The sequence below is a fragment of the Variovorax sp. P5_A3 genome, assembly GCF_056400665.1.
On record NZ_JBFUKW010000002.1, the window covers coordinates 615884 to 673554 of the forward strand.

At 65.9% G+C, this 57671-nt stretch carries 49 protein-coding genes (2 of these 49 running past the window's edge); 29 read left to right on the plus strand and 20 right to left on the minus strand.

The window, feature by feature from the left end:
* The 3 genes in view from AC1D3B_RS05035 to AC1D3B_RS05045 are tightly spaced (at most 12 nt apart) and all read left to right on the plus strand, a layout consistent with a single transcriptional unit that may run on beyond the window.
* Positions 1–1507 carry the 3' portion of a GMC oxidoreductase gene (locus tag AC1D3B_RS05035; RefSeq protein ID WP_478189557.1) on the plus strand. The gene continues 86 nt to the left of window position 1, outside the view, so only the last 1507 of its 1593 coding nucleotides appear in the window; its start codon lies off the left edge, out of view; the stop codon is at positions 1505–1507.
* A gap of 5 nt (positions 1508–1512) precedes the next feature.
* Positions 1513–2460, plus strand: a complete 948-nt coding sequence (locus tag AC1D3B_RS05040) for an alpha/beta hydrolase (protein ID WP_478189558.1) — start codon at positions 1513–1515, stop codon at positions 2458–2460.
* Between the two features lie 12 nt (positions 2461–2472).
* Positions 2473–3936: a coniferyl aldehyde dehydrogenase gene (locus AC1D3B_RS05045; RefSeq protein ID WP_478189559.1), complete on the plus strand. Its 1464-nt coding sequence runs from the start codon at positions 2473–2475 to the stop codon at positions 3934–3936.
* 12 nt (positions 3937–3948) lie between these two features.
* Here the strand turns inward: AC1D3B_RS05045 and AC1D3B_RS05050 are convergent, their stop codons facing one another.
* Positions 3949–4743 (minus strand): esterase/lipase family protein, encoded by a 795-nt coding sequence (locus AC1D3B_RS05050; RefSeq protein WP_478189560.1) that lies wholly within the window; start codon positions 4741–4743, stop codon positions 3949–3951.
* Between the two features lie 152 nt (positions 4744–4895).
* Complete coding sequence (locus tag AC1D3B_RS05055) at positions 4896–5930, minus strand: LacI family DNA-binding transcriptional regulator (protein WP_478189561.1); 1035 nt, start codon at positions 5928–5930, stop codon at positions 4896–4898.
* A 147-nt stretch (positions 5931–6077) separates the two neighbouring features.
* Here AC1D3B_RS05055 and AC1D3B_RS05060 point away from each other — a divergent pair, with 147 nt between their 5' ends.
* The 6 genes from AC1D3B_RS05060 to AC1D3B_RS05085 all read left to right on the plus strand — a co-directional run bounded on the left by AC1D3B_RS05060 (position 6078) and on the right by AC1D3B_RS05085 (position 13147).
* Positions 6078–6878, plus strand: coding sequence for an SDR family NAD(P)-dependent oxidoreductase (locus AC1D3B_RS05060; RefSeq protein ID WP_478189562.1), 801 nt, complete (start codon positions 6078–6080; stop codon positions 6876–6878).
* 149 nt (positions 6879–7027) lie between these two features.
* Positions 7028–8059, plus strand: a complete 1032-nt coding sequence (locus tag AC1D3B_RS05065; protein ID WP_478189563.1) for a TRAP transporter substrate-binding protein — start codon at positions 7028–7030, stop codon at positions 8057–8059.
* 1 nt (position 8060) lies between these two features.
* Positions 8061–9959, plus strand: coding sequence for a TRAP transporter large permease (locus AC1D3B_RS05070; protein ID WP_478189564.1), 1899 nt, complete (start codon positions 8061–8063; stop codon positions 9957–9959).
* Positions 9960–10014: 55 nt separating this feature from the next.
* On the plus strand, positions 10015–10569 hold the full coding sequence (locus AC1D3B_RS05075; protein ID WP_478189565.1) for a VOC family protein: 555 nt from the start codon (positions 10015–10017) through the stop codon (positions 10567–10569).
* A complete protein-coding gene (locus AC1D3B_RS05080; protein ID WP_478189566.1) occupies positions 10566–11828 on the plus strand; it encodes a ribulose-bisphosphate carboxylase large subunit family protein in 1263 nt (420 codons plus the stop codon). The genes AC1D3B_RS05075 and AC1D3B_RS05080 overlap by 4 nt, the downstream gene beginning before the upstream one ends.
* Positions 11825–13147 carry a four-carbon acid sugar kinase family protein gene (locus AC1D3B_RS05085; protein WP_478189567.1) on the plus strand — a complete coding sequence of 441 codons (1323 nt, stop codon included), beginning with the start codon at positions 11825–11827 and terminating at the stop codon, positions 13145–13147. Before AC1D3B_RS05080 ends, AC1D3B_RS05085 begins: the two co-directional genes overlap by 4 nt.
* On the opposite strand, the gene AC1D3B_RS05090 is transcribed toward AC1D3B_RS05085, so the two are convergent.
* Positions 13144–13647, minus strand: coding sequence for an Lrp/AsnC family transcriptional regulator (locus AC1D3B_RS05090; RefSeq protein ID WP_478189634.1), 504 nt, complete (start codon positions 13645–13647; stop codon positions 13144–13146). The two genes, AC1D3B_RS05085 and AC1D3B_RS05090, sit on opposite strands and share 4 nt — an antisense overlap.
* Before the next feature lie 91 nt (positions 13648–13738).
* On the opposite strand from AC1D3B_RS05090, the gene AC1D3B_RS05095 reads away from it, so the two are divergent.
* On the plus strand, positions 13739–17332 hold the full coding sequence (locus AC1D3B_RS05095; RefSeq protein WP_478189568.1) for an indolepyruvate ferredoxin oxidoreductase family protein: 3594 nt from the start codon (positions 13739–13741) through the stop codon (positions 17330–17332).
* A 1-nt stretch (position 17333) separates the two neighbouring features.
* Here AC1D3B_RS05095 and AC1D3B_RS05100 read toward each other — a convergent pair whose 3' ends face one another.
* Positions 17334–18692, minus strand: coding sequence for a class II 3-deoxy-7-phosphoheptulonate synthase (locus AC1D3B_RS05100; protein ID WP_478189569.1), 1359 nt, complete (start codon positions 18690–18692; stop codon positions 17334–17336).
* A 72-nt stretch (positions 18693–18764) separates the two neighbouring features.
* Between AC1D3B_RS05100 and AC1D3B_RS05105 the strand changes: the two genes are divergently transcribed.
* Positions 18765–19487, plus strand: a complete 723-nt coding sequence (locus AC1D3B_RS05105; RefSeq protein ID WP_478189570.1) for a hypothetical protein — start codon at positions 18765–18767, stop codon at positions 19485–19487.
* 23 nt (positions 19488–19510) lie between these two features.
* Here AC1D3B_RS05105 and AC1D3B_RS05110 read toward each other — a convergent pair whose 3' ends face one another.
* From AC1D3B_RS05110 to AC1D3B_RS05135, 6 genes are all read right to left on the minus strand, one after another.
* Positions 19511–20572 (minus strand): glycosyltransferase, encoded by a 1062-nt coding sequence (locus AC1D3B_RS05110; protein WP_478189571.1) that lies wholly within the window; start codon positions 20570–20572, stop codon positions 19511–19513.
* Positions 20573–20574: 2 nt separating this feature from the next.
* Positions 20575–21408, minus strand: a complete 834-nt coding sequence (locus AC1D3B_RS05115; RefSeq protein WP_478189572.1) for a glycosyltransferase family 2 protein — start codon at positions 21406–21408, stop codon at positions 20575–20577.
* 229 nt (positions 21409–21637) lie between these two features.
* Positions 21638–22393, minus strand: coding sequence for a hypothetical protein (locus AC1D3B_RS05120; protein ID WP_478189573.1), 756 nt, complete (start codon positions 22391–22393; stop codon positions 21638–21640).
* Positions 22394–22492: 99 nt separating this feature from the next.
* Positions 22493–23566, minus strand: coding sequence for an aspartyl protease family protein (locus tag AC1D3B_RS05125; protein ID WP_478189574.1), 1074 nt, complete (start codon positions 23564–23566; stop codon positions 22493–22495).
* On the minus strand, positions 23563–24963 hold the full coding sequence (locus AC1D3B_RS05130; protein WP_478189575.1) for an HlyD family type I secretion periplasmic adaptor subunit: 1401 nt from the start codon (positions 24961–24963) through the stop codon (positions 23563–23565). Before AC1D3B_RS05130 ends, AC1D3B_RS05125 begins: the two co-directional genes overlap by 4 nt.
* Positions 24960–26726: a type I secretion system permease/ATPase gene (locus AC1D3B_RS05135; RefSeq protein ID WP_478189576.1), complete on the minus strand. Its 1767-nt coding sequence runs from the start codon at positions 26724–26726 to the stop codon at positions 24960–24962. Before AC1D3B_RS05135 ends, AC1D3B_RS05130 begins: the two co-directional genes overlap by 4 nt.
* A 556-nt stretch (positions 26727–27282) precedes the next feature.
* Here AC1D3B_RS05135 and AC1D3B_RS05140 point away from each other — a divergent pair.
* The 11 genes from AC1D3B_RS05140 (at position 27283) to AC1D3B_RS05190 (ending at position 40402) form a co-directional block, all read left to right on the plus strand.
* Positions 27283–27597 (plus strand): hypothetical protein, encoded by a 315-nt coding sequence (locus AC1D3B_RS05140; protein ID WP_478189577.1) that lies wholly within the window; start codon positions 27283–27285, stop codon positions 27595–27597.
* 207 nt (positions 27598–27804) lie between these two features.
* A complete protein-coding gene (locus tag AC1D3B_RS05145) occupies positions 27805–30498 on the plus strand; it encodes a LuxR C-terminal-related transcriptional regulator (protein WP_478189578.1) in 2694 nt (897 codons plus the stop codon).
* Between the two features lie 257 nt (positions 30499–30755).
* Positions 30756–31604 (plus strand): TauD/TfdA dioxygenase family protein, encoded by an 849-nt coding sequence (locus AC1D3B_RS05150; protein ID WP_478189635.1) that lies wholly within the window; start codon positions 30756–30758, stop codon positions 31602–31604.
* 52 nt (positions 31605–31656) lie between these two features.
* Entirely contained in the window at positions 31657–32715 is a 1059-nt protein-coding gene (locus tag AC1D3B_RS05155; protein WP_478189579.1) for a beta-keto acid cleavage family enzyme, read from the plus strand.
* A 3-nt stretch (positions 32716–32718) separates the two neighbouring features.
* Positions 32719–33303: an RBBP9/YdeN family alpha/beta hydrolase gene (locus AC1D3B_RS05160; protein ID WP_478189580.1), complete on the plus strand. Its 585-nt coding sequence runs from the start codon at positions 32719–32721 to the stop codon at positions 33301–33303.
* Positions 33304–33349: 46 nt separating this feature from the next.
* Complete coding sequence (locus AC1D3B_RS05165; RefSeq protein ID WP_478189581.1) at positions 33350–34321, plus strand: quinone oxidoreductase family protein; 972 nt, start codon at positions 33350–33352, stop codon at positions 34319–34321.
* Positions 34321–35721 (plus strand): MFS transporter, encoded by a 1401-nt coding sequence (locus AC1D3B_RS05170; protein ID WP_478189582.1) that lies wholly within the window; start codon positions 34321–34323, stop codon positions 35719–35721. Before AC1D3B_RS05165 ends, AC1D3B_RS05170 begins: the two co-directional genes overlap by 1 nt.
* Positions 35722–35761: 40 nt before the next feature.
* Entirely contained in the window at positions 35762–37393 is a 1632-nt protein-coding gene (locus AC1D3B_RS05175) for a 3-(methylthio)propionyl-CoA ligase (RefSeq protein WP_478189583.1), read from the plus strand.
* Positions 37390–38409 carry a YeiH family protein gene (locus AC1D3B_RS05180; RefSeq protein ID WP_478189584.1) on the plus strand — a complete coding sequence of 340 codons (1020 nt, stop codon included), beginning with the start codon at positions 37390–37392 and terminating at the stop codon, positions 38407–38409. Before AC1D3B_RS05175 ends, AC1D3B_RS05180 begins: the two co-directional genes overlap by 4 nt.
* A gap of 30 nt (positions 38410–38439) precedes the next feature.
* Positions 38440–39444, plus strand: coding sequence for a Bug family tripartite tricarboxylate transporter substrate binding protein (locus AC1D3B_RS05185; protein ID WP_478189585.1), 1005 nt, complete (start codon positions 38440–38442; stop codon positions 39442–39444).
* A 124-nt stretch (positions 39445–39568) separates the two neighbouring features.
* Positions 39569–40402: a transporter gene (locus AC1D3B_RS05190; RefSeq protein ID WP_478189586.1), complete on the plus strand. Its 834-nt coding sequence runs from the start codon at positions 39569–39571 to the stop codon at positions 40400–40402.
* Here AC1D3B_RS05190 and AC1D3B_RS05195 read toward each other — a convergent pair.
* From AC1D3B_RS05195 to AC1D3B_RS05205, 3 genes are all read right to left on the minus strand, one after another.
* Complete coding sequence (locus tag AC1D3B_RS05195; protein ID WP_478189587.1) at positions 40386–40514, minus strand: hypothetical protein; 129 nt, start codon at positions 40512–40514, stop codon at positions 40386–40388. The two genes, AC1D3B_RS05190 and AC1D3B_RS05195, sit on opposite strands and share 17 nt — an antisense overlap.
* A 481-nt stretch (positions 40515–40995) precedes the next feature.
* Complete coding sequence (locus AC1D3B_RS05200) at positions 40996–42090, minus strand: glycosyltransferase (RefSeq protein WP_478189588.1); 1095 nt, start codon at positions 42088–42090, stop codon at positions 40996–40998.
* A 13-nt stretch (positions 42091–42103) separates the two neighbouring features.
* A complete protein-coding gene (locus AC1D3B_RS05205; protein ID WP_478189589.1) occupies positions 42104–43639 on the minus strand; it encodes a glycosyltransferase family 39 protein in 1536 nt (511 codons plus the stop codon).
* Positions 43640–44064: 425 nt separating this feature from the next.
* On the opposite strand from AC1D3B_RS05205, the gene AC1D3B_RS05210 reads away from it, so the two are divergent.
* Complete coding sequence (locus AC1D3B_RS05210; RefSeq protein WP_478189590.1) at positions 44065–44709, plus strand: RICIN domain-containing protein; 645 nt, start codon at positions 44065–44067, stop codon at positions 44707–44709.
* Between the two features lie 85 nt (positions 44710–44794).
* Here AC1D3B_RS05210 and AC1D3B_RS05215 read toward each other — a convergent pair whose 3' ends face one another.
* Both AC1D3B_RS05215 and AC1D3B_RS05220 read right to left on the minus strand, forming a co-directional pair.
* A complete protein-coding gene (locus tag AC1D3B_RS05215; RefSeq protein ID WP_478189591.1) occupies positions 44795–46165 on the minus strand; it encodes an esterase-like activity of phytase family protein in 1371 nt (456 codons plus the stop codon).
* A gap of 105 nt (positions 46166–46270) precedes the next feature.
* Entirely contained in the window at positions 46271–47251 is a 981-nt protein-coding gene (locus AC1D3B_RS05220) for a LysR family transcriptional regulator (protein WP_478189592.1), read from the minus strand.
* Positions 47252–47371: 120 nt separating this feature from the next.
* On the opposite strand from AC1D3B_RS05220, the gene AC1D3B_RS05225 reads away from it, so the two are divergent.
* The 5 genes from AC1D3B_RS05225 (at position 47372) to AC1D3B_RS05245 (ending at position 50808) form a co-directional block, all read left to right on the plus strand.
* On the plus strand, positions 47372–48028 hold the full coding sequence (locus AC1D3B_RS05225; protein ID WP_478189593.1) for a polysaccharide deacetylase family protein: 657 nt from the start codon (positions 47372–47374) through the stop codon (positions 48026–48028).
* A 39-nt stretch (positions 48029–48067) separates the two neighbouring features.
* Positions 48068–48532: a cupin domain-containing protein gene (locus tag AC1D3B_RS05230; RefSeq protein WP_478189594.1), complete on the plus strand. Its 465-nt coding sequence runs from the start codon at positions 48068–48070 to the stop codon at positions 48530–48532.
* Between the two features lie 82 nt (positions 48533–48614).
* On the plus strand, positions 48615–48932 hold the full coding sequence (locus AC1D3B_RS05235; protein WP_478189595.1) for an NIPSNAP family protein: 318 nt from the start codon (positions 48615–48617) through the stop codon (positions 48930–48932).
* Positions 48933–48961: 29 nt separating this feature from the next.
* Positions 48962–49834 (plus strand): fumarylacetoacetate hydrolase family protein, encoded by an 873-nt coding sequence (locus tag AC1D3B_RS05240; RefSeq protein ID WP_478189596.1) that lies wholly within the window; start codon positions 48962–48964, stop codon positions 49832–49834.
* A 2-nt stretch (positions 49835–49836) separates the two neighbouring features.
* Positions 49837–50808 carry a tripartite tricarboxylate transporter substrate binding protein gene (locus tag AC1D3B_RS05245; protein WP_478189597.1) on the plus strand — a complete coding sequence of 324 codons (972 nt, stop codon included), beginning with the start codon at positions 49837–49839 and terminating at the stop codon, positions 50806–50808.
* 36 nt (positions 50809–50844) lie between these two features.
* Here the strand turns inward: AC1D3B_RS05245 and AC1D3B_RS05250 are convergent, their stop codons facing one another.
* Positions 50845–51618, minus strand: a complete 774-nt coding sequence (locus AC1D3B_RS05250) for an SDR family NAD(P)-dependent oxidoreductase (RefSeq protein ID WP_478189598.1) — start codon at positions 51616–51618, stop codon at positions 50845–50847.
* Between the two features lie 116 nt (positions 51619–51734).
* On the opposite strand from AC1D3B_RS05250, the gene AC1D3B_RS05255 reads away from it, so the two are divergent.
* Positions 51735–52664, plus strand: a complete 930-nt coding sequence (locus AC1D3B_RS05255; RefSeq protein WP_478189599.1) for a LysR substrate-binding domain-containing protein — start codon at positions 51735–51737, stop codon at positions 52662–52664.
* Between the two features lie 42 nt (positions 52665–52706).
* On the opposite strand, the gene AC1D3B_RS05260 is transcribed toward AC1D3B_RS05255, so the two are convergent.
* The 4 genes in view from AC1D3B_RS05260 to AC1D3B_RS05275 are tightly spaced (at most 20 nt apart) and all read right to left on the minus strand, a layout consistent with a single transcriptional unit that may run on beyond the window.
* Complete coding sequence (locus tag AC1D3B_RS05260) at positions 52707–55157, minus strand: efflux RND transporter permease subunit (protein WP_478189600.1); 2451 nt, start codon at positions 55155–55157, stop codon at positions 52707–52709.
* A gap of 20 nt (positions 55158–55177) precedes the next feature.
* Positions 55178–56275 carry a WD40/YVTN/BNR-like repeat-containing protein gene (locus tag AC1D3B_RS05265; protein WP_478189601.1) on the minus strand — a complete coding sequence of 366 codons (1098 nt, stop codon included), beginning with the start codon at positions 56273–56275 and terminating at the stop codon, positions 55178–55180.
* A gap of 16 nt (positions 56276–56291) precedes the next feature.
* Positions 56292–57641, minus strand: a complete 1350-nt coding sequence (locus AC1D3B_RS05270; protein WP_478189602.1) for a DUF1329 domain-containing protein — start codon at positions 57639–57641, stop codon at positions 56292–56294.
* A gap of 10 nt (positions 57642–57651) precedes the next feature.
* A protein-coding gene (locus tag AC1D3B_RS05275) for a DUF1302 domain-containing protein (RefSeq protein WP_478189603.1) crosses the window boundary here: on the minus strand, positions 57652–57671 show its end. 1717 nt of this gene lie beyond the right edge of the window; 20 of the gene's 1737 nt are visible here — the last part of the coding sequence; its start codon lies off the right edge, out of view; its stop codon occupies positions 57652–57654.

Here is a 57671-nt window from a genome sequence, read left to right on the forward strand (position 1 = left end):
CAAGGTCGCGGTGCTCGAATGCGGTCGACGCTTTCGCGACGAGGACTACGCCGCCAACTCCTGGAACCTGCGCGACTTCGTCTGGGCGCCTGCGCTGGGGCTGCGCGGCATCCTGCGGCTGACGCCTTTCAAGGACGTGTTCATCGCCAGCGGCTCGGCGGTCGGCGGCGGCAGCGTGGTCTATGCCTGCACCCTGTATCGCGGCGCGCCGGAGTTCTTCGTCAATCCGCAGTGGGCCGGCCTGGAGGACTGGGCGGCCACGCTCAAGCCGCACTACGACACGGCCGAGCACATGCTCGGCGTGAACACCGTTCCTTTCGAGAGCGACGGCCAGAAGCTGCTGATGGACGTGGCCCGGCACTTCGGCGTGGAGCACACGTTCAAGCGCACGCCGGTGGGCATCTTCTTCGGCGAGCCAGGCACCACGGTGCCGGACCCGTACTTCGGCGGCGAAGGGCCCGCACGAACCGGCTGCACCCGCTGCGGCGCCTGCATGGTGGGATGCCGCATCGGCGCGAAGAACACGCTGGTGAAGAACTACCTGTGGTTCGCCGAGAAGGCCGGTGCGCAGATCCTGCCCGAGCATGAAGTCGTCGACATCCGCCCGATCGGTGCAGCCGACGGCAGCGACGGCTACCGCGTCACCACGCAGCGGCCCGGTGCCTGGATCAACAAACAGCGGCGCAGCTTCAACACGCGTGGCGTGGTCATGTCGGCCGGTGCGCTCGGCACCAACCGGTTGCTCGCCAAGTGCAAGCACGGAGGGTCGCTCCCGGCCATCAGCGACCGGCTGGGCGAACTGGTGCGCACGAACAGCGAGTCGATCCTGGCCGTGACCTTGCCCGACGAGAAGCTTCAGCCGGGCAATGACGTGGCCATCAGCGCGAGTATTCACCCGCGCCCGGACACGCACATCGAGTTCGTCACCTACGGCGGCAAGGGCGACTTCATGTCGACCCAGTTCACCATGATCACCGGCGAGGGCACGCGCGTGACCCGCCCGCTGCGGTTGCTCGGCAGCATCGTGCGCCATCCGCTGCGCTTCGCCAAGGTGCTCTGGCCCTTCGGCTGGAGTCGACGCACCGTGATCTTCCTGGTCATGCAGAGCCTCGACAACGCAATTGCGTTTCGGGCCAAACGTGGATGGCTGGGCGGCATCGGCCTGAGCACCGAGCAGGACAAGGACAAGCCCAACCCGACCTTCATCGCAGTGGCCAATGAGGCGGCCGAATGGCTGGCCCGGGAGACGGGAGGCATCGCGCAGAGCATGGTGCTCGAAGCCACCGCCAACATCCCGTCGACCGCGCACATCCTCGGTGGGGCGGTCATCGGCAAGGACGCGAGCTGCGGCGTGGTCGACCGGCACAACCGTCTTTTCGGCTATCGCAACTTCCTCGTCTGCGATGGCGCGGCGATGCCCGCGAATCCTGGCGTCAATCCGTCGCTGACGATCGCGGCCATCACCGAGAACGCGATGAGTCACATCCCTGCGGCCCAGCCGCACTGACAGCCATGATCACCCAGCGGGTCATCGACGCGGCGCTGCGCTTCAGCGTGAAGCGCCTATGGCGCAAGGGCGTCACCATCGACAAGCTGCGCGAGAAGGCACGGTTCACCGACGGCTGGCTCCAGCGCGGTGCCGGCAGGATCCGCGTCGCCAGCGTCGAGGCCAACGGCGTGCCGTGCGAATGGGTCGGCGGGGAGGGCGCGGCGCAACGCGGCGTCCTGCTCTACCTGCACGGTGGTGCCTTCAGCCTGCACCTGCCCAATGCGTATCGGCAACTTGCATCGCAGCTCGCGCGGACGACCGGCATGCGCGTGCTGGTGCCGGCCTATCGACTGGCGCCGGAGCATCGCTTTCCGGCAGCACTCGACGATTGTTTCGCCGCCTGGCGGTGGCTGATGGCGCAGGGGTGCGCGCCCGAGCGCATGGCCATTGCGGGCGACTCGGCGGGAGGCAATCTCACACTGGGCGTCCTGATGCGCCTGCGCGATGAAGGCCTGCCGTTGCCGGCCTGCGCAGCGCTCCTTTCGCCCGTCACCGATCTCACGGGCAGCGGTGACTCGGTGCATGTCAACGAAGGCAGCGATGCGATGTTCGACCGGCACGCCCTGACGATGGTGCAGGCTGCCTACCTCGACGGTGCGCCCGCGGACGACCCGGCGGCCTCACCGCTGTTCGCCGACTGGACCGGACTGCCGCCGCTGCTGTTCCATGTGTCGGGCAGCGAGATGCTGCTCGACGATTCGCTGCGCGCCGCCGAGCGCGCACGTGCTCTCGGCGTCGATGCCAGCGTCAGGGTCTGGCCCGGTTTGCCGCATGTGTTCCAGCTCATCGGCGTGCTGCCGCAGTCGAAACAGTCGCTCGACGAGATCGGGGCCTTCATCGTCGAGCGCTGCGGCCTGGCGCATCCGTCCGCGATGCCCGGTGCCGCGCAGGCGATGGCGGCGGCTTCCTAGGAGATCCACACCATGGACACCCTCATCCAGCGCATGGAAGACACCTTCGAACGGCAACGCGTGGCGTTCCTGGCGCATCCGTTTCCCACCCTGTCGGAACGCAAGGCCAAGCTGAAGGCGCTGCGGGCGCTGCTCAAGCGCTACCAGGACCGCATCGCCGTGGCGGTGAGCGCAGATTTCGGCGGGCGTTCATCGGCGGAGACCAAGCTGATCGAGGTGCTGGGGCCGATCCTCGAGATCAACCATGCGTTGCACCGGCTGCGCCAGTGGATGGAGCCGCAGCGCCGTGCCACCGAACTGCTCTTCCTGAGCAACAGCGCGTTCGTCAACTACCAGCCCAAGGGCGTGGTCGGCGTGATCACGCCATGGAACTTCCCGCTGTACCTGTCGCTGGGGCCGCTGGTCGCCGCGCTGGCCGCGGGCAACCGCGTGATGATCAAGATGTCGGAGCTCTCGCCGCGGACCACCGAACTGCTGGCGCAGATGCTGGCCGAGAAGTTCGCCGACGACGAGGTCGCGGTCTTCGGCGGCGAGGTCGCGGAGGCGCAGGCGTTTTCGCACCTGCCCTTCAACCACCTGGTGTTCACCGGCTCGCCCGCCGTGGGCCATCACATCATGCGCGCGGCGGCGCAACACCTGACGCCGGTAACGCTGGAGCTGGGCGGCAAGTCGCCGGCACTCGTGGCGAGCGACCGTGCGGTGGAGATGGCCGCCGAACGCGTCGCGCACGGCAAGGCCTTCAGCAGCGGCCAGGTCTGCCTGGCACCTGACTACGCACTGGTGCCGCGCCAGCAGGTCGATGCCTTCGCGAGCGCGGTGGAGCGGTCGTTCCGGCGCCTGTATCCCACGGTGCAGGGCAACCACGACTACACCAGCATGGCCTGCGAGCCGCATGCGCAACGCATTCGCGAACTGCTGGCCGAGGCCACCGCGAAGGGCGGCAAGGTCATCGCTTGCGGCGACAACGGGCCGGGGCGACGCATTCCACTGCATGTCGTCACCGGCGTACGCGACGACATGCGCATCGCCAATGAAGAGCTCTTCGGGCCGATCCTCCCGGTGGTGGGCTACGACACGCTCGACCAGGCCATCGACTACATCGCGGCACGTCCGCGACCACTGGCGCTCTATGCGTTCGGCTTCGACAGCGCCGAGCAGGAGCGCCTGACGAACCTGACGCATTCCGGCGGCCTGTGCATGGACGACTGGGGCTGGCATGCCTTCAACCACGACCTGCCATTCGGCGGCACCGGCAATTCGGGCATGGGTTCCTATCACGGCGAGGAAGGCTTTCGCGAACTGTCGCATGCCAAGGGCACCTTCAAGCGTGCGCCGTGGTTTCCGATGGGACTGTTCTATCCGCCGTATGGCAACCTGGTGCAGCGCCTGGTGTTCAGGTTCTACCTGGGGCATGGCGATCCGGCGCTTGACGAAGCGCCGGTCGGGGAGCGCGCCGCGCAGGTCCCGTCGCCATGAAACGGCGGGTCGTCAGGTCGCAGTGAAGATGCCACGCGACGGATTGGGAAACAGCAGCGGCCCCAGCATGCCCCGCTTGAACGGCTTCCACTCGCCCTCGGGCTGCGCAAGGCGGTCGGCCAGCGCGTAGAGGACGGCGGGGTGCGTGTCGAGTCCGAGGTGGCTGCCGAGCATCACTTCGATGTTCTCGGAGGTCGGCCCGGTGGTCTCCATGCTGGAGCGCCACGCCACGATGCCGTCGGTGCGGCTGAAGATCGACGTGGTCGGCACGCGCGGTGTGCGCGTCACGTGCTTCATGCGCGGAGCATCCTCCGCGCTCTGACCGCTGACGCCTTCGTAGATGCGCCATGCATTGGTCGAGCGCGGGCTGCCCTTGAACGGGCTGCCGAGCGTCACGACGCCGCGGACGAGCTTCGGATGGCGGTTGGCCAGGAAGCGCGCATAGGCGCCGCCCAGGCTCTTGCCGACAAGACTGACCTTGCGGCCGTCCTTGGCGTGCAGCTCCTCCAGCTTGCTGACCATGCGGTCCTCGACGCCCGCGCGCGGACCGAAATTGCGGCCCTGTCCCCAGCCATGCACGTCGTAGCCGCGGCCCTTGAGGAAACGGCGCAACAGCAGGGTCGATCCATCGCCGGAGGTGAGGCCCGGCAGCACCATGACCGGATGACCGTCGCCACGCGGCGAGATTTTCAGGACCGGCCAAAGGGCGACCGTCGCGCCGGCTTCCCACAGCGCACGCACCTCGGCGAGCATCAGCAGGCGAGAGGGCGCCCTGACGGGCCGGCGGGTGACTGTATTCGCGGTCATTTCAATCCGGATTGTTGCAGTGAGGCGGGATTGAGTCCAATGCATAAGCGGCACCGGGTCGATGCATGGAGTGCAATCGAAATCGGCCGGGGAGCTACGGCTACGACTTCGGCATCCGCCACGCGTTCTGAGGCCACCACCGCCGCTGCGCATCAGGGAAGGTTCTCGCGAAAGATCACCTGGCTGCGCGTGGCTTCCACACCGGCGTGCGGGTCGCGCCGGTCGCGCAGGTTCGTGAAGATGCGCACGCAGTTCATGACGGTGCTTTGCGGGCTCTGGGTGAGCACGGCGTCCATCGTGCCGTCGATGAGCAGCGAGCGCGTGTCCGGCGTGAGGCCGTGGCCGATGAAGACGACCTTGTGCTGCTGCCCGCTTTCCTTGAGCGCGCGCCCGATGCCTTCCGCTCCGCCGCCGATGTTGTAGATGGCGGCGAGGTCCGGATGCTGCTCCAGCAAGGCGAGCGTCTGTCGGTAGTTGGCGCGCTCGTCGTCGTAGCCTTCGCGCAGCCCGACGACCTGCATGTGCGGGTACTGCTCCGAGAACAGGTGCAGGAACCCGGCCTCGCGCTCCTCATGCGCGCGGTAGCTGCGCGAACCGGCGATCAGCGCCACCTTCGCGCGGCGTGACGGGCCGACGAAGCGCGCGATGAGGTAGGCCGCGGTGCGGCCGGCGGACCGGTTGGCGAGACCGACATAGGCAACGCGCCGCGAATCGGACAGGTCGGACACCAGCGTCACGGTCGGCACGCCCTGGTCCGCCAGCAGCGCGACCGCCTCGCGCACGGCCGGATGCTCCAGCGCCATGAACGCGACGCCGTCACAGCGTCGGCCGCGGCGGCGCAGCATGGCCGAGAGCGCCTCCGGATCGAAGCTCTGGATGAAGGCCACCTTGCAGTTGACGTTGAACGGCGCCCAGTGCTCCTGCGAACACTGCACCCATTCGCCGAGCATCCGCAGGAAGCGGCTGCTCTGGTCGGGAAAGATGAAGAGCAGTTGCATCGGCGGGGGCGTGAGCGCCGCGTACAACTCCGCCTGAGGGAGGTACTTGAGGTCTCCGGCGGCCTGCAGCACCCGTTGCACGGTAGCCTGGCGAACGCCCGCGCGTCGATGCAGCACACGGTCCACGGTGGCAGTGGACACGCCGGCAAGGAGCGCGACGTCGGCGACCCCGGGCAGCGGGCGCGTCATACCGGCTGCTCCGGATTGCCCTGCGCCGGCACCATCAATCCATCAAAAACCATCAGAAGGCCTGCTATGTGGCGATGGCGCCGGAGCTTATCGTACGCATCGCCCCGCTGCAATCGCACGAGGGCCGGGGCAATCACAGGAGCAAGAATGGAGACGACAAGCAGGCTGGGCGGACGAGTGGCCCTGGTATTTGGCGCCGGATCGATCGGCGACGGCTGGGGCAACGGCAAGGCGGCCGCCGTCGCCTACGCGCGCAACGGCGCGCGCGTGGTGGCGATCGACCGGGAGCGCGACGCGGCCCAGGTCACCTGCGACCTCATCCGCGAGGAAGGCAACGATGCGATCGCTCTTGCGGCGGATGTGACCGTGCTCGCCGACGTGCAGCGTGCCGTCGAGGCCGCGCTCGCGCACTACAGTCAGGTCGACATCCTGCACAACAACGTCGGCATCACCTCGCAAGGCGGTCCGGTCGAGACCAGCGAAGAGACCTGGGACCGTGTCATGGCCGTCAACGTGAAGAGCATGTTCCTGACCTGCAAGTGCGTGCTGCCGCTGATGGAGGCGCAGGGCAGGGGAGCGATCGTCAACATCGGCGCGCTCGGCGGCGTTCGCTGGACCGGCTACGCCTACTGCGCGTATGCGGCGTCGAAGGGGGCGGTCAACTCCCTGACGCAGAGCGTCGCGCTGCAATATGCCGCCAAGGGTATTCGCGCCAACTGCATCCTGCCGGGGGTCATGGACACGCCCCACATCTACAAGCAGATCTCCGGCTTCTACGAGAGCAAGGAGCAGATGGTGGAGGCCCGGCATCGGCTCTCGCCCACGGGCCGCATGGGCGACGGCTGGGACGTGGCCCATGCCGCCGTGTTCCTGGCCTCGGACGAGGCGCGCTACATCAACGGCGTCGAGTTGATGGTGGATGGCGGCATGCACATGCGCTGCAATTAGCCCCGTACGCACCAAAAATCCATCAAAAACCATCAAGATTTGCATTGGCGTCACGACCGTTGCGAACGTATGGTGAGATGGTCGGCCAGCACTGACATCGAATCGCGAGCCGAAATCCGGCATCGAACCAAGAACCAGGAGACATACAGATGATTGATTCGCCCACCGTCACACGCCGCAGCCTGCTGCGCACGCTCTCCGCGCTCCCTGTTGCCAGCGTGGCCGGCGCGCTGCCGGGCTTGGCGCATGCCGCACCGGAATTCGTCTTCAAGTTCGGCAACAACCTGCCGGTGAGCCATCCGCTCAACGTGCGGGCCCAAGAAGTGGCGGCGCGCATCGCGGCGGAGAGCAAGGGACGCATGGAGATCAAGGTGTTCCCCAACAACCAGTTGGGCGGCGACACCGACATGCTGGCGCAAGTGCGCAGCGGCGGGCTGGAGATCTTCAATGCGGGAACGATGGTGATCGCCACCGTGGCGCCGATCAGCGCAATCACCGCGGTCGGCTTCGCATTCACGAACTACGACCAGGTCTGGGGCGCGGTCGACGGCAAGCTCGGCGACGGCATCCGTGCCGCGTTCGCGAAGATCGGCCTGCACACCTTCGAGAAGATGTGGGACAACGGCTTCCGGCAGATCACGACCAGCACGCGCCCGGTGACGACCGCCGCCGACCTGGCCGGGATGAAGATCCGCGTGCCGGTGAGCCCGATGGGCATTTCGCTCTTCAAGTCGCTGTCGGCATCGCCCACCAGCCTGCAGTTCAGCGAGGTCTATTCGGCGCTGCAGACGCGGGTGGTCGACGCGCAGGAGAACCCGCTCGCCATCGTCCAGACCGCCAAGCTCTACGAGGTGCAGAAGTACTGCTCCCTCACCAACCACAGCTGGGACGGCTACCACCTGGTGGTCAACGGCCGCGCCTGGCGTGGCCTGCCCGATGACCTGAAAGCGATCGCCTCGCGCGCCTTCAATGAAGGCGGATTGCAGCAGCGCGCGGACGTCGCCAAGCTCAACGCCACGTTGCAGGCGGAGCTCACGGGCAAGGGCCTGGTCTTCAATGCCGCCCCGGCGGATTCCTTCCGCGCGCAATTGCAGAAATCCGGCTTCTATGCCGAGTGGAAGGGCAAGTTCGGCCCCGAGGCGTGGGAGCTACTGGAGTCGACCGTCGGCAAGGTGTCGTGAGATGAACGTCGACCACGCCGGGCGCGCGGCGCCGGGTTCGCCCCTGGGCGCGCCGCCTGCGCAGGGCTGGCGCGCATCGTTGGACGGGCTCGATCGATGGCTCGGGCGGCTCACCGAAATCCCGGCGGCGCTGCTGGTGGTGGGCAACATCGTGGTGCTGCTGGCCGGGGTGATCGCGCGCTATGTTTTCCATTCGCCGCTGGTCTGGTCCGACGAACTCGCGGGCATCCTGTTTCTCTGGATGTCGATGCTGGGCGCCGTGGTAGCGCTGCGGCGTGGCGAGCACATGCGCATGACCGCCTTCGTGGCCAAGGCATCTCCGGGCACGCGCGCCTTCCTCGATGTCCTCGCGATCGCGGCGGCGCTGGCCTTCCTGCTGCTCGTCGCCCATCCCGCCTACGAGTACGCCTCGGAGGAAGCGATGGTGGTGACTCCCGCGATGGAAATCAGCAACGCCTGGCGCGCATCGGCGCTGCCGGTCGGCGTCGCCCTGATGCTGCTGGTCAGCGTGCTGCGCCTCGCGCGGCTCAATCCGCCTGGGCGCACCGCCGCGGCGCTGGCCCTGGTGGCCGTCGTCTGCGCGGCCTTCTGGCTGATGGCGCCGGTGCTGGCGCCACTCGGCAAGGCGAACCTCGTGATCTTCTTCGTCGGCGTCGTCGCGGCCTGCGTGCTGGCGGGGGTGCCGATCGCGTTCTCGTTCGGCCTTGCGACCTTCGGCTATCTCGCCCTCACGACGCGCACGCCGATGATCGTGCTCGTGGGCCGCATGGACGAAGGCATGTCGCACCTGATCCTGCTGGCGGTGCCGCTGTTCGTGTTCCTCGGCCTGCTGATCGAGATGACCGGCATGGCGCGCGCCATGGTGCAGTTTCTCGCAAGCCTGCTCGGGCATGTGCGCGGCGGCCTGAGCTATGTGCTGATCGGGGCGATGTACCTGGTGTCCGGCATTTCGGGGTCGAAGGCGGCCGACATGGCTGCGATCGCACCGGTGCTGTTTCCCGAGATGAAGAAACGAGGCGCCAAGCCCGGGGACCTCGTGGCACTCCTGGCGACGACCGGGGCGCAGACGGAGACAATCCCGCCGTCGATCGTGCTGATCACCATCGGTTCGGTCACGGGCGTCTCGATCGCTGCGCTGTTCACGGGCGGCCTGCTGCCGGGCCTGGTACTCGGACTTGCGCTGTGCGCCGTCGTCTGGTGGCGCTATCGCGACGAGGATCTGTCGGGCGTCGAGCGCGCCGATGCAAGCATGGTGCTGCGGGCGCTCGTCTATGCGCTGCCAGCCGTGGCGCTGCCTTTCGTGATCCGCGCGGCGGTGGTGGAAGGTGTGGCGACGGCGACCGAGGTTTCGACCATCGGCATCGCCTATTCGGTGCTTGCGGGCCTGTTCATCTACCGGCAGTTCGATGCGAAGCGACTGTTGCCGATGCTGATCGAGACCGCGGCGCTCTCGGGCGCCATCATCTTCATCATCGGCGCGGCGACGGGGATGGCCTGGGGCCTGACGCAGTCGGGCTTCGCGCAGGACCTCGCATCTGCGATGGAGTCGATGCCGGGTGGCCGAGCCGGCTTCATCGCGGTGTCGATCGTGGCCTTTGTCGTGCTCGGCAGTGTGCTGGAGGGTATCCCGGCGATCGTCCTCTTCGGCCCACTGATGTTTCCGATCGCCCGCGCGGTTGGCGTGCACGAGGTGCACTACGCGATGGTGGTCGTCCTGGCCATGGGGCTGGGGCTATTCGCGCCGCCCTTCGGAGTGGGCTACTACGCGGCCTGCGCGATCGGCAAGGTCGATCCGGTCGAAGGCATCCGCCCGATCTGGGGCTACCTCGCCGCACTGGTGATCGGCCTCGTGGCCGTGGCCGCGGTGCCGTGGTTCTCCATCGGCTTCCTGGGCAAATAGCAAGCAGCGCTAGCGCATGTGAGCGGAATCAAGCGCAATCAAGGGAAACACAGTCATGAGCAGATTCTTCGGTGAGATCCGCCAGGTGGCCTACCTGGTGCCCGACATCGAGGCCGCGATGGCCTATTGGTCGGAGGTGCTGGGCGTCGGGCCCTGGTACTACAACCCACGGGTTCCGATCCGCAACTTCAGTTACCGCGGCGAGCGCTACGAGCCGCACAACTCGGTCGCCCTCGCCAACGCCGGCGGACTGCAGATCGAACTGCTTCAGACGCGCAACGATGTGCCGTCGATGTATCGCGACTTCCTGTCCGCAGGACGCACCGGCGCGCAGCACGTGGCCTACTGGACGGAGCACTTCGATGACGACCTCGCGCGCGCCGAGGCCGCCGGCTTCGAGGTCTGCATGAGCGGTGAGGTCGGCGACAACGGGCGCTTCGTCTATTTCGAGGATCGCGCCGCGCATCCGGGTTGCCATCCGGGCACGACCGTCGAACTGTCGGAAGTGGCCGGTCCGAAAGGAAAGCTCTTCAAGCTGATTCGCGACGCCGCCGTCGACTGGGACGGGCGCGACGCGGTGCGGCCCTTTCCCGATCTGGAGCGCCTGTGAGCGAGCGACTGCGGGCCACCTACCTGGTGGAGACGCCGCTCGATCCGGCCGCGGTGGCCGAGGTCATGGCGGGCGAGCAGTCTTGCGGCACTTTCGCGCGAGTGGAAGGCGAGACCGACGCGCTGCGGGAGCGGGCGCGCGCGGTGGTGGAGACGGTGGAAACGGTCGGGACCGTCGACCGGCCGAGCCTGCCTAACGCATTCCTGGCGCGACGTGGCCGTGAAGGACCGTGGCGCCGGGCGCGTGTGCGCATCGCCTATCCCGTCGACAACGTGGGCGCCAACTTGCCGACGCTGGCCGCGACCGTGGCCGGCAATCTCTACGATCTCGGCGAAGTCACCGGCATGCGGCTCGAACGCATCGAGATGCCCGCGGCCTACCGGGCACGTTTCGAGCGGCCGCGCGTCGGCATTGGCGGGACGCGGCGTCTCACCGGCGTGGCCGAGGGCGCGCTGATCGGCACGATCATCAAGCCGAACGTGGGCCTGTCGGCACGCGAGACTGCGGAACTCGTCGCTCGCCTGTGCGCGGCCGGCATCGACTTCATCAAGGACGACGAGGTCTGCGCCGACCCGTCGCATGCGCCGCTGGCCGAGCGCGTGCCGGCGGTGATGGCGGCCGTGCGGGCGCACCGCGAGCGCACCGGCAAGCGGGTGATGGTGGCCTTCAACATCTCCGACGAGACCGACGCCATGAGGCGCCATGCCGATCTGGTCGAGCGCGAGGGCGGCGACTGCGTGATGGCCAGCCTCAACTGGTGCGGCTTCTCGGCCGTGCAAAGCCTGCGTCGACATACGCGACTCGCGATCCACGGCCACCGCAACGGCTTCGGCGCCATGTCGCGCGACCCGATGCTCGGCATCGGCTTCCAGGCCTATCAGGTGCTTTGGCGGCTGGCGGGCGTGGACCACATGCATGTGCACGGACTGCAGGGCAAGTTCGCGCAGTCGGACGAGGAGGTCATCGAATCCGCGCAAGACTGTTTCGCGCCGCTGGCCGAAGGCGCCGACGATGCGGTCATGCCGGCGTTCTCGTCGGGGCAGTGGGCCGGCACCGTGCCCGCGACCTGGGGCGCCGTGGGGTGCGATGACCTGCTCTTCATGGCCGGCGGCGGCATCCTGGCCCATCCGGGCGGCCCGGCCGCGGGCGTTGCGAGCATCCGGCAGGCGTGGGCGGCTGCGCGTGCGGGGCAGTCCCTCGAAGACGCTGCCCGCGACGCGCCTGAACTCGCCGCAGCGCTGCGCTTCTTCGGCCGATGAACGCTCCCGCGCTGCTCTACTACGGCGACGATTTCACCGGCGCCACCGACACGCTGGCGACCGCGGCGCGCGCCGGGCTGCGCAGCATGCTGTTGCTCTCGACGCCGGATGCCGGGCGACTCGCGTCAGTCGGACCGCTCGATTGCCTGGGTATCGCCGGTGCCGCGCGTTCGCTGTCGCCCGGCGAGATGCGTGCCGAACTCGAACCGGTAGCCGCGCTGGCCCGGCAGATCGCGCCGCGGGTGCTGCACTACAAGACCTGTTCGACCTTCGACAGCGCGCCCGAAATCGGCAGCATCGGCGAGGCGGTGCGCTTGCTGCGGAGAGCCATGCCGAGCGAATGGACCGCCATCGTCGGCGGGCAGCCCAACCTCGGGCGTCATTGCCTGTTCGGCAACCTCTTCGCCGCCGCTGGAGCCGCCGGGGAAGTGTTCCGGATCGATCGGCATCCCACCATGAGCCGCCATCCCGTGACGCCGATGCACGAGGCGGACCTGCGGCTCCATCTGGGGCGCCAGGGCCTCGACGACATCGGGTTGGTGCCGTGGACCTTGTATGCCCAGGGCGAAGCCGCGCTGGCGGCCAGGTTCGACGCATTGCGGACCGCAGGAGCCAGCACGGTGCTTTGGGACGTGGCCGAGGCGTCCGACCTTGCGCTCCTGGGACGGCAACTGTGGGGACACGCCCTGAATGCGCCGCTCCTCGCGGTCGGACCAAGCAGCGTGACGCAGGCGATCGCGGCCGCGATGTGTGACGCGCCGCATCGCGAGGCCGATCCGATCACGGCGTCGCGGGGGCCGGTGCTGGTGCTGGCGGGCAGTCTCTCGCCGGTCACGGCAAGCCAGGTCGCAGCGGCGCGTTCCTTCGAGGTCGTCCGGCTCGATGCGGCTCGCCTCGTCGAAGCCGATGGCAACTACCTGGCCCGCGCCGCGGATGAGCTTGCCGTCCATCTGCGCGCTGGCCGTCATGTGCTCGCCTGCACCGTCCCCGCAGGCGGCGGCCAGGCGGCAGTGTCGGCACGCGACCTCGCGCGCTGCGGCGGCCTGCTCCTGGCGGCGGTGCTGCGAGACGCACCGGTCTCGCGCGTCGGCATCGCGGGCGGCGACACCTCCAGTCACGCCGTGCGCGCGCTCGACGCCTGGGGACTGTCCTATGCGGGCACAGTCGCGCCCGGAGCCCCGCTATGCAGGCTGCGAAGCGACGTCCCTTCGCTCGACGGCTTGGAGATCCTGCTGAAGGGCGGGCAGATGGGCGGCGACGACCTCTTCGAACGGCTCGTGCACGGCGTCGCGACGGCGAAGACGCCGCAACCTGCCTAGGTGCGCGAACGCCGTGCCGGCCCGAAATCGACCGGCAGGCTCCCTTCGGTCTTCACCTCCCGCAGCACGATCGCCGAGCGCACGTGCGTGACGCCGGCCTGCTCGAACAAGGTGGTGTGCAGGAATTTCTCGTAGTGCTTGATGTCCGGCACGAGCACCGTAAGGATGTAGTCGGCCGGGCCGGTCGCCGACACGCAGCGCACGATTTCCGGGCTCGCTTCCACCGCCTTCTCGAAGTCGCGCACCTTGGATTCGTTGTGCCGGTCCAGATTCACTTCCGTGACCGCCGCGATGTCGAGGCCGACTTTCTCGCGATCGACGACGACCGTGTAGCCGCGGATCACCCCCGCGGCCTCCATCTCCTTGATGCGGCGCCAGCAGGGCGTGGACGACAGGCCGACCTTGTCGGCGATCTGCTGCACCGTCTGCCGCGCGTCGCGCTGCAATTCGAGGAGGATCTGCAGGGAGTAGTTATCGAGAGGAATGGAATCGGAGCTCATGGCTGTTTTGGAGAACAGAATTCTCGCAAATAGGGTCGTTTCGGGGGTATTGAAGAGGATATTCCTCCCAAAGGCGAAGAACAATCCCCGGATGAAAACGACCACGATCTCCGCTCCCATCCAGCGCCCCGCGTACCAGCTGTCCGACAGCCTCTGGGCTCGTTCGGGCGCCATCTTTATGACCGGCACGCAGGCCCTCGTGCGCGTGCTGCTGATGCAACGCCAGCGCGACGCAGCCCGCGGCCTCGACACCCAGGGCTTCGTCAGCGGCTACCGCGGCTCGCCGCTGGGCATGGTCGACCAGGCGATCTGGAAAGCCGGTGCGCGCTTCAAGGATGCGGGCATCCGCTTCGTGCCCGCCATCAACGAAGAACTCGGGGCGACGCAGGTCCTGGGCACGCAACGCGTGGAATCGGACCCCGAGCGCACAGTCGAAGGCGTGTTCGCGATGTGGTACGGCAAGGGCCCGGGCGTGGACCGCGCTGGCGACGCGCTCAAGCACGGCAACGCCTACGGATCGTCGCCGCACGGCGGCGTGCTGGTGGTAGCGGGCGACGACCATGGCTGCGTCTCCTCGTCGATGCCGCACCAGAGCGACCATGCCTTCGTTGCCTGGAGCATGCCGGTCATGCAACCGGCCAGCGTGGCCGAGTACCTGGAATTCGGCCTGTATGGCTACGAGTTGTCCCGCTTCTCCGGCGCGTGGGTCGGCATGGCGGCACTGTCCGAGGTGGTCGAAAGCGCCGGTACGGTGGACCTCGACCAGATCAACGCACGCGTTGCCACCTGGGCCGATCCCGACACGGTACGCGCAGCCACGGGCCATCGCGCACCGGCCGACGGCCTTCACTATCGCTGGCCCGACCTGCCTTCGCTGCGCATCGAATCGCGCCTCGCCGACAAGCTGGAAGCGGTCGCCGCCTTTGCGCGCGTCAACAGCATCGACCGCCATGTGATCGAGAGCCCGCATGCCAAGGTCGGCATCGTGACCTGCGGCAAGGCGCACTACGACCTGATGGAAGTGCTCCGGCGCCTCGAAGTGACGCCCGAGAGCCTCGCGCGCGTCGGCGTCAGGCTCTACAAGGTAGGGCTGAGTTTTCCGATCGAGCAGACGCGCATCCGGGCCTTCGCGCAGGGGCTGGACGAGATCCTGATCGTCGAGGAAAAGGGAGGCATCGTGGAAAGCCAGCTGCGCGACCTGTTCTACAACGCGCCCGCCGGTGCGCGGCCCGCGCTGGTCGGCAAGCACGACCGCGACGGCCGGGCGCTGGTGTCCGCGCTCGGCGAACTGCGTCCTTCGCGCCTGATCGAGCTGGTCGCGCACTGGCTGTCAGTGCACTTCCCGGACAACGGCGATCTCGGCGACCACTTCCAGCATGTGCGTGACTTCACGCTGCCGGAACTGATGAGCAACGACAGCGACTCCGTCAAGCGCCTGCCGTACTTCTGCGCGGGCTGCCCGCACAACACCAGCACCAAGGTGCCGGAGGGCTCGACCGCGCGCGCCGGCATCGGCTGCCACTTCATGGCCAACTGGATGGACCGCAGCACGGCGGGGCTGATCCAGATGGGCGGGGAGGGCGTCGACTGGGTATCGCATTCGATGTTCACGCGCACGCCGCACGTGTTCCAGAACCTGGGCGACGGCACCTACTACCACTCGGGCTACCTCGCGATCCGGCAAGCAGTCGCGGCCAACGCGACGCTGACCTACAAGATCCTCTTCAACGACGCGGTCGCGATGACCGGCGGGCAGCCGGTCGACGGCATCATCAGCGTCGATGCCATCGCGCGACAGGTGGAGTCCGAAGGCGTAAAGCAGGTCGTCGTCGTCAGCGACGCGATCGAGAACTACGCACAGATCAAGGGCAAGTTCCCGGCCGGCACCGAGTTCCACGACCGCAGCGAGCTCGATGCGGTGCAGCGCCGCCTGCGCGAGATCCCGGGCGTCACGGTGCTGATCTACGAACAGACCTGCGCCGCCGAGAAGCGCCGTCGTCGAAAGAAGGGCGAGCTGGTCGATCCGGCCAAGCGGCTGTTCATCAACGAGGCGGTCTGCGAGGGCTGCGGCGATTGCAGCGTGCAGAGCAACTGCGTGGCCGTCCTTCCGCATGAGACCGACCTGGGCCGCAAGCGCAAGATCGACCAGACGAGCTGCAACAAGGACTATTCGTGCGCGAAGGGCTTCTGCCCGAGTTTCGTCGGCGTGACCGGCGGCGCGCTGCGCAAGAAGAGCGGGGCGCTGGCCGCTGGCCGCGATGCCTTCCTGCAGCACGTGGGCGCATTGCCGCTTCCGGCGTCACGCACATGGGATGCACCCTACGACCTGCTCGTCACCGGCGTCGGCGGCACGGGCGTGGTGACCGTCGGCGCGGTGATCGCGATGGCGGCGCACCTCGAAGGCAAGGCGGCCAGCGTGCTGGACTTCATGGGCTTCGCGCAGAAGGGCGGGGCGGTGCTGAGCTTCGTGCGCCTGGCCGATACGCCCGCACGCCTGAACCAGGTCCGCATCGACACCCAGCAGGCCGATGCAATCCTGGCCTGCGACATCGTCGTGGGCGCTTCGCCCGATGCGTTGCAGACCGTGCGGCATGGTCGCACCCGCATCCTCGCGAACACGCACGAGATCCCGGTCGCCGAATCGTTGCGCAATCCGGATGTCGACCTGAAGGTCGAACTGTTGCTCGAGAAGATGCGATTCGTGGCGGGCCGGGACCAGGTCGAGACCTTCGATGCGCAGACGATGGCGGAGGAATTTCTCGGCGACACGCTGGCATCGAACATCCTCGCAACCGGCTATGCATGGCAGCGCGGGCTGGTTCCGCTGAGCCTGGAGGCGGTAACGCGCGCAATCGAACTCAATGGCGTCGCGGTCGCGGCGAACCTGACGGCCTTCTCGCTCGGCCGGCTTGCCGCGGGTGCGCCCCAGGCGATCGAAGGATTGCGGAGTGCGACCACGCCCGCGGTGCAGGACGAATCGCTGGAGGCGCTCATTGCCCGTGGACGCAAGCATCTCATCGGCTACCAGAACGCCGCGTGGGCGCAGCGATTCGAAGTGCGCGTGCGCGGCATGCAGCAGCGCGAAGCGGCTCTGGCCGGTGGCGATCCGAGCCTGCCTGTGACGCGCAATGCGGCGCGCAGCCTGCTCAAGCTCATGAGCTACAAGGACGAGTACGAGGTTGCGAGGCTCTACAGCGACGGCAGTTTCCGCGAGAAGCTGGCGGATCAGTTCGAAGGCGACGTCAAGCTCGAATTCCACATGGCTCCGCCCTTCCTGTCGCGGCCGAAGAACGGCCAGCCGCCGGCCAAGATCCGTCTTGGCGCGTGGATGCTGCCGGCCATGAAGTGGCTCGCCCACGGCAAGCGTCTGCGCGGCACGGCGCTCGACCTGTTCGGCCACACCGCCGAACGGCGCCTCGAGCGCTCGCTGATCGACCAGTTGGACGCGCGGCTGGACGAATTGATGGCCGAGCTATCACCGGACAACCAGAGGCTCGCGGCGCAGATCGCCGCCGTGCCCTTGACCATCCGCGGCTATGGCCACGTGAAGCTGGCCAATCTCGCACTGGCACGCGGCCGCGAGGCGGAGCTGATGCATCGCTTCTCGCCCGGTCGCTATCCGAGACCGGCGACGGAAGCGAAGGCCGGGCAAATCCGCGGGATCGCGGTCGTCGCGACGAATTGACCTACCTGCGCGCCGCCTTGAGCACGTCCGCGATCAGGAACGCCAGTTCCAGGCTCTGCGACCCGTTCAGCCGCGGGTCGCAGGCGCTGCGATAGCGCGCCGCGAGCCCCTCGTCCGTCAGCGCCTGCGCGCCTCCGCGGCATTCGGTGACGTCCTGGCCCGTCATCTCGAAATGCAGGCCGCCGGGGTAGGTGCCTTCCTGCGCGTGCGCGTCGAAGAAGCCTCGCAGTTCCTGGAGGATGCGTTCGAAGTCGCGCGTCTTGTAGCCGTTGGATGAAGTCACGGTGTTGCCGTGCATCGGGTCGCAGCACCACACCGGCGTTCGACCGGCGCTGCGCATCGCGCGCAACAGGGGTGGCAGGCGATCCGCGACCTTGTCGCTACCCATCCGCGCGATCAGCACCAGCCGGCCGGGCTCGCGCTTCGGGTCGAGCACGTCGGCGAGGCGCAACGCGTCATCCGGGCTTGCCGATGGCCCCAGCTTGACGCCGATCGCGTTGCCGATGCCGCGCAGGTACTCGACATGGGCACCGTCGATCTGGCGGGTCCGTTCGCCCAGCCAGAGCAGGTGGGCCGAGCCGCCGTACCAGTCGCCGGTCCGATCGTCGAATCGGGTCAGTGCCTCCTCGTAGTGCAGGTGCAAGGCTTCGTGCGAGGTGTAGAACTCCACCGCGTGCAGTTGCGGTGCGCGGGTGGCGTCGAAGCCGCAAGCCTCCATGAACGCGAGTGACTCCGTGATCCGGTCCGCGAGCTCCTCGAAGCGCTCGCCCTGCGGACTGGAACGGACGAAGTCCGCGGTCCACCTATGCACCTCGTGCAGGTCGGCAAAGCCACCCTGGGCGAGGGCGCGCAGGAGGTTGAGCGTGGTCGCGGAATGCGAATAGGCCGTGAGCAGGCGAGCCGGATCGGGCTGCCGCGCTTCCGGCGTGAACGCCCCGCCATTGATGATGTCGCCACGGTAGGAGGGCAGCGTCAACGCGTCCTGGGTTTCCACATCGGAAGAGCGCGGCTTGGCAAACTGGCCCGCGATGCGCCCCACCTTCACCACCGGGCAGGCGGCGGCGTAGGTCAGCACGACCGCCATCTGAAGGATCACGCGGAAAGTGGATTCCACCGGCGCCTGGCCGAACTCGTCGAAGCTCTCGGCGCAATCACCGCCCTGCAGCAGGAAGGCCTCGCCCCGGGACACGGCCGCGAGGCGCTGGCGCAACTGCGAGATTTCGCCCGGGAAGATGAGCGAGGGCAGGCCGGAGAGACGCCGCTCCGTTTCGCGCAGCGCCTGCGCGTCGCTGTAGGACGGCATCTGAAGCGCGACGCGATCGCGCCAAGAGGATGGACGCCAGTCTTGCAGATGCGACATCATGGGGACTCCTGTTTCGGCCGACCAGACGAGAGCGTCTCGCGCATGAACAGGCTGCAAGGAGCACGACACATGCCGAAACCCAATCACGAGTGGAAGGTCCTGCCGCACGGGCCGCTCAGGGAGATCGACCACGACATCCATGTCGTGGAAGGCGAAATCCCCATGCCGCTGCTGAACCTTCCGCGTCGCATGACCATTATTCGCCTGGTCAGCGGCGATCTCTTGATCTGGAGCGCCATCTCGCTCGAAGAGGAGGAGATGGAGGCGATCGAGCGCCAGGGTCGGCCCGCGTTCCTGGTCGTGCCCAGCGACCACCACCGACTGGACGCGAGCGCATGGAAGCACCGCTATCCGGCGCTGAAGGTCGTCACGCCACCGGGCTCGCGCGCGAGAACGGAGAAGGTGGTGGAGGTCGATTCGACAGCGCCGGACTTCGGCGACCCCGACGTGCGGATGGTCGTGGTGCCCGGCACGGGCGAAGAGGAAGCGGCATTGCTGGTGCGGCGACCGGGCGGGACGACGCTGGTTCTCAACGACCTGGTCGGGAACATCCGGCATTCGTCAGGGTTTGGCGGATGGGTGCTGCGGATGATGGGATTGGCGGGCGACAAGGCGCAGGTCCCGAAGGCCGTGGCGCTCGCGATCGTCGATAGCAAGAAGGCCTTGGGGGAGCAGCTTCAGGGGTGGGCTGGGATTCCGGATTTGAAGCGGATTATTGTTTCGCATGGGGACATCATTGAGGATGCGCCGCAGGCGGTGTTGAGGGAGCTTGCGGTGTCGTTGGGGGAGTGAGGATGATCTGGATGCTTCCGCTGCTAACGACCCGCAACTATTCGCTTTGCGAGTCTAAGCGGCGCAGTGATCTCCCATGATGTCGATCGTAGTATTTCAATTATTCGGTGATACGCGATTTCATCGTCTTCAGGTATCGAAATTTGCCTCGGCTCGTAAGGATGCCCGCGTAGTCGACGCACTGCATTTCTGAGTGGGCGAGTTACGCGCCAGGATGTTGAGCTGTAATAGTCTTGCAGTATCTTAGGGAAAACGGCAGGCGTTTGCGTAACATGTGGAGTCGTAGTTTTTTCCGCAATTTTTTCCACTTCACTAACCCACCAGCCGAAATTGTCAAGTTTCCGCGCGTTTAGCGCGTGGTTGGCAGCGACCCACAGGCGAAACTTCTGTCGAGCGCTCTGCGTATTCTGGGTCCCGTCACAAACCGTGTTGGTTCCATCGCTTCTGATGCAGTACTCTGCGCCGAATCCAGGAACATAAATCGGCTCGTGCTTGAAGGCGAGTCGTAGAAGAAATTCGTAGTCCTCGTTTTTGTCCATCGTCTCATCAACGTCGCCCACATCGGTCACACGCTCCATATCAATCACAAATGAATGGATTGGAATGAAGTTCCCGCGAAGATGATCGAGAAACGAGTATGCATCTCGCTTGAAAGGGGACGACCGATCAATGAGCTGACCATGTTCGTTGTATAGGGCTCGAATGGTATCTGAGTAAGACCATGCATAGTTGGATTTCTGAAGCGATTCAATTAATTTAGAATAGTGATGGGGATAGATCTTGTCATCGTCGTCAAGAAAAGCGTTATAGCGACCGTTCGCGGCATGTTTTCCCAAATTCAGGCTCCGGGACCGCGCGTCGCTGGCGGATACATGAGTCAGGAATTGAGTGCCTGTGAATCGATTCGTCCAACGAGAAACAACTTTCTTCAAAGGACCTATATCGACGGATGATTCGAGCAACTGCGCGACCACGACGATCTCGATGTGCGAATATGTTTGTCCGCTCAGGACGAACAGGCATTTATCCAGAAATTTCTCTCGTCCAGGCATCGTCCGGACAACGACGGAAATAACATTGCTCATATTTAACCCCACATCGGCTCAGCGAAGACTAGATTGAATCTGAAATTTGGGGCTGCTCGATATACATCATTTACCGAGTACTGATCGTATCTCTCAATTTCTGTTTGCAACTCGTTGGGGCAGACATCCATCAACGCCGAAAAATTTTCTAGCGCGTAGCTTTTGAATTTTGTTGAGCGCCACTTGTGAGCCAAAATGCATGCTGATCGCCAGATTTCAGATGCCCGTTCTGCGCGATCCATGGCGTAGTGATGGAAATACGCAGGCCCACAAGTGAAGCATTCGTAGCCTGCAGATCTGGCGCGCCACGAAAAATCGACATCTTCGCAGTACAGAAAGTAATCTTCATTGAATCCGCCAAGCTCTTTGTAAATGAGTGAGGGTATGAGGAGACACGCGCCTGAGCACCATGCGGTAGAACCTGTTTGTGGATTAAAACGCTTTGGATGCATTATTGGCTCCTGAATGGCTTCGAAGATGCCTCGCCATTTATTCTTGTTTGCCATCAGTATCAATTCCTGCAGGCAGTCTGGATGCATTGCGCCGTCGGGATTCAGGCATAAATAGCCGACGCTCGAAGGATCGGATGAATTGAACAACAGGTTGTGCCCGCCTCCAAATCCGATATTCTTGCCTTCGGAATAAATTATACGAAGAGAGTCTGGATTTTTTGAAACCCAGGAGTCAATGAATTGACGACAGTCGCCGCCGCCTTGGTCGCGCAGAAGAACTTCCAGCACCTGCCCCTCTGCTTGATCGCGGATTGATGATAGGCAGTTGTGGATCTCATTTTCGTGGTTCTTGTACAGAACGATGCCTACTGAAATTGTGCTCATGTTTCCCTCTGTTTAACAGGGGGTGAGAATTCTCGATGCGCTACATTGCATCAATAGGAAGAGTCCGAAACTTTTGGGTGTGCAATTCGCGTGCTGTCTCATACGACGCGGTGTTGGATTCGACAGCTCGTCCTCTCACGAACGGTGGAGGCGTGACGTTGCGCAGGCGCGGGTAAGGGGCAGGAGGGAGTCGGTGCTGCGGCCGCCCCTCCCTAGTCGCGTGATCGTCTCAATTGCAGTCGACGAACGTTCCCCATGGGGTCTCGATGATCCCGCAAATGTTGTTGGTATCCGGCGGAGGCGGAGAAGACGGATTGGTAAGGAACATCCCTGACCCCCCTGGCGGCGTCCAGCCCTGCCAAGCCGGGGCCGGGCCAAGTACCCCGGCCATGCCGCCGAAGTTGGTGATGTTCAAGCCCGCGCCGAACTCGGGGTTCCAGAACCCGACCCCCGTGAGCGTGCCGTTCGGAGCCAGGATCCCATCGGCGCAAACTGAACCGTCCGCTCGGTAGCACTTCAACGTGGTGATGCCGGGGCCATTGCCGTCGTAGTTCAAGTCCATGCGGTTGCCGTCGTCGAAGAAGCGGGTCGCGTAGTCTGGCCTCCCGCTGGCGTCGTACATCGTGTGGAGACTGCTCCAGGAGTTGCCGCCCGATGTGTCAAACTGAATTTCGAAGCGCCTGCCGTCGTCGTAGAACTCGTTGGAGGAAGCGAGCCGTCCCTGTGGATCGAAGAGGTTGTGCCAGCTGCTCCAGCTGTTGCCGCCCGTTTCATCGAGGTCAACCTCACGGCGGCCCCCGTCATCGTAGAAGGTCGTGAAGTTGGATTCCCGGCCCCATGCGTCGTAAAGGTGATGAGCGCTGCTCAATGCACTGGCATTTGCTTGGTCGATATCGATGACCAGACGACGGCCGTCGTCGTACGTGATTTGCCTCCAGTCCTCGCGCCCCTGCGGTCGCGCACGCCGTGAGGCAAGCGGCAACACTCAGCAGGAAAAGCCTGCTTCTACATCGCTTCATTCTTAGTAGCTCCTTTCGGTGGTGATTGAAACTTCATGGCAAAACATTCACGGCGCGTGCGCATCTCATCGGGGGAGCAGACCCACTTTTCGTTTGGGGCGCGATTGGAGTCGAGGCTTTGCCGCCCGCTCCCGCTCCACAAGCAGTTGCCGCGTCGCGTAAGAGACCCAGACTTTTCGAGTCCTCAGAAAGTCCTGCCCGAGCAGTCCGGCGTATGGCTTGACGACGATATCGGACACCTTGAGTTCGACATTGCGGTAGGCCGCCTTTCCAATCTCGATCTTGTCAAAGTGCTGGGAGTAGCTCGCCTTCTCAACGCCACTGATGCCGTAGCTGGCCGAACGTGGCGCCTCGGCCTTCATCCGGTCGAGGTCTACCCCCAAGCTGGCTGCGACGTCCAATGTGAGCTTGGTTCGCACGGCGCCTGTGTCGAAGAGCAGTTCCAGCACCTTGCCATTGATCGAGACAGGCAGCGAAAGCAGATTCCTGGAGCCGGCCTTCAAGGGCACTGCTTCGTACGGTTGTGTCCATGATGGCTTGAACTCTGGACTGCCACGACCGCAGTTCCGCACCTGGTACAGGTTCAGGCGCTTTCCCGGAAAGTCGAATTCGACGTCGTAGTTGGCCAGCAGGTCCGCTCCTATCACGCCCCGAACAGAAGGCTTGTCTGGAATCAGCAGATCCGCTACGGCCAGCGGAAACTCGACGCGCGCGACACCTGCCAGCGACAAGTGACTCGCCATGACATCGGCGTGGAGACGTCCCTTCACGCCATCCGAGCCAGTCAGCCTTCGGCGGCGGCCGTTCGCAGGCAGTGCCAGTTGTTTGGCCAGACTCACATCAATCGCGCTTTTCTCTGCACCGGTATCGACGACGAATGAAATCGCCGGCGCCCCGTTGATGACGACGGGCAACTCGAACTGGCCGCGTTCCTTCGTCAGTTCCGCCGTCCCGACCTGCTCGACGCGGCAGGCGGCCGAGGCTGTGCTGATCGCCTGCAAGGCAAGCCAACTCGCGAGGAGGAGCTTGCCGCGACGAGCAATCGGTGATCGCAAGCTCAGGAGGTTGTTCGTGGAAGGAGGGTACCGGGTCATCGATATTCCATAGAGATGTGCTTGTCGAGCGGCGGCCCGGTTCATCGTTCGCGCAAGCTGTGCCTGATGCCATCGAGGATCGGATCGAACAGGTAGCGCCACGCGCTGCGCTCGGTGGTCGGGATGAAGACTTCGGCCTGCATGCCCGGCGACAGCACCAGCGCCTGACCTGCGAGCCCGCTGGCGGTGTCCAGTGCTGCAGGGCTCACGTTGATGTGCGCGACGTAGTACGGCGCATTGGGGGCCTGGGGATCCGTCTGGCGGTCCGCCCCTATATAGGTCACGCGCCCATCCACCTGGGGCGTTGCGCGTGTGCGGTAGGCAGGCAGCATCACGTGGGCCAGCGCTCCGTGCGCCATGGCCTTCTGCGCGTCCCGGATGTCACTCGGCAGGATGCGAGCCTCGATCACCAGTTCGGAGTTCGCGGGCACGATGTCCAGCAGCGGCTCGCGCGGGCCGATGGCCGCGCCTACGGTGTGCACCTTCAGGCCCACGACTTCACCGTCCACAGGGGCCAGCAGCTGCTGCCGCGTCTGCGCATCGAGTGCGGGACGCAGCGCCTGCTCGGTCTGCGCGAGCTGTGCCGTGATCTCCTTCAACTCGTCGGCCGCCGCACGCGCGAACTCGGTGCGCTGCGCCGATAGCTTCAGGCGCGTATCCGCCTCTTTCTGCCGCGCCTGCGACATCTGGCTCTGCCCCGCCTGCACGCGAGCGCGGTAGTCGGCCACGATCCTTTGCAGCTCGGCCAGCCGCGCCGGACTGATGAAGCCATCGGCCCTCAGCTTCTCGTTCATCGCGAGGTCTTGCTGCGCGAGTCGGAGGGCCGATTCGGTGGTGGCGATCAGTTCACGCTGAGTCCGGATCTCGCTCTGTATCTGCGCAAGCTGTTCACTGAGCCATCTGGCCTGCTCGGCTTGCTGGCGGGCACGTGCAGTAAAGAGCTCGGATTCGCGCTGGGCCAGCAGCGCGACCTGTGCCTGATCACCCGTCGCGCTGTCGCTCTCTGGCGCGTCCTGCTGTTTCAGGGCCTGAAGGCCCGGCGAGAAAGGCAAGCCACGCGTCTCGGCACTGAGACGTTGGGCCTTCAGGCTGTTGACGATCCACTGTTCGCGCAGGGACTGCGCGCCAGCGGCCACGCGCGCGTCGGCCAGCGTGATGAGAGGTTGGCCCCGCGTCACCCGGTCGCCGTCCTTCACGTGGATGATCGCGACGATCCCGCCCTCGGCGTGCTGCACGGTCTTGCGGTTGCCCGCCGACTTCACGGTGCCCTCGGCAATGACAGCGGCCGCCAGCGGGGCGAGCGCGGCCCAAGCACTGAGGGCCACGACACCGAGCACGGTGCCGCAGATGCCTGCGCGCAGCGCACGGCGCATCTCCTGCTGCCATGCGGGCAGAGGGACTGCCGTGGGATCGTTGGCGGCGGGCTGGTCGGTCGCGTTCATGCGCGCGCCTCCCGGTTTGCGATCAGGGCTTGATTGCGCTTCACCATCCATTGACGAACGTGCTCGCGCGGTCCGAACTGTTCGATGCCTCCTTGTGCAAGCACCAGCACATGGCTTGCGAGGCCGACGAGGTGTGGACGGTGCGTGATGACGACGACGGTGCGCTTGCGTTCGCGCAGGCCATGCAGGCAGCGCTCCAACGCGGCTTCGCCTTCGGCGTCGAGCTGGCTGTTGGGCTCATCCAGCACCACGAGGCTGGGCTCGCCCGCGCCCGGCGTCGCGTAGATCGCCCGCGCCAGGGCGATGCGCTGGCGTTGCCCTCCGGAGAGCACGTGCGCGCCAGGCTCCTGGCCGATCACGGTGTCATACCCCTTCGGCAGCGCCGTGATCAGTTCATGCGTGCCCGCCCGTTGCGCCGCGAGCACCACGGCGTCGCTCTGTTCTTGCGTCAGCTTATCGGTCGGCCTCCACAGACGCGCAATGTTGTGGGCCACGGTGCCGGTGTGCAGCAGGACATCCTGCGGGAGGAAGCCCATGCTCCGCCCCCTGGCTTGCGCGCCGTACTGATGCAGCGCGGCGCGGTCGAGCGCAACCTCGCCTTGGGTTGGGGCCTGGATGCCCGCCAGCACGCGCGCGAGGGTGCTCTTGCCACAGCCGCTGGAGCCCAGCACCGCCAGCATGCCCCCTGCGGGCAGGTCGAAGCTGACGTTGTGGAGGATCGCAGGCGCGGTCGGCGATAGGCGAACGCCCAGTTGACTCACGTTCAGTTCGCCTTTGGTCGGCGGCAGCGTCGTCTCGGGCAACCGGCTCGCGGCGTGGGATTCAGAGGCGAGGGCGTGCCGCAGGCGGGCGAGCGCCTCGCGTGCCTCCAACTGCTGCTTCCATCCGCCGATCAACATCTCCAGCGGCGCGAGTGCCTTGCCGAGCAGGATGCTGCCCGCGATCATCACGCCGCCTGTGGCTTGTCCCTGCAACACCAGCCACGCGCCCGTGGCGAGCATGGCAATCTGCAAGACCTGCCGCGCGAGCTTGCCGAGGCCCTTCAGGCCCTGCCCAGGAAGATCCGCCGCCATTCGCGCCATCGAAGCCTCGTCCCGGATCGCGATGAGCGCGTTGCCGACTTGCTGCTGCTGGCCATGCGCCTGCAGGACATCGGTGAAGGCGGCAACCTCGCCGCCTCTGTGGTGTGCCCGCATGTGGGCGTGCTCGGCCGCGCCCACCGCGCCTCGCAAGCGCCGTTCGGTGAGCCACGCGAGCCCGATCAGGATCAACATGCCGGCGAGAGCAACCGCGCCGAGCAGCGGGTGAAATCCCGCCAGGACCAACAGATAGATCGCGCTCCACGGCAGGTCGATCAACGCGAGCAAGGCGGGTCCGCCGACGAAAGTTCGCAGGGTAGCGATGTCCCGAAAGAGTTGCTGTGTCATCGAAGGAGCCTGGAGAGATGGGACACGAAGCGTGAGCGGAATGAGCGCGTGCATCAGTTGAGCCTCCAGTCCCACCGCGCGCGCGGCGTGCCAGCGCACGCGAGCGGTATCGACCGCCCACCATGACGCAAGGGAAAGGGCTGCCGCGGCGAGCAGCATGACGAGCGTCGCCGTGCTCCGGCTGGAAAGAACGCGGTCGTAGATCTGAAGCGTGATGAGCGTGGGGATCAGCAGCAGCAGGTGAACGATCGAGCCGGCCAGGAAAGCACCGGCGCACTCCGACGAGGGCGGCCAGGCGAGGATGCGCTCGGCATGCGAAGAACTGCTGCTCGCCATTCGATGCGATGCTTGGTCGAGTGAAACGGCGTTGCGCGAGGGCGCGTTGAATGCAGCGACCAATGGCAGGTCCTCCTCAGTTCATGTTTTAGTTGGTGCGGTCATCTCTCCGTGTAGGGCAGACGAGAGGCGCTCAATTGAGCGAGGCCGAGCCTAGGCTGCGAGCGACGTCGCAGTCGATCGGATTAGTCCGATTCGAGATGAAGCTGGCACTCAGTGCAGAAAGCCGCTGTGATTGCGACTTTGGAATATCTCGTGCTGCGGGACGCGGGTCCTTGTGTTGCGCGTGTGATGAGTAGTCACTGCATCAATTTGCGCTTCTTTGGAGGTCTCGCTCACTCTGTGCAGCGCGGCTTGTTCGAATAGGAACTATCCGAAAATTGACCACGAATGATGATCGGCACCGACGTGATCTTCACGCGAAGGTAGGATTCGGTTGCCCTCGATTCAGGGCGAGAATCACCAACCTCAAGGGAGTTAGATAGTGCAGAAGAATGACTACACCGCGTTTATTCAATTCATGGCAGCGGAGGGTCCTCCCATCGCCGATCCGGACATGCCTCCCATCGTCGACTACGACATGCCGCCCATCTTCAACCCCGACATGCCTCCCATCGTCGACTACGACATGCCGCCCATCTTCAACCCCGACATGCCGCCCATCGTCGACTACGACATGCCGCCCATCTTCAACCCCGACATGCCGCCCGTCGTCGACTACGACATGCCTCCCATCTTCAACCCCGACATGCCGCCCGTCGTCGACTACGACATGCCTCCCATCTTCAACCCCGACATGCCACCCGTCGTCGACTACGACATGCCTCCGATCGTCGACACTCCTCCGGTCTTCGAGACCGCCATGCTCTAAAGCATAGAAAAGCGGACCCGAGAGGCCCGCTTTTTTTTCGGGGCGATCGTCCCCCGAACTTCCGCTATGGGTCATGCGAATGTATGCGTCACCCCTCAGCCTTTCCTCTTCGAGACGGTCCCCGCGGGGCAAAGCTAGAATTCCGAGAGCCGCATGACAGCAACCTGACAGACGACATTCACATGCGTGCTTCAAGAGGAAATTCTCGTGGCGCGTGGTTCCGGCGAAGTCGACGATGACCTGTTGCTCAAGGTCTCGCCCCCACGGGTCCCGCGTGACCTCGTTTCGCGTGCGCGATTGTTGTCGACGGAGACGGCGATCCGCGACCTTCCCGCCATCCTCGTGCAGGCGCCGGCGGGCTTCGGAAAAACATCCCTGCTGGCCCAGTGGCGGCTCGACCACCTCTCCCATGGCGCCGTCGTCGCATGGCTGTCGGCGCAGCCGCAGGACGACCCTCAGCGACTGGCCCAGAGTCTCGCGCTGGCGGTCCGGCGCGGTGCCGGTCGATCGACCTTTGGCCATACGCTGCTCGAAGCCGTCGGTCCCGGCGGTCTCGAAGGCATCACGGTCTGGCTGGCGGAACTGGCGCAGTCGGCGCTGGATGTGGTCCTGATCGTCGACGAGGCCGAACGCCTGCCGACAGCATCGCGGGAGGCGCTCGCCTACCTGCTGCGCAATGCGCCTCCGAACCTGCGCGTGATCGTGGCGGCGCGGCCCGACGTGCACCTGGACATCGACGATCTCGTGGCCTACGGCCAGTGCGTCGTGATCGGGCCGGGCTCGCTGCGGTTCCGCCTCGACGAGACCATGCAGCTCGTGCGCAGCCGCCTGGGCGCGCGTGTCGACAACGACACCGCCGCACGCCTGCACGAGGTGACGGAAGGGTGGCCGCTGGGCCTTCAACTGGCGCTCACGCTGATGGCGCGCGGTGTCGATGCGCGCGCGGATGTCGCGGGACTGGATGTGCTCGGCGCCGAGTTGCATGACCATCTGGTCAGGTTGCTGCTGGCCCATCTGGACCCCGGCGACAGCGAGTTCCTCGTCCGCATCGCCATCCTCGATCACTTGCATCCCGCCTTGTGCAGCGCGGTCACCGAATACCCGGACGCGATCGAACGGCTGGCGCGCCTGAGCCGCGAGACACCGGTCTTCGCGGCGTCCGAACGCGGCGACTGGCTGCGCATGCACACCCTTGCGCGCGACGTGCTGCGAAAGCTCTTTTCAGCCCTTGCTGCGACGCAGCAATCGCAGGCGCATGCGCGCGCGGCGGCATGGCTTGCCGAGCACGGATTGCTCGAAGATGCCGCCCGGCATGCATTGGCTGCGGGCGAGCACCAGACGGCCTACGAACTGGCCGAACGCAGCCTGTACGAATCCATCATGCGGCACGGCCGGCAAGGCGCGGTTCTCGAATGGCTCGCGGAATTGCCCGCCGCCGAACTGGACCGCCGCCCACGCCTCCTGCTCGCCGCCGCGTGGACGCTGGGCGTCAGCGAGCGGCACGAAGAGGCCGAGCGAATGGTGGCGCGCATTCTGGCCCAGCCCGGGGTGGACGAGGGCCTGCGCTGCGAATGCGAGCTGATCCTCGCCGGCGCGGCGGTGTTCGCGGACGATCCTGACCGCTTTGCTGCACTGCACGACCCCTGGGCGGATGCCGTGCCGCTGCACGATCCCATGCTGCTGCAGGTGCACGCCAACCGCAGGGCCTACCGGGCGCTGCTCGACGGCGAGCCGGCGCTGGCGCGCTTGCGCGAGCAACAGGCGCCGCGCGGCGATTTCGGCCGCGGCGTGGGCTACACCCAGCGCTGGGGTGAATTCATCATCGGCCTCAGCTTCATCTGGGAGGGCCAGGTGCAGCTCGCCGACAACCTCCTGCGGCCTGCGGTAGCGAGCGCAGACGCCGAACTGGGTCGGCGAAACCGGTTCAGCTGCTCGCTGGCGGCGTTGCTGGCTGCCGCAGCCTGGGAGTCCGATCGTCCGCACGACGCGGCCACCGTGCTGGCCGACCGCCTCGACATCCTGGAACGCAGCGGACTGCCCGAATCCCTGCTCCTGGCCTACCGGACCCTGGCGCGCATCGCAGCGGCCGAGGGCGCCGAACACCGCGCGCTCGAACTGCTCGAAGCCCTCGATGCCGCCGGCGCGGCGCGACGGCTGCCGCGCCTGTGCATCGCCAGCCTGGTCGAACAGGTGCGCATGCATGCCGGCCGCTACCGTGCGCAGAGCTGCCGCGAACTCTGCGAGCGGATCGATGCGATCCTGCGCGAGCAGGCATCGCCGCAGGGCAGCCTCTGGCGGCGCTCCGTGGACGTCCTGCGTGAAGTCGCGCAGGGCTATGCGGCCATTGCGGCGAAGGATTGGCGCCGCGCACTGGAGCCGCTGGCGCGCGCCGATGAAATCGCACGGGTGCTCAAGCAGGGCCGCCTGCGCATCGAGCTGCTCGGGCTGCATGCATTCGCCCTCGACCAGTGCGGGGAGGTATCGCAGACCCGGTTGACCGAAGCCGTGGACCTGGCGGACGCCTACGGGCTCCGGCGGGTATTCGCCGACGCCCACCCCGATCTCGGGAACTGGGTGCGTCGTGTCGCTGCCGACGGGCCGCAGCGCCCAAGGCTCGCGCCCGCCCCCGGACTGTCCGCACCCGCCGCGAAGGGGATGGATCAGCCTGAGGTTGCGCGGCCCACCACGGCCTACGGCATGGTGCTGACGCCCAAGGAGCGCGAAGTGATGGAATTGCTGGCACGCAACCTGTCCAACAAGGAAATCGGGCGCGCCATGCAGGTGGGCGAGACCACCGTCAAGTGGCACGTGAAGAATCTCTTCGCCAAGCTCGACGCCGGCACCCGCAAGCAGGCCGTCCAGCGCGCCCGCATCCTCGGGCTGATCAAGCCCGGGGACTGACCCGCGCCCACGGCGCGCCTGCGTCCTCCGACCCCTGAAAACAGGGGGTGCCCCTCCTGCAAGGAGGGGGCGGCGGAGGGGCCTTTTTCCTATTCTCAAGGCCTGCGGAGTCCCCAACCAGGGCCCGCTCCCCCCAAAGAGCCCGGCCCACGACCGGGACTCACCACGGAGACAAACAGGCCATGAACCCAGAAACCCTTTCGAGCCCGACGCCGGCCGCTCCCGCCGTCGTTTCGGCCGCCGCGCTGAAGACATCCATCAAGGTCGAGCAGTTGACCTGCTCGATCGGCGCGGAACTGCACAACGTCGATCTGGGCGTCGCATCGCGCGATGCCGGCCTCATCGCCGAGATCCGCGCCTTGCTGCTCAAGCACAAGGTGATCTTCTTCCGCGACCAGGACTTCACGCGGGCAGAGCATGTCGCCTTCGCGCGCCATTTCGGCGAGCTGGAAGACCATCCGGTGGTCGGCAGCGACCCGGACCATCCCGGCCTGGTTCGTATCTACAAGTCGCCCGAAAAGCCGGTCGACCGCTACGAGAACGCCTGGCACTGCGACGCCACCTGGCGCGAGAAGCCGCCGTTCGGCGCCGTCCTGCGCTGCGTGGAATGCCCGCCTGTGGGGGGCGACACCACGTGGGCCAACATGGCGCTCGCCTACGAACGCCTGCCGCAGCAGGTCAAGGACCGGATTGCGCCCCTGCGCGCCCGCCACAGCATCGAGGCAAGCTTCGGCGCCGCGATGCCGACGGAGAAGCGCCTCGCGCTGCATGCGCAGTTCCCGGATGCAGAGCACCCGGTGGTGCGCACGCATCCGGAGACAGGCGAGAAGATCCTGTTCGTCAATGCGTACACGACGCACTTCACCAATTTTCACAATGCCGAAAACGTGCGCTACGGCCAGGACTACGCGCCAGGCGCCAGCCAGCTGCTGCAGTACCTGATCAGCCAGGCCGCCATCCCCGAGTACCAGGTGCGCTTCCGCTGGAAGCCCAACAGCGTGGCCATCTGGGACAACCGCAGCACCCAGCACTACGCGGTGATGGACTACCCCCCCTGCCACCGCAAGATGGAGCGCGCCGGCATCGTCGGTGAAGCGACCTTCTGAGCGGCCTTCTTCCTTTTCCTGTCGCCCTTCATTTCCCCACGAGGTCTTCACCATGAACTTTCTCGACGGCTCCCTCTACCCTGAAAACCAGCAACCCCTGATCATCACCGCCGCACCCTATGCGCCGTCATGGGTGCCCTCCGACTTTCCGGAGGACATCGCCGTCACGATGGAGCAGCAGATCCAGAAGGCGGTGGATTGCTACAACGCCGGCGCCACCGTGCTGCACCTGCACGTGCGCGAACTCGACGGCAAGGGCAGCAAGCGCCTGTCGAAGTTCAACGAACTGATCGCCGGCGTGCGCAACGCGGTGCCCGAGATGATCATCCAGGTGGGCGGCTCGATCAGCTTCGCGCCTGAGAACGAAGGCGCCGCTGCCAAGTGGCTGAGCGACGACACGCGCCACATGCTGGCCGAGCTCGACCCCAAGCCCGACCAGGTCACGGTGACCATCAACACGTCGCAGATGAACGTGGTCGAGCACTGGGAGTACGAGGACTACAAGGGCACATCGATGGAAGACCCGGCGGTCTTCAATGCCTACAAGGAGATGACGGTGCCGGCCCAGCCGGGCTGGGCCGAGGAGCACATCCGTCGCCTGAACGACGCGCGCATCCAGAGCGCCTTCCAGTGCTACAACATCAACAGCTTCGAGTCGGTCGAGCGCCTGATGCGTCGCGGTGTCTACAAGGGCCCGCTGGTCATGAACTGGGTGGCCATCAGCGGCGGCATGGACGCGCCGAACATCTACAACCTGGCCAACTTCGTGCGCGCCACGCCGGACGGCGCGATCCTCACGGTCGAAAGCTCGATGCGCAACGTACTGCCGGTCAACATGATGGGCATCGCCATGGGCCTGCACGTGCGCTGCGGCACCGAGGACAACCTCTGGAACCAGTCGCGCACGAAGAAGGCGAGCACGGTCGAGCAGATCGAGCAGCTGGTGCGCATCTCGCGTGAATTCGGCCGTCCGATCGCGACGGCCCAGGAAGCCCGCGAGATCTGCAAGATCGGCGTCTTCTACGACACGGTGGAGGAGTCGCTGCTGGCCAACGGCTTCGCACCCAACCGCAAGGGCGCCCACCAGGGCTTCCTGCGCAAGGCGGCCTGAGCCATGGCCCCGTTCGGCGGAATGCCGCCCACCGTGCTGATCGTGCCCGGACTGCGCGACCACGTGGACGCGCACTGGCAGACGCTGCTCGCGGCGCGACTGCCGCGTGTGCGCACGGTGCCGCCGATGGGCCGCGAAGATCTGTACTGCAGGGCGCGCATCGAGGCGATCGAACGCGAGGCGCAGGCCGTCGAAGGCCCCCTGGTGATCGTCGCGCACAGCGGCGGTGTCGTCATGCTGGCGCACTGGGCTCTTCGTACGCGCCGGCCGGTGCTCGGCGCTGTGCTGGCCACGCCGCCCGATTTCGAGCGGCCCATGCCCGCCGGCTACCCGACCATGGAGCAACTGGCCGCCGAGGGCTGGCTGCCCGTGCCGCGCCAGCGCCTGCCCTTTGCCAGCATCGTTGCCGCCAGCCGCAACGACCCACTGGGGGAGTACGTGCGTGTCGCGGACCTGGCGGGCAGTTGGGGAAGCCGCCTGGTCGACCTGGGCGATGTCGGTCACCTGAACCCGGCGTCGGGCTTCGGCACCTGGCCGCGCGCCGAGCAGCTCATCGCCGAAGTGACGGCCCTGGGCGCCGTGCACTGACCTGCGCATTCGCGACCCAATTTCAAGTATCAAAAGGAGACAAGACATGGCACAAGTCATTCGCCTGCACGAGACCGGTGGTCCGGACGTGCTCAAGCTGGAAAACGTCGACGTCGGCGAGCCGGGTCCCGGCCAGGCGCGCGTGCGCCACACCTTCGTGGCCGTCAATTTCATCGACATCTACTTCCGCACCGGCCGCTACCCGTTGCCCAAGCCCAACGGGCTGGGCTCCGATGCGGTGGGCATCGTCGAGGCGGTCGGCCCGGGCGTCACCGACATCCGTGTCGGCGACCGCGTCGGCTACCTGGTCGGGCCGCAAGGCGCGTACTCGCAGGTTCGCGTCATGCCGGCCGATGTGCTGATTCCGCTGCCTGAAGGCGTCTCGGATCGCACCGCGTCGACGCTGATGATGAAGGGCATGACGGTGCAGTACCTGTTCCGCCAGGTCTTCCCGCTGCACGGCGGCGAGACCATCCTGTACCACGCAGCCGCCGGTGGCGTGGGCCTGATCGCCTGCCAGTGGGCAAAGGCGATGGGCGTGACCATGATCGGTACCGTCAGCTCCGACGAGAAGGCCGAGATCGCCAAGGCGAACGGTTGTGCCCACACCATCGTGACCTCGCGCGAGAACATCGCCGAGCGCGTGCGCGAGATCACCGACGGCAAGGGCGTGCCTGTGGTCTACGACTCGGTGGGCAAGGACACCCTGGAAGCCTCGCTCGACAGCCTGCGCCCGCGCGGCGTGCTGGTCAGCAACGGCACCACCTCCGGGCCGGTCGTGGTCGACTCCATGACGCTCGCCACCAAGGGCTCGCTGTGGATGACGCGGCCGGCGATGATGCACTACATCATGCCGCGCTCGCACATGCTCGAGATGGCGGACGAACTCTTCGGCCACGTTCGCGCAGGCCACATCGTGAGCGAGCCGAAGCAGGTCTTCGCGCTGGCCGATGCGGCCGATGCGCATCGCGCGCTCGAGTCGCGCAAGACGGTCGGTGCGACCGTGCTGGTGCCGTGATGACGCCCGTATCCACCGCGACGCCAGGCCGGCAGGACGGCTATCTGTTCAGCCGTGGCCAGGCCTGGTTCGCCTTCGCCATGACGGTCGGACTGATGATGTTCGACTACATCGACCGCCAGGTCATCGTGTCGCTCTTTCCCTACCTGAAGAACGAGTGGGGCCTGTCGGACAAGCAACTCGGCGGGCTGGTCTCGGCGGTGTCGGTAACGGTCGCGCTGGCCGGCATCCCGGTGGCGCTGCTCGCCGACCGCGGCAGCCGCGTCAAGAGCGTGGTGGTGATGGCCACCGTCTGGAGCCTGGCGTCGATCTCCTGCATGTTCAGCCGCGGCTACGGGAGCCTGCTCGCGGCGCGCTCGCTGGTCGGCCTCGGCGAAGCGGGCTACGGCTCCGTCGGTGCCGCGCTGATTGCCAGCCACTTTCCTTCGCGGCTTCGCGGAGCGGTGCTCGCTGGCTTCTTCGCCACCGCTTCGGTCGGCTCGGTGCTGGGCGTGATGCTCGGCGGCGTGATCGCAGCCCGCTTCGGCTGGCAGGCGGCGTTCGGCGCAGTCGGAGTCCCAGGTCTGATCCTGGCGCTCCTGTACCTGAAGGTGCGCGACTACCCGACCGTCAAGCTCACCCCGCGGCTCGATCGTGCGACCAGTTCGGCGCGCAACACCGGTAGCGCCATCCTGCAGGCACTGGTTCGCTCGCGCACCATGCTGTGGCTGTGCATCGCTGCGCCGGCGCAACTGATCGCGGTGTCGGCGATCTGGTCCTGGCTGCCGAGTTTTCTCAACCGTGTGCACGGCATGGCGCCGGAGCAGGCGGCGATCCGCGCTTCGCTCGTCGTTCTCTGCGGTGCCTTGGGCAGCGTCGTCTGGGGCGCGGTCGTCGACTACGCCGGCCGTCGTCGTCCGAAGGTCAAGTTGTATGCGACCGCCTCGCTGTGCATTGCCTCCATGGTCGTGCTGATGTCGGCCTTCGGCGGGTCGAGCCTGGGCTTCGCAATCACGGCTCCCACGCAGTTCGCCTTGCTCGCCTTCGGCGGTTTCCTGATGACCTGCACTGTCGGCCCCGTGGCGGCTGCGGTGATCGAAGTCATCCACCCCGGCATTCGCGCCACCGGCGCATCGGTGTTGTCACTGTTCCAGAACCTGTTCGGGCTCGCCCTGGGACCGCTGATCGCCGGCTTCCTGTCGGACGCCTGGTCGCTCGAGCGGGCGCTGATGACCGTGCCTGCCTTCAGCCTGCTGGCAGCCGCGGCCCTGGTCATCGCAGCGCGCACCTACGAGTCGGACCTTCGGCGTGCGGGTGAGGCCGCCGCCGACGAAGAGGCGCAAGCAGCACCACCCGAATCGCAGGCCGAAACGCAACCCGCATCGCAACCTGCATCGCAGCCGCGCCAGGCATTGGCCTGAAGCGAGCCGCACCCAACCCAACGAACCGAAGGACCGATCCATGAACGGATTGATGATGGATCAGCCTCTGCTGATCTCGACGTTGCTCACCCACGGCGAACGCCATCACGGCGAGCAGGAGATCGTGTCGCGCCGCGTCGAAGGCGACGTGCACCGCTACACCTACCGCGACCTTGCCGAGCGCTCGCGCCGGCTGGCCAACGCCCTGGCGGCGCGCGGCATCGAATACGGCGACCGCGTCGCCACGCTGGCCTGGAACGGCTACCGCCACATGGAGCTGTACTACGCGGTTTCCGGTTCGGGCGCGGTGCTGCACACGCTCAACCCCCGGCTGCACCCCGACCAGGTCGTGTGGATTGCCGACCATGCGGAAGACCAGGTCCTGTTCTTCGACCTGACCTTCCTGCCGCTGGTCGAGGCGATCGCTTCGCGCGTGTCGACGATCAAGGCCTTCGTCGTGATGACGGACCGGGCGCACATGCCGGTGTCTTCCAAGGTGCCGAAGCTGCTGTGCTACGAGGAACTCGTCGAAGACCATTCCCCCGACTTCGCGTGGCCCGCCTTCGACGAGAAGTTCGCATCGTCGCTGTGCTACACGTCCGGCACGACCGGCCATCCGAAGGGCGCGCTCTACAGCCATCGCTCGACGGTGCTGCACACCTACGCGGCGGCGCTGCCGGATGCGCTCAATTGCTCCGCCAACGACGTCATCCTGCCGGTGGTGCCGATGTTCCACGTCAACGCATGGGGCCTGCCTTATGTCGCGTGCATGGTCGGCGCGAAGCTGGTGTTCCCCGGGCCGTGGCTCGACGGCAAGTCGCTCCACGACCTGTTCGAAGCCGAGAAGGTCACCATGTCGGCGGGCGTGCCCACCGTGTGGCAGGGCCTGCTGGCGCACGTCGAAGGCAACGCGCTCGAATTCAGCACCATGCGCCGCACCGTCATCGGTGGCTCCGCCTGTCCGCCCGCGATGATGAAGGCCTTCCAGGAACGCTACGACGTGCAGGTGCTGCACGCCTGGGGCATGACCGAGTTGAGCCCGGTGGGCACGGTCTGCACGCTCAAGCCCGCGCATCGGGCACTCCACGCCGAGGCGCGCATGGCCATCCAGGCCAAGCAGGGGCGTTCGGTGTTCGGCGTCGACATGAAGATCGTCGGCGAGGATGGCAACGCGCTGCCGCACGACGGCGTTGCCGCGGGCGAGCTGATGGTGCGTGGCCCCTGGATCATCTCGAACTACTTCAAGGGGGAGGGCGGTAGCCCGCTGGTCAAGGGCTGGTTCCCCACCGGCGACGTCTCGACCATCGACGCCGACGGCTTCATGCAGATCACCGACCGCAGCAAGGACGTCATCAAGTCCGGCGGCGAGTGGATCGGCTCCATCGACCTGGAGAACATCGCGATGGCCCATCCGGCCGTGGCCCTGGCTGCCTGCATCGCGGCGCGGCACCCGAAATGGGACGAACGCCCGCTGCTGGTCGTGACGACCAAGCCCGGCGAGACCGTCACGCGCGACGAGCTGATCCGCTTCTACGACGGTCGCATCGCCAAGTGGTGGACGCCGGACGACGTGGTCTTCGTCGACAGCATTCCGCTCGGGCCGACCGGCAAGGTGCAGAAGAACAAGCTGCGCGAAGCCTTCCAGGACCATCTGCTGGCGGCGCATCCATGATGACGCTGCCCACGCTGTCCATCGCGGCCTGGCCCGCGCGCGGGCGCACGCTCTTTCCGGGCGTCCTGGCCAGCGTCGTGGTGGCTGCCGCCGCGACCTTCCTGTCGCAGCACTACGGCGCGCCGGTCATGCTGTTCGCACTGATCCTCGGCATGGCGATGAACTTCCTGTCGGGCGACGGCGCGTGCAAGTCCGGCATCGACTTCACCGCGCGCCAGGTTCTGCGCTGGGGCGTCGCGTTGCTCGGGCTGCGCATCACCATGGGGCAGGTCGTCGCACTCGGCTGGCATCCGGTGCTGCTCGTGGTGGTGTCGGTCGTGGTCGTGATCGGCGTGTCGATGGTTGCGGCGAAGCTGCTGGGCTTCCAGAGTCTGTTCGGCCTGCTCACCGGCGGCGCCACCGCGATCTGCGGCGCCTCGGCCGCGCTCGCCCTGGCCGCGGCCCTGCCGGCCCATCCGGAAAAGGAGCGGGCCACGCTGTTCACGGTGGTCGGGATTTCGGCCCTGTCCACGATGGCGATGATCGTCTACCCGATGCTCGCGCACGCCTTCGGGCTCGACCCGCGCGCGGCCGGTGTCTTCCTCGGCGGCACCATCCACGACGTGGCCCAGGTGGTCGGCGCGGGCTACAGCATGTCGCGCGAGACCGGCGACATCGCCACCCTCGTCAAGCTCATGCGCGTCGCGATGCTGCTGCCGGTCATCGTGTTCGCGGTGATGTGCACCCGTGCACGCGGCAAGGGCGCGGGCGGACCCCGTCCGCCGCTGCTGCCCTGGTTCGCGGTTGCCTTCGCGGCGCTGGTCGCGATCAACAGCACCGGCTGGGTGCCCGAAGCGCTGAACACCCTCGGCAGCGACATCTCGCGCTGGTGCCTGGTGGCGGCCATCGCGGCGATCGGCATGAAGACGCAATTGAAAGACCTCGCCACCGTCGGCTTCAAGCCCGTTGCACTGATGCTTGGCGAGACCGTATTTCTCGCCATACTGGTGCTCGTGCTGTTGCGCTGGGCGGCTTGATCCCACTGGCCCGGATTCAGGAGACAGAACATGAAATCGAAGAAGACATTGCACCAAGTCACGCGTATCGCATCATTGGCGGGTGTGGTGGCGATGTGCCTCGCGGCACCGGGCGCCAACGCCCAGACTCCGGCCAAGTGGCCCGACAAGACCGTCCGCATCATTGCCGCCGGTCCGGCCGGCGGTTCTGCGGACATCGTCGCGCGGCTGCTGGCCGACAACCTGTCGAAGGACAGCGGCCAGCCGGTCGTCGTCGATCCCCGGCCCGGTGCCGGCGGCGTGCTCGCGGTCAACGAACTCTCGCAGGCCCCGCACGACGGCTACACCGTGCTCGTCGCGGTGAACTCGCTGGTCAGCGAGATTCCGCACATCGTCAAGCTGCGCGTCGACATGGCGACCGAGATCAAGCCGCTGGCCGAACTGGGACGCGGCGGGCTCGTGCTGATCGGCTCGCCATCGGTGCCGGCGAAGAACTTCGGTGAGCTGGTCACGTGGGTCAAGGGCCATCCCGGCACCGTCAACTACGCCTCGTACACGGCCGGCACGCTCTCTCACGTCCTCGGCCTCCAGCTCAACAAGGCGGCGGGCCTCGACATGACGCACGTCGGCTACAAGGGCTCGACGCCCGCGCTGACGGATGTGATGGGCGGCCATGTGCCGCTGATGTTCGACGCCATGCCGAGTTCGCTACCGCTGATCAAGGCCGCCAAGATCAAGGCCTTCGCGGTGAGCACGCCCAAGCGCTCCGTGCTGCTGCCCGACGTGCCGACCTTCACCGAACTCGGCTACCCGCAGCTCGAAGCCACGGGCTGGATGGGCCTGTGGGTGAAGCCCGACGTGCCCGCGGCACAGCAGGCCAAGGTGCGCGAAGCCGCGCTCAAGGTGCTGGCACTGCCCGCGGTGCGCGCGCGGCTCCAGGACATCGGCTTCGAGCCGGGCCAGCCTCGGAGCCCTGAGGAACTGTCGAAGTCGCTCAGCGCGGACTATCAGCGCATGGGCGAGGTGCTGAAGTCGATCGACTTCAAGCCCGAGTGAGTCCGAAGCCCAGCGCACTGGCGTGTCACGTACGTGGAGGGTACGTGGCCGCCGGGATGGCGGACGGGGCTCGCCCTTTTGACAATCGTCGAACCCACGGGCGCCGCTCTTGGAGAGGATCCATATGTCGTTGTCGCTTTCCTCCGCCCGCGCGAATCGCCTGTCGCGCGCTGTTGCGTTTTCTGCTTTCACGCTCGCCGGCATGCCGGCGCATGCAGAGTTGAGTGCAGAGGAACTCGCAAAACTCGCACAGAACCCGGTCGGCAATCTGATCAGCGTGCCTTTCCAGAACAACACGAACCTCAACTACGGGCCGGACAAGGGGACGCAGAACATCCTCAACATCCAGCCGGTGATTCCCATCTCGGTCAACAAGGACTGGAACATCATCACCCGCACGATCCTGCCGGTCATCTCGATGCCCTCGCTGGGGCCGGGCATCGACAGCACGAGCGGCGTGGGCGATGTGGTGCTGACGGCGTTCCTGTCGCCGGCCAATCCAGGCGAATGGATCTGGGGTGCCGGCCCTGTGGTGCAGATGCCCACCAACAGCAACTCGGAACTGGGGAACAAGAACTGGGGATTGGGTCCGTCCGCCGTGCTGCTGCACCTCGACCACGGCAGCCCGTGGGTGTACGGCGCGCTGTTCAACAACATCTGGTCGGTGAGCAGCAGCAAGCAGGGTGGCTCGTACAACAACTTCCTGTTGCAGCCCTTCATCAACTACAACTTCCCGGGCGGCCTCTATCTCACCACCTCGCCGATCATCACCGCCGACTGGAAAGCCGACAGCAGCCAGCGATGGACGGTGCCGCTCGGTGGCGGCATCGGCAAGATTTTCCACCTCGGCAAGCTGCCAGTGAACACGCAGCTCTCGGCCTACTACAACGTGGTCAAGCCGGACAACGGCCCGAACTGGCAGATCCGGGTGCAGGCGCAGTTCATGTTCCCGAAGTGACGGGCATGGATGCGATCGTCGTCTTGGCAACCTGCACGCGGCGCTCGAACTCCGCATTGACGACCGCGACGAGGGCTTCCACTTCAATGCGGCTGACTTGACCTTCGCGCATGCGCTCTCTTTGCGCCTCGAGCAGGTTGCGTGCGCATACGACGGCGTGATAGGCCTCCCGCGCTGCATCGATCTGCGCGGAGGCTTGCACCGCCAGCGGGCGGCGATTGTCTTCGGGTGAGTGAAGCGGCCTCTCTCCTGCGGGGAGAGCGTTCGGGGGGCGCGCGGGCGCGCAAGTAGGGTGGACCATCCATGGCCTCCAAGAACTGTTGCTGACGGAAACCGCCGCACTCAACGCCAATTGAGGGCGGCGACTCGAACAGGTTGGCGTACCGGACAGTTCTTGCGAGAACCGGCGAGCCTTGCGGCTCCCTGCTCGAGCCGCCAAAACTGGGGCACGAACAACGAAGCCGCAGGACTACTGCGGTAGTGACTGCGGCTTTCGTCGCAGAACTGAGTTTGGGACGCCAATCCCGATCACGCCTTTTTTTGACGCGACGATCGAAGTATAGCTACGGGTTTCCGAAGGAGTCGATCGCGCCTCAGGCGCCTTTCGGGCTTCTCCAGGTATAGACCGCTGTCACGGCGTAGTTCCAGACCGCCGCCACCAGCACGCCCGAGATCGCCGATCCGATCCAGTAGCCTCCGCTCTGATAGAGGTAGGCCGCGATGCCGACGTTGGCGAGGGCGCCGATGCTGCACACGAGCGTGAACGAGACCCAGCCGCTCAACAGCCGCCAACCGCGCAAACGCATGTCGCGATAGGTGAGCACGTTGTTGAGCAGGTAGTTGCAGGTGATCGCAACCACGGTGGCGACCGACTGGGCCCAGACAAAAGAGCTGCCCATGCCCTTGAACAGCATCGACAGCACCAGCAGGTGGACCACCAGCCCCATGCCGCCCACCAGCGAGAACGCGATGAAGCGGGTCGGGATCACGCCCTTCAGGTAGCGGTCGATCAGCATGATCACGAATTCCCATGCGACGTTGCTGTCGAGCTTGCTTTCGCCGGCCACGCGCAGGCCAAATTGATAGGGCACCTCGCGGGAGCGCAAGGGCTTCGGTGAGGTAGCGAACAGGTCGAGAAGGATCTTGAAGCCTACGCCCGAGAGGCCGGCGTGCGCGCATGCCATGAAGGCATCGCGCCTCATCATGAAGAAGCCGCTCATCGGGTCCTTGAGGTCGGCCTTGAGCACCATGCCGCTCAGCCCGGTCGCGAAGCGGCTGGCGGTGACGCGTGATCGATTCCAATCGCCGGTGCCGCCGCCATCGCTGTAGCGGCTGCCGACCGCGATGTCCAGTTCACCGCCCTCGAGAAGGCCGAACATCTGCGGCAGGATCTTCTCGTCGTGCTGCAAGTCGGCATCCATGACCGCCACGAACGGCGCCGACGACGAGAGCATGCCCTCGATGCAGGCCGATGAAAGGCCGCGCCGGCCGATGCGCTGGATGCAGCGCACGCGCGGATCATCCTGCGCGAGACGGCGCAGCAGCTCCGCGGTTCCGTCCGGCGAGTCATCGTCGACGAAGATCATCTCCCAGTCGATGGCCGGCAGCGCGGCGGCGACGCGATCGCGCAGTATCTGGACGTTTTCCACTTCGTTGAAGGTTGGAATGACGATGGAAAGTTGTGGCATTTCTGGCGCTCTCTTAGTGGTCGGCTTCCCGCAGCTGCAAGCCTTGACCGCGCGGATGACCCTTGTAGTCCGTGCAGCGGTAGATCCGGATCTCCCGCGTGACCTTCCCGAAGCTCTTGAGCTCCACGACGTGGACCAGCTTCACGTCATCGAAGAAGACCTTGAGGCCGGGCACATAGAGGTCCGAGGCCGGATGGTCGGAAACGAAGAAGCCGGTCTGTCCCTTGAGCCGATCGTCGGGCAGCGGGAAGTAGTCGAACTGCAGTGCCTTCTCTCCATAGATGTCCTGCGCATAGGTGCGGGGCTGGCCGGCCAGATAAAAGCGCATCAGCGAACTGATCTTGTAGTTGGGCGAGAAGACGAAGGATTCGACCCCCTCGGTCTTGAGGTCGGCACTGGCCTTGTCGACCCATGCGGCCGTGCGATCGAAACCGCTCCAGTTGTCGAGGTCTTCGCCGAGCGGCAGCAGTGCCGTCATCATCACCACACCGCCGAGCACCAGCAACGCGGCCGATGAGGCCAACCCGCGCATTAGTCGCCTGGAGCCGTTCTCGAGCGTCAGCAGATGCCGGACGCCGAGAATGATCAGGGCCCAGAACGAAGGAATCAGCCAGTTGAGCTTGACCAGCGAACGAAAGCTGACGAAGGTGAACAGCACGATCGGCACTGCCGCGCTCAACAGCAGCAAGCGACTGCGGTCGTCGAGCCGGCCCGACAGGCCCGCGCGCGCGCCTCGGCCCAGCGCCGCGAGCGAGATCACGAACAGGTACGGCGTGACGAGGATGAACTGGGTCGCGAGCAAGGCCAAGAAATAGCGAAGGCGCAGCCCCGACATTTCGCCGAGGCGCCGACTCCCCTGGAAAGTGAACGACACCCAGTCATGCTGTGCGTTCCAGTAGATCACCGGCGCGAAGATTGCAAGCGCAAGCAATGCGGCCAGATAGGGCTGGGGCTTGAGGAGCCAGTGGCGCTGTCCCGGAGACAACAGGACATAGAGGAACACGACCGGCAGCAGCAGCACGCCGGCATACTTGCTGAGCCATGAAAGGCCCATGAAGGCGCCCGCGACGAACCACCACTTGCCGTCGCCGCTCGCGGTCAGCCGCCAGATCGCCCAGACAGTGCCGATCCAGGCGAACAGCATCGGCGCGTCCGGGGTCGGCCCTACGCCGGAGGCCTCGTACAGCACGGTCAGGTTGAGCGCGGCGAGCGACCAGAAGGCCAGTCGACGATCTCCATACATGTCGAGGATGAGTCGCAACCACATCAGGTTCCAGCCCAGCGCCCACAGCGCCGCGGCGGTCTTGATGCCGAACGAGGTCTGGCCGAGCAGCGCGGTCGTCAGTCCGATGCTGTAGCTGGCCAGCGGCGGATGATCGAAATGGGACCAGTCGAGGTGCCGGCTCCAGCTCCAGTAGTAAGCCTCTTGCGAAAGAAGCGGCAGAAGCGCCGCGAGCACCAGACGTAACAGCGTGAAGCCGATGATCAGGGAGGCGATCGAATGGCGGCCATCGGGCAATGAGCGCCAGTCGACATCTTGAATACGCATCGACGTGACTTTATGCGGCCCATGTGAAGCCTGACTGAACGCCCCGCAGCCGAGTCGACTTCGCGTTGAGATCCGGACAGGCTTTGGACTCCGGGGGTGGGAGGATGGCACCGTGCGTGTATTGGGGTTGAGGATGACGCCAATCTGGCGAGCGCCGTCTGCAGCAAGGTCAAGGCCAAGGCCAAGGCCTTCGTAGTCGACGGGGTGGCGCCCAGTCTACCCGGGCAAGGCTCCTCGCCCAGCGTACGATCACCGCCCCCGAGGCCCACGCCGGTCCCGGCTGCCGTGATCAAACTTTAGTGCACGACCATCCGTCCCATATTGACGCCTGAAGGCGGATGGTTCAGTCTTCCGCTTCCGGACTTGGCAGCCGGTGTCGCAGCGGTTGTGGCATCGAGGCAGGCGCGTCGCGGACGGAGGTTGTCATGCAGACTGATAGGACCCGACTTCTTGCCACGCTGATCCTGTCAGCCACATGCGTGCTGTCGGCGATGCCTCGGACTGCCGTTGCCGACGATGTCCCGTACTTCTACGTGGTCAATTCCGGCACGCTCATGATGGCCGAGGTCGTTGCGCGCCGTACGGATGACGGTGCGCCGGTTGTCCTTTGGCCGAACTACGGTGGTCCGAGCCAGCAGTTCAGCATCCAGCGGCTACCGCGTTCCGCCAATCCGGAGCCCTTGCAGGAGCAGTGGTTCCTGCTGCGCGCGAGGCATTCGGGGAAATGCCTGAAAACCAACGGCTTCCAGCCCGGCGCGGCGATCGTCCAGGAGACATGCAGCGGCGACGCTTCCCAGTTGTGGCGGTTGCGGCCCGTGGTCATGACGGCGGCCGAATGCCGGGCCAGCGGCCAGTGCTTCATGGGTCGGCGGACGGTCCTGGAGAACTACCACGACCGCGGAAGACGGTGCCTCGATGCGGCGAACGTCCAGCTTTCGGCGGTGCCCGAACAGGGAGAAAACCTGCATGCCCGGGACTGCGTGACGAAGTTCAGCGTACCCAACGCCGTCAACCAGGAGTGGGAACTGGTCGATGTACAGAACTGGGATGCGCCGTTCAACTTCAGGTGAAACGCGGCCGGTCCACTGAACCCGAAGTTGGCCGGCGACAGGTAGAAGTTCGAGGCGACCAGCCGATTCAATCCGAGCGCAGTGCTCAGTCGTCGTCCCAGTCGTACCCGCCTCCGCGATGGTCACGATCGCGGCCGTGGTGGTGATCGTGGTCATCGTTGTCGTCCGCGAGCGAGAAGGGCAGCCGGATCTTCAGGAACTCGGTGTTGTCGGATGCCAGTTCGCGCCCGCCGCCGTACGGGAAGTTGTTGTCGTTGACGACAAGCAGCGTGCGCGGGTCGAGGATCAGCACGTCCTCGATCGTCGTATACGGGAACGTGAAGTTCCTCTGGCCGTCGGCGTTCAGGTCGAACGGATCGGCGACGTTCATCAGGTCGACGAGTTCGGTCTTGTGCACCGTGCCGCCATCGGGCACGCCCTTCAGGTCGATCAGGAACACCTTCTTGAACGGCGCCGGATTCGGCGAGGTGGCCGTGCTGCCGTTGCGCTCCAGCACGATGAAGCGGCGGTCGTCGACCGCGACCATGTCGCCGATGTTCGTGCCGTTCGGATCGAGCGGGTAGACGTAGCTGCGACCCGTGTAGCGTTCCCTTGCGAGATCGAATTCGTTGATGCGGCGCGCCTTGTCGGGGTCGCCAGCCACCAGGCCTTCGAGCAGCGTGTAGAGCCTGGTCTCGCTCTTGTTGATCGCCATGCCCTCGAAGCCACCCGAACTCGGCAGGTTGGCCGTGACCTTGCCCGCGACAACGTCCTTGTGCTGCGGCGCGTAGACGCCCGGCAGCGGGATCTCGCTGCGCAGCACGGTGCCGTTCGCGTCGGTCTTGATCAGGTACGGGCCGAATTCGTCGCCGAACCAGTAGTTGCCCTGGCGGTCACGGCGGAGCGATTCGACGTCGAAGTCCGCGCCGGTGAGCAGCCGGCCGGCACGGATGGCGCCGTCGACCGGCGCGTTGGCCGGGTTGTTGTAGTAGTTCGAGTAGTCGGCCTGGATCGGGATCGTCAGCTTGCGGCGCGCGTCGTTCAACTGCAAGCGCGTGCGCGCGTCGAACGACGGGCGGAGCTTGCCGCTGTCCAGGTCGGCCGGCTCGATCGTGCCGCTGCCGCCCTTGGGCGTGCGCCAGAGGATGTGCAGCGCATAGCTGCGAAGGAGCGAGTCGGCCGAATTGGTCTGCGCGCCGAAGCCGTTGTCGACCAGGAACTGGAACACGTCCTTCCGCGGCCCGTCGAGCACGCCCGAGAAGCCCTGGACGGGCTGCTTGCCGACGTACGGCGGCACGTTCGTGCCATAGGTGTTGGGCGCCGTGAACTGGCCGGAGGTCGGGCCGTCGGCAAACGTGGCGGCCGGCATCCGGGCCCAGCCGATCAACATCTGCGCATGAGCGGCTCCGGTCGTCAGCAGCAAGGATGCGGCGAGCGGGGTGAGGGCGCGGCGCGCCGTGGAAGGGATCGAACGCATGTCATTCCTCGGTCGAGTGATGGAATGCGCGCGATGCTGACCGTGCGCCGTGTCAGGCCGTTGACATGCAGATGACCGCAAGACTTTCTGGATTGGTCGCTTCGATCACGAGGGGTGGGCGGTGCGTGTGCGCTTGCGGCTTCGCGTTCGCGCGACGCGCACAGCCGACGATTCGGTGGGTTTCAGCACGATCCGTACTTCCTCCTGAAGAAAGGCGATGAAGCCGCGCACCAGCGGCCGGATCATGTGGCGATGCGGCAGGATCGCGTGGATCGTCTTGGGTCGCAGGGGATGCTGTGGCAGCACCTCCACGAGCCTGCCATGTGCCAGGTCTTCGGCGACATGGAACCGGTAGAAGTTGCCGATGCCCGCGCCGGACAGGCATGCACCTCGCAGGGCATCGCCATTGTCGGAGAGCAACGCCGCATCCGGCCGCACGGCTTTCCATGCATTGCCGACTCGCAGGTGCCAGGTCTCGGCAACCTCCGAGAAGCGCGGACAGAGGCAGCGATGCCGCCCGAGGTCGTTCAGCGATTGCGGCGTGCCATGCGATCGCAGGTAGTCAGGTGAGGCGCACAGCACTTGCGGGCTTTCGGCCAATGCGATCTGTGCCTGCTTGGTCGGCAATTCCTCGCCGATGAAGATCGCCACATCGACACGCTCGCGAACGAGGTCGGGTATGTCGCTGTTCACGCAAAGATCCACCGTGGCGTGGGGATGCCGGTCGAGAAACCGGGTGAGTCCGGGCGCCACGACCGCGGACGCAAAGGACGGCGGTGCGGTGACGCGCAAGTGCCCGCCCGCCGCCTGCTCGCCCGAGATGCCCGCGATCGCGCCCTCGAGTTGTTCGAGGATGTCCACGCAGCGCGCATAAAAGGCCTCGCCCGCATCGGTGACACTGATCCGCCGCGTCGTTCGGTGGACGAGGGCCGCGGCGGTCGCGCGCTCCAGCAACTGCACCTGCTTTGTCACGGATGACGGCGCCATGCGCAACTGGCGCGCGGCCGAAGAGAAGCTGTTCGAGTCGACCACCGCGACGAAGCATCGCAGCGACAGCACGCTCGCTTGATTCAGGAGATCGGGCATGGCATGTCATTCCATTGGTTTTGGAAAAAGTATCTTCTTTAATTTCCATATTGTGCAGAAACCCGGACGTACCGATCATTCGTCCAGCTTCAGGAAAACATGTTCAGGAGACAGTGCCAAGTGAATCGCTCGATCACGCTGACCTTCGACAACGGTCCGACTTCGGCCGTCACACCCGGGGTTCTCGACGTCCTCGCACGCCATGACATTCGGGCCACCTTCTTCGTGCTGGGCCGGAACCTGGAGTCCAAGGAGACGAAGGCACTGGTCCAGCGCGCTGCGGAGGAGGGCCACTGGATCGGCAACCACACCTACAGCCATGCCGTGCCCCTGGGCACGACGACCGACCCGGATGCGCCGGGCAAGGAGATCGGCGTGACGCAGGAACTGATCGGTCAGCTCGCGCACCCTGACAAGCTGTTTCGGCCCTTCGGCGGCGGCGGCATCCTCGGGCCTCATCTGCTCAGCGTGGGCGCATTCGAGTTGCTCAAGGCAGCGCACTACACCTGCGTGCTGTGGAATTCGATACCTCGCGACTGGGTGGACCCGGATGGCTGGCCCGAGACGGCGCTCGCGCAGGCCCGTTGCCTCGACTGGACGCTGACGGTGCTGCACGACTATGAAACCGGCGCGATGCGCCACCTGGAGTCGTACATCGAAGAGGCTCGCGCAGAAGGCTTTTCATTCCGGCAGGACTTTCCGCCCGACTGCGTGCCCATGGTCCGCGGCGAGCCCGTGCTTCCGATGGAAGCATTCGTTTCCAATCCAATCCAATAGCAATAGCAATAGCGACCCCTTGCCCACAGGAGACATGACATGCAAACCGAACAACTTCAGAGCGGCGGAGTGATCGTCACGCCCGAGGAGGCGACGCCGATCAAGCCCTTCGGCCTGGACATGCAGGTGCTGCTCAGCAGCGAAGACACCGGCGGGACGATCTCGGTGATCCTGGCCTGCCACAGGCCGGGGGAGGGCCCGCCGGACCATCTGCACTACACGCAGGAAGAGTGCTTCTTCGTCGTCGAAGGCACGTATGAGCTGACCGCAGGCGATGTCACCCGAACGGTCGGTCCGGGCAGCATCGTCTACCTGCCACGCGGCGTGGTGCACCGCTTCAAGAACGTCGGCGAGACCACGGGCCGGATGCTCGACTGGAGCGTGCCGGGTGGCCAGGACCGCTATTTCAAGGAAATCTCCGCGCTGGCAGGGCCAGGCTTCTCGGGTGAGAAGGTGATGGAGATCAGCAAGAAGCACGACACCAACTTCCCGGCGTCGCACTAGAGACCCTGAGTTCCCTTTGCCACCGGCGACAGGCCTTCCTGCCCCGGCCGGGGGAACTCGCGCCCGAAAAAAGGAGATGGCCATGATCGTCGAGCAACGCACCTATCGCGTCCGTGCAGGCTCAGTGCGCGATTACCTGCGCACCTATGAGCACGAAGGTGGACTGGAACTCCAGAGGAAGTACCTCGGCCGTCTCATTGGCTACTTCAACACGGAGTTCGGTGCGCTCAACGAGATCGTGCATCTCTGGGCCTACGACGACCTGATCGACCGTGAGAAGCGCCGCGCGGCCTTGTCCGCCGATCCCGAGTGGCAGGCGTACGCGCCAAAGATCTTCCAATTCATCGAGACGCAGGAATCCAGGATCCTGAAGCCGGCGTCGTTCAGTCCTCTTTACTAAATCCTCCTTGCACTACGGGAAAAACATCCATGCGATTCGTGACCTACAGAACCCGGGACTCGGTGCTTCCGCGCCTTGCGCTCCGCACCGCTTCGGGCCTCCGCGCGCTGAGCGAGGCGCAGGCTCGGCACTACCCCCGCGACTTGAAGATCTTGATCGAGCAAGGACCGGCAGCCATGCGCGAGATGGCCGGCGCGATCGAGCAATATGGCGACGCGCTGGATGAAGCGGAGATCGAATTCCTCCCGCCGATCCCGGCGCCCGGAAAGATCATTTGCGTCGGCCTGAACTACGTGGACCACACCAGGGAAAGCAACTTCGAGCAGCCTGCCTATCCCACGCTGTTCCTGCGCGTGGCTTCGAGCTTCATCGGTCATGAGCAGCCGATCGTGCGGCCCCTGTGCTCGCAGCAGTTCGACTATGAAGGCGAACTCGTTGCGTTCATCGGGAAGGGGGGCAGGCACATTCGCAAGGCGTCCGCGCTTGATCACGTGGCCGGCTACGCCGTCTCCAACGAAGGCTCGGTGCGTGACTACCAGTTCAAGTCGCCGCAATGGACGGTCGGCAAGAACTTCGATCGGTCCGGGTCGATCGGCCCCGAGTTCGTGTCCGCCGACGAGGTGCCGCCGGGCGGCGCGGGACTGCGGCTGGAAACCCGCGTCAATGGCGAGACGGTGCAGTCCGCCAACACGTCGGACATGGTCTTCGACACCGCGACGGTCGTTTCCCTTGTCAGCGAGGCGATGGCGCTCGAGCCCGGCGATGTCCTTGTGATGGGCACGCCTTCAGGCGTCGGACTGGCCCGCGACCCCCAGCTCTTCCTGCACGAAGGCGACGTGGTGGAAGTGGAGGTCGAAGGCGTCGGTCTGCTGCGCAACCGCGTCATCGACGAAAGAAAATGAAAATGCCCACCATCTTCCTCGTTCGAAAGTTTCTTGTCGCCGGCATCTTGGCGGCGACTGGCGCAGCGGCAACGGCCCAGGCCTGGCCGACGAAGCCGATCAAGATCGTCATCGGCCTGCCGGCCGGACTGGCGGCCGATGTCATCGCGCGCCTCTATGGGGAGAAGCTGTCCAAGGCACTTGGCCAGCCTGTCGTGGTCGACAACAAGCCGGGAGCGACCGGGAACATCGCGCAGGACGCCGTCGCCAAGGCGCCGGCAGATGGCTACACGCTGCTCTACGCCGTCTCCAATTCGTTCGTGAGCAACCCTCACGCCTTCAGCAAGCTCCCGTTCGACGTCGACAAGGACTTCGCGCCCGTGGCGCAGACCGTGCGAAACGGCCTCTATCTAGTGACGAACAAGGACTTCCCCGCCAGGACCTTGCCGGAAGCGATGAAGCTTGCGCGCGCGAATCCCGGAAAGTACAGCTATGCCTCGTACGGGCTGGGAGGCTTTCCCCACCTCGTGATGGAGCTCGTGCTCAGCCAGGAGAAGGTCGACATGGTTCACGTGCCGTACAAGGGCGGGGCGCTGACGGATGTGGTCGGCGGCGCGGTGCCCATGGTCTGGGAGCCTGCCGCGAATGCGATCCCGTTCATCAAGGAAGGGCGGGTGCAGGCGCTGGCGGTCTGGGGCTACGGCAAGCGCAACCCCGCAACGCCCGACGTTCCCAACATCGCCGAACTGGTTCCCGGTGCCGACGTCGCGAGCTTCCAGGGATTCTGGGCACCCGCGGGAACCCCGCGCGAAGTCATCGCGCGCCTGAACCAGGAGGTCACCAAGGCGAGCCGGGACCCGGAACTGCTGGAGAAACTCAAGTTGGCGTATGCGAACCCCGTCATCTCCACGCCCGAAGAGATGGGCGCCGAGGTCAAGCGCGAATCCGCACGCTGGAGCCAGCTGATCCATCTGAAGAACATCCGGCTGGACTGATCCAGCCGGCGAGCGAGCGATCTCCGCCGCGTGACGTCAAAGGTGCACGCCGCCCGACACCTCGATGCGCTGACCCGTGACGAAGCGGTTGCCGGCGCCCACCAACGCGCCGATGGCGCCCGCCACATCTTCGGCCACCCCGAAGCGGCCGAGGGGCGTCAGCGAGGCGATGTGTTTCTGGACCTGCTCGTTCGAACGCAGCAAGCCGCCGCTGAAATCCGTCGCGACGGCGCCGGGGGCGATGACGTTGACCGTGATGCCGCGTGGACCGAGTTCGTGGGCGAGGTAGCGGGACAACACTTCGACCGCGCCCTTGACCGAACTGTAGATCGAGCGGTCCGGCGTGTAGAAGCGTGCAGTGCCGCTGGAAATGTTGACGATCGACCCGGGATTGGCGATCAGCGGCAGCAGCTTCTGGGTCAGGAAGAAGACGCCCTTGAAATGCACGTCGACGAGGCTGTCGAAGCCTTCCTCGGTGACCTGCTCCAGCGGCTCGGCGATCTGCAGTCCGCCGTTGTTGACGAGGATGTCGAAGCTGTCGCGCTTCCAGGTCTCGCGGAGCATGTCCCGGACCGTTCCGACGAAGGCGCCGAAGGTGGCGACCTTCGCCACGTCCAACGGCAACGCCGTCGCGGTGCGGCCCAGGGCCGTGATCTCTCGGACGACCTCGTCGGCCTCTTCGCGGTGCGTCCGGTAGGTGAGGATCACGTCCACGCCGTCATGGGCGAGTTGCAATGCCGTGGCGCGGCCGATGCCTCGGTTTGCGCCGGTGATCAGGGCGATGCGCTGGTGCGTGTGGGATGCGGTCATGTCCTGGCTCCTGAAAGTGGTTGGGATGGCTGAATGGTGAACTGGCAGACCTTTCCGATAAATGGTGCAATATCGACAACACTGTCCAGCCCAATTGCACAATCAGGAGCCTGTCCTTGGATCGCATCGACGCCATGCGTCTGTTCATCCGCATCGTGGATCTGGGCAGCTTCACGGCTGCCGCGGAGGAGTTGGACATGCCTCGCTCCAACGTCACCTACGCCGTGCAGAACCTCGAAAAACGCCTGGGCACGCGGCTGTTGAATCGGTCGACGCGACACGTCGCCCCGACACCGGAAGGGCTCATGTACTACGAGCGCTGCCAGCGCGTGCTGGAGGAGGTCGAGCACGCCGAGTCCCTGCTCGGCGAAGCCGCCCAGCATCCGCGTGGCCGATTGCGGGTCGATCTGCAGGCGGGCCTGGCAGCCGCGCTCGTGTTTCCGCACCTGGGTGATTTCTGTCGGCGATTTCCCGACATCGAACTGGTGATCGGCACCGGCGATCGGCTGGTCGACCTGGTCCGCGAAGGCGTGGACTGCGTGCTGCGCGGCGGGACGCCGCAGGAATCCGGACTCGTTGCACGCCGCGTGGCCGAGCTGCCCGTCGTGACGTGCGCGAGCCGACTCTACATTGCCGCTTTCGGCATGCCCGCCACCATCGACCAGCTACGCGAGCATCGGGCGGTGAACTTCCTGTCGACTGCGACGGGCAGGGTCGCGCCGTTCGAGTTCGTCGTCAATGGCAAGCTACGGACGATGCAGGTGCGCGGTCAGGTCAGCGTTACCACGGCGGAGGCCTATCGGGCCTGCTGCCTGCAGGGGCTGGGCTTCATCCAGAGCCCGCGCTTCGGCATTGCCTCATTGCTCGATTCAGGCGAGTTGGTCGAAGCGCTCGCAGACACGCCGCCGCCGCCGATGCCGATCTCGGTGATGTTCCCGTGGCAGCGACGCATGATGCCGCGGGTCCGCGTGTTCATTGACTGGCTGGTCGAGCGCACGCAAGTCCTGCCGGGCGCGCAGGGCCACGTGGCGGCGCTGCATCACTGATCATCGTGGCGCGATGTGCGCCGGAGGCCGCCCGTCCCGGCGCTATGCCGCCGCTGGCTCGATGGCCGGGGCGTGCGTCACCGAGGGAGCCGGGGCACGCGGGCGCAGCAGGAAGTAGGACAGTGCCGGTATCAGGAGCACCGCCCCGACCATGTTCCAGATGAACATGAATGCCAGCAGGATTCCCATGTCGGCCTGGAACTTGATCGGCGACAGCGCCCAGGTGAGTACGCCCGCGGCCAGCGTCACGCCGACCAGCACCACTACCTTGCCAGTGAACTGCAGCGCATGGCGATAGGCGTCGCCGAGCGATGCGCCGCCACGCTGCTGCGCAAGCTGAACGCTCAGCAGGTACAGCGCGTAGTCCACGCCGATGCCGACGCCGAGCGCGATCACCGGCAGCGTCGCCACCTTGACGCCGATGCCGAGCCACACCATCAGTGCCTCGCACAGGACGGACGTGATGACCAGCGGCACCACGGCCACGACCACGGCACGCCAGCTGCGGAAGGTGATGAAGCACAGCACGATCACGGCGGCATAGACCAGCAACAGCATCTGCGTCCAGGCCTTGCGGACCACGATGTTGGTTGCGGCCTCGATGCCGGCGCCGCCGGCCGCCAGCAGGAACTGGCGGTCGCCGTTGCTGTGCGCATCTGCGAAGGCGGCGCTGGCCTGCACCACGCGGTCCAGCGTCTCGGCGCGGTGGTCGGCCAGGTAGGCAATCACCGGCATCACGGAACATTCGGTGTTGAATAGCTCCGGGTTGTTGACGCTGGCCTGCTGCGCGCCGTAGTTCAGCACGTCCTGGTTGCGCGCGATGGTCAGCCACTTGGGGCTGCCTTCGTTGCTGCCGGCGGTGATCTGGCGCACGGCATTGGTGAGCGACATCGTGGTCTGCACGCCCGGCACCTGCTGCAGCGTCCAGGCGAGGCGGTCGGCCTCGATGAGCGTCTCGTACTTCAGGCAGCCTTCCTTGGCGGTCTTGACGATCACCGCGAAGGTGTCGCTCGACAGCGAGTAGTTGGCCGTGACGAAGGCGTTGTCGCGGTTGTAGCGTGAGTCCGCGCGCAACTCGGGCGCACCGGGGTCGAGGTCGCCGATCTTCAGGTGCGTGCTGACCGCGAAGCCGACCGCGAGCAGCATGGCGGCCGAAGCCACAGTGGCGATGGCCCAGCGGCGCTCGGTGAAGCGGCCGAGCCAGCCGTAGACGCGGTCGAAGCCGCGCGCTTCGCCCTCGCCGTGGTCGGTGTGCAGGCTGCGTTGTGCGGCCTTGGCGCTGACGCCGATGTACGACAGCAGCACCGGCAGCAGGATCAGGTTGGTCACGATCAGCACGGCCACGCCGATGCTGGCGGTGAGTGCCAGGTCCTTGATGACCGGAATGTCGATCAGCATCAGCACCGCGAAGCCCACCGCATCGGCCACGAGCGCGGTCAGCCCGGCGAGGAAGAGGCGGCGGAAGGTGAAGCGCGCTGCCACCAGCCGGTGCGCGCCGCGGCCGATGTCCTGCATGATCCCGTTCATCTTCTGCGCGCCGTGCGACACGCCGATCGCAAAGACGAGGAAGGGCACGAGGATCGAGTATGGGTCGAGCTCGAAGCCGAGACCCGCAACGAGCCCGAGCTGCCAGATCACCGCGACCAGCGAGCAGGCGACCACCAGCGCCGTGCTGCGCAGGCATCGCGTGTAGAAGTAGATGATGAGCGTCGCGACCAGCGCCGCGAGGCCGAAGTACAGCGCCACCTGGTAGAGGCCGTCGATCAGGTCGCCGACCAGCTTCGCGAAGCCGATGCTGTGCACCTTGATGCCGGTCGGCTGGCCTTGCGCATCGGTCTCGTAGCGCGCACGCATCTCTTCGAGCGCGTGCGACAGGCCGCGGTAGTCGATGCGCTGCCCGTTGCCGGCGTCCAGCAGCGGCACGACGATCATGCTCGACTTGAAGTCATTGCCGACAAGGCTGCCGACGAGGCCGGCGCGCGCGATGTTGCCGCGCAGCTGCTCGGTGACGGCGGGCGAGCCGTCGTAGTTGTCGGGCATGACCGGGCCGCCGCGGAAGCCTTCCTCGGTCACCTCGGTCCAGCGCACGGCGGGTGCCCAGAGGGACTTCATCCATGCGCGGTCGACGCCCGGCGTGAGGAAGAGTTCGTCCTGGATCTTCTTGAGCGCGCCGAGGTACTTGGGGTCGTAGATGTCGCCCTGGGTGTTTTCCACGACGATGCGCAGCGAGTTGCCCAGCCCGCGCAGGTCCGCGCGGTGCTCCAGGTAGTTCTGGATGTAGGGATGGCCCTGCGGGAGCATCTTCTCGAAGCTGGCGTTGAGCGACAGCCGCGTCGCGGCCAGTGAGCCCAGCAGCAGCGTGATCAGGCCGCAGGCCATCATCACGATGAAGCGATGATTGAAGATGAGCCGCTCCAGGCGCGAGCCGGAGCGGGTGTCGAACTGGTCGAGCGAAGTCGGCGCGGACAGGTCCGCGGGTGTGGGGGTGTGCATGGTGTTCTCCGGCTGCCCGCTCAGGGCAGGGGAAGCGATTGGGCGCCGCGCGGCCCTGCGATGACGAGCGTGCCCTTGGCAGGCGTCACCACCGCGGCGGCGGGGGCGGTGCGTTCGGTGGATGCGGTCTTGAAGCTCGCGCCGTCGTCGGTGCTGCTCAGGATGTGGCCGGCCTGGCTGACGATGACGATGCGCCCGTCGTCCTGCAAGGTGCCGGCGGTCAGGCCGACCTGCAGGCCCGTGGGCGTCTGCTGCCAGCTCTTGCCGCCGTCGGTGCTGCGCAGCACGGTGCCGCGAAGGCCGTAGGCGACGAGTGAGCGGGTGCTGCCGGTGATGCCGAACAGCGTGCCCTTGTAGGGCAGTTCGAGCGCGCGGAAGCGCGTGTCGCCGCGTTCCAGCTTGAGCAGCAATCCCTGCTCGCCGCTGATGTAGACGTCGGCGCCGATGCCGCGCACGGCGTAGAGGTGCAGGCCCTTCGGATTGTCGAGCGCGTGCAGCCATGGCGCCCAGTGCGCACCGCCGTCGTTGGTGTGCAGCACGAGGCCGAAGGCGCCGACGACGAAGCCTTCGGAGGCATCGCGGAACCAGACGTCGAGGAAGGGGTTCTCGGCGCCCTGCGCCTCGAAGCGTCGGGCCTCGTCGATCAGCAGTCCGGCGCGTTTCGGATCGTCGGCCGCGAGGGCCGCTGCTTCGCGCTGGTAGTACTGGACCATCACGCCGCCGACCTTGAGACCGTCGAGCTGGACGGTCCATGTGACGCCGGCGTCGGTGGTGTGCAGCACGACACCGTCATGCCCCACGGCCCAGCCGTTCGTCGCGTCCGGGAAGCTGACGGCGACCAGGTCCGAGCTGACCGGCACTTCGGCCTGGCGCCAGCTCTTGCCGGCATCGTCGGAGTAGAGGATGTGGCCGCGCTGCCCGACCGCCACGATGCGGCTGCCGGCGCTGGCCAGGCCGTTGAGCAATGCACGCGAAGCGAGCGGGCTCTTCACGGCCGGCGTATCCAGCACGTCGCGCCATCCCTTGCCCGATGCGGGCTGTGCCGCCCAGGCCAATGCGCCGGTGGTCAGCGCGATGGCCAGGGCCAGGCTGCCCGTGGTGACTCGCTTCGCGTTCATGCAGAGAGTCTCCTTCTCAGCGCACGCCGGAGCCGGCAAGCGAGTCGGCGGTCCATTCGCGATCGCTCAGCGCCTTGGTGTGGCGCAGGCCGCCGGTTTCGGCGATGTAGCCGGTCAGCGAATAGATGCGCGAAGCGAAGTCGTAGTGGCCGAACATGTCGGTGTACGGTGCGGGCAGGTCGTAGCTGGGCGCCATGTAGGCGAAGCCGGCGCGGTAGAGCTGGCCGCGTGCGTCATAGTTGTCCGAGGCGAGTGCCGCCCACGAGTCTTCGTCGAGGTAGAAGGTGCGCTTGCCGTAGACATGGCGCTTGCCTTCGCGCAGCGTCGCTTCCACGACCCACACGCGGTGCAGTTCCCAGCGCACGAGATCGGGGTTCAGGTGGTTGGGCTTGAGCAGGTCGTCCTGCTTCGACTGGTACACCGCGGCGTAGTCGTTGTAGGGCACGACCATCTCCTTCCTGCCGACCAGCTTGAAGTCGAAGCGGTCCATCGAGCCGTTGAAGATGAAGGTGTCGTCGAAGGTCGTGGCGCCTGCGGTGCCGGGGTTGGGCGTGTCGTACGACAGGTCGGGCGCGACCTTCACGCGGCGCTGGCCGGGAAGGTAGGCCCAGGCGCGACGGTCCTTGTTGCCGATGTCCAGCGGGTCGACGATCAGCAGGGCCTCGCCCGCGCGGCGTGCCGGTCCGGTGTACGTGAGCTTGATGCGCCAGTAGGTGTCCGCTGCGTCCTTGTTCGTGTCCCAGAACGGAAAGTCCTGGACGCTCATGCCTTCGGTCGCCAGCGCGGGACGGCCGCTGGCATCGACGTTGAGGTTGCGGTACTTGGCCTCGTAGCTCTGGCCGTTGAAGCGCACGAGGTGATTCCACATCGCCTCGTAGCCGTCCTTCGGAATGGGGAACGGGAAGCCGGCGTGTGCCCCTTCGATCGAGCGACCGTCGTTGGTGGTCTTGGCCTTGACCGCATTCGCCGCCGTGTTGTCGGTGACGAACTTCGGGAAGGCGACGGTGCGGTGCGTCGGGTACACATCGACACGGAAGGACGGGTACTTCTGCAGCAGTTCCTTGGTGCCGGCGGTGAGCTTGTCCGCGTGCTCGGCCATGTTCCTGGCATCGATCACGAGGCGCGGCTTCTCGCCGGCGAAGGGGTCCGGGCGGATGCCGTCGCCGGCCTTGTAGCCCGCGGGGCCGCTCTTCATGCCGCCGGTGTAGGCGGGGATGGTTCCGTCCTTGTTGGCGGACTTGTCCGCGCCGACGGGCGTAAGGGTGGTGCCGAGCGACTTGGCTTCGTCGGCGGTGATGGCAGCCTGGGCGGCAAAGCCTGTCGAAGCGGCGACGAGGCCGGCGAGAAGGGAGTGGGCGAGTTTCATAGTCGAATCCTCAGAAGGTGGTCTTGAAGG

Excerpts from the sequence above, each read along its gene's own strand:
- AC1D3B_RS05230 (WP_478189594.1), top strand. The coding sequence starts at position 48,068 with ATGCAAACCGAACAACTTCAGAGCGGCGGAGTGATCGTCACGCCCGAG.
- AC1D3B_RS05110 (WP_478189571.1), bottom strand. The coding sequence starts at position 20,572 with ATGAGCAATGTTATTTCCGTCGTTGTCCGGACGATGCCTGGACGAGAG.
- AC1D3B_RS05040 (WP_478189558.1), top strand. The coding sequence starts at position 1,513 with ATGATCACCCAGCGGGTCATCGACGCGGCGCTGCGCTTCAGCGTGAAG.
- AC1D3B_RS05260 (WP_478189600.1), bottom strand. The coding sequence starts at position 55,157 with ATGCACACCCCCACACCCGCGGACCTGTCCGCGCCGACTTCGCTCGAC.
- AC1D3B_RS05245 (WP_478189597.1), top strand. The coding sequence starts at position 49,837 with ATGCCCACCATCTTCCTCGTTCGAAAGTTTCTTGTCGCCGGCATCTTG.
- AC1D3B_RS05165 (WP_478189581.1), top strand. The coding sequence starts at position 33,350 with ATGGCACAAGTCATTCGCCTGCACGAGACCGGTGGTCCGGACGTGCTC.
- AC1D3B_RS05190 (WP_478189586.1), top strand. The coding sequence starts at position 39,569 with ATGTCGTTGTCGCTTTCCTCCGCCCGCGCGAATCGCCTGTCGCGCGCT.
- AC1D3B_RS05135 (WP_478189576.1), bottom strand. The coding sequence starts at position 26,726 with ATGGCGAGCAGCAGTTCTTCGCATGCCGAGCGCATCCTCGCCTGGCCG.
- AC1D3B_RS05185 (WP_478189585.1), top strand. The coding sequence starts at position 38,440 with ATGAAATCGAAGAAGACATTGCACCAAGTCACGCGTATCGCATCATTG.
- AC1D3B_RS05175 (WP_478189583.1), top strand. The coding sequence starts at position 35,762 with ATGAACGGATTGATGATGGATCAGCCTCTGCTGATCTCGACGTTGCTC.
- AC1D3B_RS05215 (WP_478189591.1), bottom strand. The coding sequence starts at position 46,165 with ATGCGTTCGATCCCTTCCACGGCGCGCCGCGCCCTCACCCCGCTCGCC.
- AC1D3B_RS05100 (WP_478189569.1), bottom strand. The coding sequence starts at position 18,692 with ATGTCGCATCTGCAAGACTGGCGTCCATCCTCTTGGCGCGATCGCGTC.
- AC1D3B_RS05105 (WP_478189570.1), top strand. The coding sequence starts at position 18,765 with ATGCCGAAACCCAATCACGAGTGGAAGGTCCTGCCGCACGGGCCGCTC.
- AC1D3B_RS05250 (WP_478189598.1), bottom strand. The coding sequence starts at position 51,618 with ATGACCGCATCCCACACGCACCAGCGCATCGCCCTGATCACCGGCGCA.
- AC1D3B_RS05090 (WP_478189634.1), bottom strand. The coding sequence starts at position 13,647 with ATGAGCTCCGATTCCATTCCTCTCGATAACTACTCCCTGCAGATCCTC.
- AC1D3B_RS05045 (WP_478189559.1), top strand. The coding sequence starts at position 2,473 with ATGGACACCCTCATCCAGCGCATGGAAGACACCTTCGAACGGCAACGC.
- AC1D3B_RS05195 (WP_478189587.1), bottom strand. The coding sequence starts at position 40,514 with ATGCGCGAAGGTCAAGTCAGCCGCATTGAAGTGGAAGCCCTCGTCGCG.
- AC1D3B_RS05130 (WP_478189575.1), bottom strand. The coding sequence starts at position 24,963 with ATGAACGCGACCGACCAGCCCGCCGCCAACGATCCCACGGCAGTCCCT.
- AC1D3B_RS05055 (WP_478189561.1), bottom strand. The coding sequence starts at position 5,930 with ATGACGCGCCCGCTGCCCGGGGTCGCCGACGTCGCGCTCCTTGCCGGC.
- AC1D3B_RS05050 (WP_478189560.1), bottom strand. The coding sequence starts at position 4,743 with ATGACCGCGAATACAGTCACCCGCCGGCCCGTCAGGGCGCCCTCTCGC.
- AC1D3B_RS05065 (WP_478189563.1), top strand. The coding sequence starts at position 7,028 with ATGATTGATTCGCCCACCGTCACACGCCGCAGCCTGCTGCGCACGCTC.
- AC1D3B_RS05265 (WP_478189601.1), bottom strand. The coding sequence starts at position 56,275 with ATGAACGCGAAGCGAGTCACCACGGGCAGCCTGGCCCTGGCCATCGCG.
- AC1D3B_RS05270 (WP_478189602.1), bottom strand. The coding sequence starts at position 57,641 with ATGAAACTCGCCCACTCCCTTCTCGCCGGCCTCGTCGCCGCTTCGACA.
- AC1D3B_RS05155 (WP_478189579.1), top strand. The coding sequence starts at position 31,657 with ATGAACTTTCTCGACGGCTCCCTCTACCCTGAAAACCAGCAACCCCTG.
- AC1D3B_RS05075 (WP_478189565.1), top strand. The coding sequence starts at position 10,015 with ATGAGCAGATTCTTCGGTGAGATCCGCCAGGTGGCCTACCTGGTGCCC.
- AC1D3B_RS05205 (WP_478189589.1), bottom strand. The coding sequence starts at position 43,639 with ATGCGTATTCAAGATGTCGACTGGCGCTCATTGCCCGATGGCCGCCAT.
- AC1D3B_RS05060 (WP_478189562.1), top strand. The coding sequence starts at position 6,078 with ATGGAGACGACAAGCAGGCTGGGCGGACGAGTGGCCCTGGTATTTGGC.
- AC1D3B_RS05115 (WP_478189572.1), bottom strand. The coding sequence starts at position 21,408 with ATGAGCACAATTTCAGTAGGCATCGTTCTGTACAAGAACCACGAAAAT.
- AC1D3B_RS05220 (WP_478189592.1), bottom strand. The coding sequence starts at position 47,251 with ATGCCCGATCTCCTGAATCAAGCGAGCGTGCTGTCGCTGCGATGCTTC.
- AC1D3B_RS05180 (WP_478189584.1), top strand. The coding sequence starts at position 37,390 with ATGATGACGCTGCCCACGCTGTCCATCGCGGCCTGGCCCGCGCGCGGG.
- AC1D3B_RS05170 (WP_478189582.1), top strand. The coding sequence starts at position 34,321 with ATGACGCCCGTATCCACCGCGACGCCAGGCCGGCAGGACGGCTATCTG.
- AC1D3B_RS05070 (WP_478189564.1), top strand. The coding sequence starts at position 8,061 with ATGAACGTCGACCACGCCGGGCGCGCGGCGCCGGGTTCGCCCCTGGGC.
- AC1D3B_RS05160 (WP_478189580.1), top strand. The coding sequence starts at position 32,719 with ATGGCCCCGTTCGGCGGAATGCCGCCCACCGTGCTGATCGTGCCCGGA.
- AC1D3B_RS05210 (WP_478189590.1), top strand. The coding sequence starts at position 44,065 with ATGCAGACTGATAGGACCCGACTTCTTGCCACGCTGATCCTGTCAGCC.
- AC1D3B_RS05095 (WP_478189568.1), top strand. The coding sequence starts at position 13,739 with ATGAAAACGACCACGATCTCCGCTCCCATCCAGCGCCCCGCGTACCAG.
- AC1D3B_RS05085 (WP_478189567.1), top strand. The coding sequence starts at position 11,825 with ATGAACGCTCCCGCGCTGCTCTACTACGGCGACGATTTCACCGGCGCC.
- AC1D3B_RS05240 (WP_478189596.1), top strand. The coding sequence starts at position 48,962 with ATGCGATTCGTGACCTACAGAACCCGGGACTCGGTGCTTCCGCGCCTT.
- AC1D3B_RS05200 (WP_478189588.1), bottom strand. The coding sequence starts at position 42,090 with ATGCCACAACTTTCCATCGTCATTCCAACCTTCAACGAAGTGGAAAAC.
- AC1D3B_RS05125 (WP_478189574.1), bottom strand. The coding sequence starts at position 23,566 with ATGAACCGGGCCGCCGCTCGACAAGCACATCTCTATGGAATATCGATG.
- AC1D3B_RS05235 (WP_478189595.1), top strand. The coding sequence starts at position 48,615 with ATGATCGTCGAGCAACGCACCTATCGCGTCCGTGCAGGCTCAGTGCGC.
- AC1D3B_RS05140 (WP_478189577.1), top strand. The coding sequence starts at position 27,283 with ATGCCTCCCATCGTCGACTACGACATGCCGCCCATCTTCAACCCCGAC.